This window comes from Pseudomonas rhodesiae (assembly GCF_007858255.1).
GTDB lineage: Bacteria > Pseudomonadota > Gammaproteobacteria > Pseudomonadales > Pseudomonadaceae > Aquipseudomonas > Aquipseudomonas rhodesiae.
This window is the reverse complement of sequence record NZ_VFEU01000032.1, coordinates 1-56082: the sequence shown is the minus strand read 5'-3', so window position 1 is coordinate 56082 and position 56082 is coordinate 1. Positions and strand designations below refer to the sequence as shown.

48 protein-coding genes and 1 tRNA gene are annotated in these 56082 nt (G+C 58.5%); 23 read left to right on the top strand and 26 right to left on the bottom strand.

Translation table 11 applies throughout. The features are described from left to right. Positions 1-576: hypothetical protein (locus tag FIV35_RS29725; protein WP_170245421.1), on the top strand; the 576-nt coding region annotated here is incomplete at its 5' end. Positions 577-849: 273 nt separating this feature from the next. On the opposite strand, the gene FIV35_RS26415 is transcribed toward FIV35_RS29725, so the two are convergent. The 12 genes from FIV35_RS26415 to FIV35_RS26360 all read right to left on the bottom strand — a co-directional run bounded on the left by FIV35_RS26415 (position 850) and on the right by FIV35_RS26360 (position 15536). After that, positions 850-3036, bottom strand: coding sequence for a glycoside hydrolase (locus FIV35_RS26415; protein WP_034136458.1), 2187 nt, complete (start codon positions 3034-3036; stop codon positions 850-852). A 259-nt stretch (positions 3037-3295) separates the two neighbouring features. Continuing rightward, complete coding sequence (locus FIV35_RS26410; protein ID WP_034136457.1) at positions 3296-6355, bottom strand: efflux RND transporter permease subunit; 3060 nt, start codon at positions 6353-6355, stop codon at positions 3296-3298. Continuing rightward, positions 6352-7422 (bottom strand): efflux RND transporter periplasmic adaptor subunit, encoded by a 1071-nt coding sequence (locus FIV35_RS26405; protein ID WP_034136456.1) that lies wholly within the window; start codon positions 7420-7422, stop codon positions 6352-6354. Before FIV35_RS26405 ends, FIV35_RS26410 begins: the two co-directional genes overlap by 4 nt. Further along, positions 7419-8501, bottom strand: coding sequence for an efflux RND transporter periplasmic adaptor subunit (locus FIV35_RS26400; protein ID WP_034136455.1), 1083 nt, complete (start codon positions 8499-8501; stop codon positions 7419-7421). The genes FIV35_RS26405 and FIV35_RS26400 overlap by 4 nt, the downstream gene beginning before the upstream one ends. A 208-nt stretch (positions 8502-8709) precedes the next feature. After that, positions 8710-9561, bottom strand: coding sequence for a transporter substrate-binding domain-containing protein (locus FIV35_RS26395; protein WP_034136454.1), 852 nt, complete (start codon positions 9559-9561; stop codon positions 8710-8712). After that, complete coding sequence (locus FIV35_RS26390; RefSeq protein ID WP_034095328.1) at positions 9558-10334, bottom strand: amino acid ABC transporter ATP-binding protein; 777 nt, start codon at positions 10332-10334, stop codon at positions 9558-9560. Before FIV35_RS26390 ends, FIV35_RS26395 begins: the two co-directional genes overlap by 4 nt. Continuing rightward, entirely contained in the window at positions 10331-10990 is a 660-nt protein-coding gene (locus tag FIV35_RS26385; RefSeq protein ID WP_034111290.1) for an amino acid ABC transporter permease, read from the bottom strand. Before FIV35_RS26385 ends, FIV35_RS26390 begins: the two co-directional genes overlap by 4 nt. After that, positions 10971-11636 (bottom strand): amino acid ABC transporter permease, encoded by a 666-nt coding sequence (locus FIV35_RS26380; protein WP_034095326.1) that lies wholly within the window; start codon positions 11634-11636, stop codon positions 10971-10973. The genes FIV35_RS26385 and FIV35_RS26380 overlap by 20 nt, the downstream gene beginning before the upstream one ends. 463 nt (positions 11637-12099) lie before the next feature. Continuing rightward, positions 12100-12882 (bottom strand): MetQ/NlpA family ABC transporter substrate-binding protein, encoded by a 783-nt coding sequence (locus FIV35_RS26375; protein ID WP_034095325.1) that lies wholly within the window; start codon positions 12880-12882, stop codon positions 12100-12102. 127 nt (positions 12883-13009) lie between these two features. Beyond that, entirely contained in the window at positions 13010-13936 is a 927-nt protein-coding gene (locus FIV35_RS26370) for a sigma 54-interacting transcriptional regulator (RefSeq protein ID WP_034136453.1), read from the bottom strand. 49 nt (positions 13937-13985) lie between these two features. Further along, the gene (locus tag FIV35_RS26365; RefSeq protein ID WP_034136452.1) at positions 13986-14567 is read right to left on the bottom strand and encodes an alpha/beta hydrolase; all 582 of its coding nucleotides are present in this window, start codon (positions 14565-14567) and stop codon (positions 13986-13988) included. 126 nt (positions 14568-14693) lie between these two features. Next, positions 14694-15536, bottom strand: coding sequence for a LysR family transcriptional regulator (locus tag FIV35_RS26360; protein ID WP_034136460.1), 843 nt, complete (start codon positions 15534-15536; stop codon positions 14694-14696). Positions 15537-15642: 106 nt separating this feature from the next. Between FIV35_RS26360 and FIV35_RS26355 the strand changes: the two genes are divergently transcribed. Both FIV35_RS26355 and FIV35_RS26350 read left to right on the top strand, forming a co-directional pair. Beyond that, positions 15643-16839 (top strand): CynX/NimT family MFS transporter, encoded by a 1197-nt coding sequence (locus tag FIV35_RS26355; RefSeq protein ID WP_034136451.1) that lies wholly within the window; start codon positions 15643-15645, stop codon positions 16837-16839. A gap of 73 nt (positions 16840-16912) precedes the next feature. Beyond that, positions 16913-17374, top strand: a complete 462-nt coding sequence (locus FIV35_RS26350) for an HIT family protein (RefSeq protein ID WP_034136450.1) — start codon at positions 16913-16915, stop codon at positions 17372-17374. 43 nt (positions 17375-17417) lie between these two features. Here FIV35_RS26350 and FIV35_RS26345 read toward each other — a convergent pair whose 3' ends face one another. Then, positions 17418-18497, bottom strand: a complete 1080-nt coding sequence (locus tag FIV35_RS26345; RefSeq protein ID WP_034136449.1) for a fatty acid desaturase — start codon at positions 18495-18497, stop codon at positions 17418-17420. A 101-nt stretch (positions 18498-18598) separates the two neighbouring features. On the opposite strand from FIV35_RS26345, the gene FIV35_RS26340 reads away from it, so the two are divergent. Further along, entirely contained in the window at positions 18599-19603 is a 1005-nt protein-coding gene (locus FIV35_RS26340) for an AraC family transcriptional regulator (RefSeq protein ID WP_034095319.1), read from the top strand. Here the strand turns inward: FIV35_RS26340 and FIV35_RS26335 are convergent. Beyond that, positions 19600-19965, bottom strand: a complete 366-nt coding sequence (locus tag FIV35_RS26335) for a response regulator transcription factor (RefSeq protein ID WP_034095318.1) — start codon at positions 19963-19965, stop codon at positions 19600-19602. The genes FIV35_RS26340 and FIV35_RS26335 overlap by 4 nt on opposite strands. Before the next feature lie 100 nt (positions 19966-20065). On the opposite strand from FIV35_RS26335, the gene FIV35_RS26330 reads away from it, so the two are divergent. Further along, positions 20066-20539, top strand: a complete 474-nt coding sequence (locus FIV35_RS26330) for a GlcG/HbpS family heme-binding protein (RefSeq protein ID WP_034095317.1) — start codon at positions 20066-20068, stop codon at positions 20537-20539. Positions 20540-20562: 23 nt separating this feature from the next. Further along, positions 20563-20973: a hydroxyisourate hydrolase gene (uraH, locus tag FIV35_RS26325; protein WP_034095316.1), complete on the top strand. Its 411-nt coding sequence runs from the start codon at positions 20563-20565 to the stop codon at positions 20971-20973. A gap of 1 nt (position 20974) precedes the next feature. On the opposite strand, the gene FIV35_RS26320 is transcribed toward uraH, so the two are convergent. Then, entirely contained in the window at positions 20975-21661 is a 687-nt protein-coding gene (locus tag FIV35_RS26320; protein ID WP_034136448.1) for a Crp/Fnr family transcriptional regulator, read from the bottom strand. A gap of 83 nt (positions 21662-21744) precedes the next feature. Here FIV35_RS26320 and FIV35_RS26315 point away from each other — a divergent pair, with 83 nt between their 5' ends. Next, positions 21745-22272: an Mpo1 family 2-hydroxy fatty acid dioxygenase gene (locus FIV35_RS26315; protein WP_034136447.1), complete on the top strand. Its 528-nt coding sequence runs from the start codon at positions 21745-21747 to the stop codon at positions 22270-22272. Positions 22273-22351: 79 nt separating this feature from the next. Here FIV35_RS26315 and FIV35_RS26310 read toward each other — a convergent pair whose 3' ends face one another. The 6 genes from FIV35_RS26310 to dibA all read right to left on the bottom strand — a co-directional run bounded on the left by FIV35_RS26310 (position 22352) and on the right by dibA (position 28469). Next, positions 22352-23332 carry a sulfate/molybdate ABC transporter ATP-binding protein gene (locus FIV35_RS26310; protein ID WP_034095313.1) on the bottom strand — a complete coding sequence of 327 codons (981 nt, stop codon included), beginning with the start codon at positions 23330-23332 and terminating at the stop codon, positions 22352-22354. A gap of 3 nt (positions 23333-23335) precedes the next feature. Beyond that, a complete protein-coding gene (gene cysW / locus FIV35_RS26305) occupies positions 23336-24205 on the bottom strand; it encodes a sulfate ABC transporter permease subunit CysW (protein ID WP_034136446.1) in 870 nt (289 codons plus the stop codon). Between the two features lie 13 nt (positions 24206-24218). Continuing rightward, entirely contained in the window at positions 24219-25037 is an 819-nt protein-coding gene (gene cysT, locus FIV35_RS26300) for a sulfate ABC transporter permease subunit CysT (RefSeq protein ID WP_034095311.1), read from the bottom strand. A gap of 76 nt (positions 25038-25113) precedes the next feature. After that, positions 25114-26124: a sulfate ABC transporter substrate-binding protein gene (locus FIV35_RS26295; protein ID WP_034136445.1), complete on the bottom strand. Its 1011-nt coding sequence runs from the start codon at positions 26122-26124 to the stop codon at positions 25114-25116. Between the two features lie 64 nt (positions 26125-26188). Beyond that, positions 26189-26371 (bottom strand): sulfur starvation response protein OscA, encoded by a 183-nt coding sequence (oscA, locus tag FIV35_RS26290; RefSeq protein WP_007941032.1) that lies wholly within the window; start codon positions 26369-26371, stop codon positions 26189-26191. A gap of 184 nt (positions 26372-26555) precedes the next feature. Continuing rightward, positions 26556-28469: a phosphodiesterase DibA gene (gene dibA / locus FIV35_RS26285; RefSeq protein WP_034136444.1), complete on the bottom strand. Its 1914-nt coding sequence runs from the start codon at positions 28467-28469 to the stop codon at positions 26556-26558. A gap of 166 nt (positions 28470-28635) precedes the next feature. Between dibA and desA the strand changes: the two genes are divergently transcribed. Further along, the gene (gene desA, locus FIV35_RS26280) at positions 28636-29820 is read left to right on the top strand and encodes a delta-9 fatty acid desaturase DesA (RefSeq protein ID WP_034136443.1); all 1185 of its coding nucleotides are present in this window, start codon (positions 28636-28638) and stop codon (positions 29818-29820) included. Between the two features lie 187 nt (positions 29821-30007). Next, positions 30008-31021 carry a GGDEF domain-containing protein gene (locus tag FIV35_RS26275; protein WP_034136442.1) on the top strand — a complete coding sequence of 338 codons (1014 nt, stop codon included), beginning with the start codon at positions 30008-30010 and terminating at the stop codon, positions 31019-31021. Here the strand turns inward: FIV35_RS26275 and FIV35_RS26270 are convergent. From FIV35_RS26270 to FIV35_RS26255, 4 genes are all read right to left on the bottom strand, one after another. Then, complete coding sequence (locus tag FIV35_RS26270; RefSeq protein WP_034136441.1) at positions 31018-32235, bottom strand: HDOD domain-containing protein; 1218 nt, start codon at positions 32233-32235, stop codon at positions 31018-31020. The genes FIV35_RS26275 and FIV35_RS26270 overlap by 4 nt on opposite strands. Before the next feature lie 108 nt (positions 32236-32343). Beyond that, complete coding sequence (gene gabT / locus FIV35_RS26265) at positions 32344-33621, bottom strand: 4-aminobutyrate--2-oxoglutarate transaminase (RefSeq protein WP_034095305.1); 1278 nt, start codon at positions 33619-33621, stop codon at positions 32344-32346. A 182-nt stretch (positions 33622-33803) separates the two neighbouring features. Next, positions 33804-35246 (bottom strand): NADP-dependent succinate-semialdehyde dehydrogenase, encoded by a 1443-nt coding sequence (gabD, locus tag FIV35_RS26260; protein ID WP_034095304.1) that lies wholly within the window; start codon positions 35244-35246, stop codon positions 33804-33806. Between the two features lie 223 nt (positions 35247-35469). Next, on the bottom strand, positions 35470-36294 hold the full coding sequence (locus FIV35_RS26255) for an AraC family transcriptional regulator (RefSeq protein WP_034111272.1): 825 nt from the start codon (positions 36292-36294) through the stop codon (positions 35470-35472). A gap of 133 nt (positions 36295-36427) precedes the next feature. Here FIV35_RS26255 and FIV35_RS26250 point away from each other — a divergent pair, with 133 nt between their 5' ends. The 14 genes from FIV35_RS26250 to FIV35_RS26190 all read left to right on the top strand — a co-directional run bounded on the left by FIV35_RS26250 (position 36428) and on the right by FIV35_RS26190 (position 48117). After that, complete coding sequence (locus FIV35_RS26250; RefSeq protein ID WP_034136459.1) at positions 36428-36616, top strand: DUF1656 domain-containing protein; 189 nt, start codon at positions 36428-36430, stop codon at positions 36614-36616. A gap of 12 nt (positions 36617-36628) precedes the next feature. Next, positions 36629-37537 carry an efflux RND transporter periplasmic adaptor subunit gene (locus FIV35_RS26245; protein ID WP_034136440.1) on the top strand — a complete coding sequence of 303 codons (909 nt, stop codon included), beginning with the start codon at positions 36629-36631 and terminating at the stop codon, positions 37535-37537. Further along, the gene (locus FIV35_RS26240) at positions 37537-39513 is read left to right on the top strand and encodes an FUSC family protein (RefSeq protein WP_034136439.1); all 1977 of its coding nucleotides are present in this window, start codon (positions 37537-37539) and stop codon (positions 39511-39513) included. Before FIV35_RS26245 ends, FIV35_RS26240 begins: the two co-directional genes overlap by 1 nt. Before the next feature lie 61 nt (positions 39514-39574). Then, positions 39575-39760: a hypothetical protein gene (locus FIV35_RS26235; RefSeq protein WP_034136438.1), complete on the top strand. Its 186-nt coding sequence runs from the start codon at positions 39575-39577 to the stop codon at positions 39758-39760. A gap of 144 nt (positions 39761-39904) precedes the next feature. After that, positions 39905-39981: transfer RNA gene (locus FIV35_RS26230), tRNA-Arg, on the top strand. Between the two features lie 167 nt (positions 39982-40148). Further along, a complete protein-coding gene (locus FIV35_RS26225) occupies positions 40149-41384 on the top strand; it encodes a tyrosine-type recombinase/integrase (RefSeq protein WP_034136437.1) in 1236 nt (411 codons plus the stop codon). Positions 41385-41663: 279 nt separating this feature from the next. Continuing rightward, positions 41664-42521, top strand: a complete 858-nt coding sequence (locus FIV35_RS30015) for a hypothetical protein (protein WP_231980876.1) — start codon at positions 41664-41666, stop codon at positions 42519-42521. A gap of 98 nt (positions 42522-42619) precedes the next feature. Further along, complete coding sequence (locus FIV35_RS26215; protein WP_080761374.1) at positions 42620-42901, top strand: helix-turn-helix transcriptional regulator; 282 nt, start codon at positions 42620-42622, stop codon at positions 42899-42901. Continuing rightward, positions 42898-43203 carry a hypothetical protein gene (locus tag FIV35_RS26210; RefSeq protein ID WP_034136435.1) on the top strand — a complete coding sequence of 102 codons (306 nt, stop codon included), beginning with the start codon at positions 42898-42900 and terminating at the stop codon, positions 43201-43203. The genes FIV35_RS26215 and FIV35_RS26210 overlap by 4 nt, the downstream gene beginning before the upstream one ends. A gap of 372 nt (positions 43204-43575) precedes the next feature. Continuing rightward, positions 43576-43734 (top strand): hypothetical protein, encoded by a 159-nt coding sequence (locus FIV35_RS29720; protein ID WP_170245420.1) that lies wholly within the window; start codon positions 43576-43578, stop codon positions 43732-43734. Next, positions 43731-44015 carry a hypothetical protein gene (locus tag FIV35_RS26205; RefSeq protein WP_034136434.1) on the top strand — a complete coding sequence of 95 codons (285 nt, stop codon included), beginning with the start codon at positions 43731-43733 and terminating at the stop codon, positions 44013-44015. Before FIV35_RS29720 ends, FIV35_RS26205 begins: the two co-directional genes overlap by 4 nt. Continuing rightward, positions 44012-44284: a DUF3077 domain-containing protein gene (locus tag FIV35_RS26200; protein ID WP_034136433.1), complete on the top strand. Its 273-nt coding sequence runs from the start codon at positions 44012-44014 to the stop codon at positions 44282-44284. Before FIV35_RS26205 ends, FIV35_RS26200 begins: the two co-directional genes overlap by 4 nt. Further along, positions 44281-47169: a DUF927 domain-containing protein gene (locus FIV35_RS26195; protein ID WP_034136432.1), complete on the top strand. Its 2889-nt coding sequence runs from the start codon at positions 44281-44283 to the stop codon at positions 47167-47169. The genes FIV35_RS26200 and FIV35_RS26195 overlap by 4 nt, the downstream gene beginning before the upstream one ends. Positions 47170-47259: 90 nt before the next feature. After that, the gene (locus FIV35_RS26190) at positions 47260-48117 is read left to right on the top strand and encodes a hypothetical protein (protein WP_034136431.1); all 858 of its coding nucleotides are present in this window, start codon (positions 47260-47262) and stop codon (positions 48115-48117) included. Between the two features lie 65 nt (positions 48118-48182). Here the strand turns inward: FIV35_RS26190 and FIV35_RS26185 are convergent, their stop codons facing one another. Continuing rightward, positions 48183-55712 (bottom strand): CHC2 zinc finger domain-containing protein, encoded by a 7530-nt coding sequence (locus FIV35_RS26185; RefSeq protein ID WP_162276704.1) that lies wholly within the window; start codon positions 55710-55712, stop codon positions 48183-48185. Positions 55713-56082 lie beyond the last annotated feature (370 nt).

Here is a 56082-nt window from a genome sequence, read left to right as displayed (position 1 = left end):
TCACTGGAAGCCAACAATGGCCTGGCGAATAAGACGGTGCTGCGCACCTGGTTGGCGGCGTTGCCGAATAATCAGGAGATCACGGTTAGTTGTGCGGTGACGTTTGATGGAAGTACAGATAGATCAAAAGCCGTACCCTTCCGGCCAACCGCCTACATAATTAGTACGCGCTCAGCGGGTGACTACACGGACTTTGAGAGCGGAATGAATGATTGGATAAGAGGCTCCGGACATTATACCGCGACTATCACTGGTAATACTGGCAGTAAAGAACTAGCCATTGTTACCAATTCCACTGGTTATGAGGTTATATATAAGGACATCAACACCGTCCCAGGAAAGCGCTACAGAATCAGCATCACTGCTTACAAAGGAATTAGCTACCGTCACCTCGCGCTCCGAATTGGGTCGTCCACATCCGCGGCCATGACAGTAACAACTTCAACAACAACAAGCGACACTTACACATATATAGCAAATGCATCAGCATCCTCAACAACAAGATTCGTGATAACCAACGCATACAGCGTCTCAAACAAATATACCATTAAAGACATATTAATAGAGGAAGTATAAAAAACTCCCGAACTGCGCATTCTTATGGCAGCAAATGTGCTTTTCGGGAAACCTTAAGCACACTATTATAGAAACTCAGACCAGCAGATTAATTACGACGCTGGTTAATACCATCAGGACGGGGCGGGAGACAGAATTCCCCACCCCGTTATTTTAAACACAAACACAGACAGGCGCATAACAAAGCTGACCTGTTTTTCCAATAAACCCGTAGCGACAGTTATAAGCCGACACACGACTTGACAATGCTATCGGGCAAGCCCCCTCCCACATCTACTGCACCTGATACACCACCGGCGCCTCCCCCACCCGCAGTGCGGTGACACTGCGCGGGGCATAGCCTTCTCTTCCGGTAGCGGAGAAATTCGCCACCAACCGCGTGCCATCGGCAAAGGTGGTCTGTTGCAGCTGCCGATCCGTCGTCAGCCAACGAAAATCAGTCATGGCCTGGGTCGCCAGGCGCTGGTGCAACGGACGGAAAAACCCGTCCTGGCGCTGGATCGCCGGCAAGCGCTGCGCCAGGGTGGCGGCGCTCAGGTGATACAGCGGCGGCACGTTGTAGAGCAGTTGCGTCAGTTCGTTCTCGGCCCGTACGTTGCTCAGTTTGAGGCTGTCGAACAACCAGTGATGGGTGGTGATCACCGAGCCATGGAACACCGCCTGATATAACGGCAGGCGCAGGGTCGGATCGAAATACACGCTGCGCAGCGACGCTTTCAATGGCACCGGCTTGAAAAACACCGCCGGTTGTTCGGGCGGGTACCAGTTGCCGACGTAGTACGGCGACTGCTTGTCCTGGGTCATCTCACGGTCGCCCCAACCAAGCACCGGCGTCTGCATGCCATGGGCGAACAGGATGCCCTGGGCGGTGACGGCGTTACCGTCTTCGGAACCTGTGGGTAACTTCAGCACGGTATTGAGCCAGCGCACGGCGTCGATCTTACCCGCGGCGTTTTGCGCCTGGGTCATCGGCGCGCCAGCGCGGTAGCTGTCGAACAGCATGCTGGTGGCGTAGGCGTCCAGAAACCAGGCATTGAAACCGGCCTTAGCCTGCACTGCCTTCACTCGCGCCTCCAGCAGCGGCCGCATGCAGCGCGGGTCGGTGTAGTGGCCGGATTTCTGGAAGCCGCTCTTGGGTGTGCCGTCCCGCAACACAATGGCGCAGTCGCGATACGCCTTGCGGCCCAGGTGGGCGGTGGTCCAGTCCGGGTTTTCCGTGGCCGACAGTGCAGTTTCGTAGGAGTCGTAAGGGGCCATCAAGTAGCCGGCCTGCACTGCGGCGCGAATCGCTTCGGGGTGCCAGAGGCCGCCCTCCCAGCCTTCGCCCAGGGTCACCAGCAAACGCGGCAGGCCGCTGTTGCGCAGGGTTTGAAGGGCCTTGCCGCCCCAGGTGGCCGGGTCGGCGCTCAACGCCCCGGCGAACGCCACGGCCAGTTCTGCGCGCAGCTCGCCATAACGTGCGGCCAGCCGGGTCATGTCCGGCTCGTCGACTTGCCAACTCTGCCGCGCCTTTTTATTGATCGCCGCGTTGAGGCTGCGCAGCACCACGCTCTGCTCGTAGGGATTCAACGGGCGGGATTGCGCCAGGATCTGCGTGGCTTCCTTGTCCAACAACGCCTTGAGTGCATGGGCGCGCAGTTGCTTGAGCAACAGCGGCCAGTCACGCACATCGTCCGGCGCCAACAGGTCATTACCCCACAGGTAGACGTGGCTGGCGCCCAGCAGTTTCTGCGCTTCGGGGGTCTGTTGCAGCTTGGCGTCGAGCGTCTCATAACGGCCCTGCTCGACCAGCCATTGACGATAGCGTTTGGCGCCGGCGAGGGGGTCCGCATCGCCCAGGTACAGGCGCAGGGTCATTGGGGTATTGGGGGCCAGCGCGGTGAATTCATGGGCCAGCGCCAACCCCACACCGGCACCTTCAGCTTGCCATTGCAGGCGGTTGTTGTAGGGGTTGGTGAGCAGCCAGTTCAGCGTGAAACCGCCGTGATCCATACCCCACAGCGGCAGACTGAGGTCCTGGGTGGTGTTGAACGCGCCCTGCTCCAGCAGGAACGCTTGCCATACCGCATTGCCGGTGGGCACGTAATGCCCTTCGGCCAACGGCCAGATTAGTCCGTTGCCCATGGCCCCTGCCGGTTGTTGCAGCAATGCCAAATGCCCTGCTTCGCGCGCGGTGATGCTCAGCAGCAACTCGCGTTGCTCAAGGCGTGCGCTGAGGCGATAGGCGCCGTTGTCCCACTGCCAGCTCGCTTGCTCGGCGCTGCTTTGCAAGTCGCTGACGGCATGCGCGGTGACGCCGCTGGAGGCTTGCACACTGGCCTGACCCGACGGTGTCACCCGCAGCGCCAGGGTGGCGGGGTCCAGTTCGACGCGCCACAGCGTGTTTTCCAATAGGGCGCCGGCAAACGCCATGGGCGACAGCAAGCAGAAGACCAGCAGGGTAAGACGCAGACGGTTCATGGTGGGCAACCGTTGAAGAGTGAGACCAAGAGGGTAAAACACTCAACGGCAGACGGGGGTAACAAATGCCCTGATGACGATCAAACGTGGAGGGGGTGGTGCGACGATTCAGCTTGCACTCGATAGCGATGCGTCAGTGATAGCTGGGCTGGCTGAACCACTGCTATCGGGGGCAAGCCCCCTCCCACATTTTGAGCCGGTTCTTTCAGTCAATACTGAGGAGGGCGACTGGCATTAGTGCAAGCCCCCTCCCCCATTTCTAAACGGTTTTTTCTTCAGGCTTGGGCTCGCGAATCTTGTACCACGCCACATACAGCGCCGGCAGGAACAGCAGCGTCAGCAAGGTGGCGATGATGATGCCGCCGATCATCGCGTACGCCATCGGCCCCCAGAACACTTCGCGGGCAATCGGGATCATGCCCAGGCTCGCCGCAGCGGCCGTGAGCAGAATCGGCCGACGGCGGTGCTCGGTGGCCTCCACCACCGCGTCCCACGGCGTGTAGCCGTCGCGCTCATAGGCGTCGATCTGCGTCACCAGGATCACCGAGTTACGGATGATGATGCCGATCAACGCCAGGATGCCGAGGATCGCCACAAAGCCCATGGGCGTGCCGGTGGGAATCAGGGCCAACACTACGCCGATCAGCCCCAGCGGTGCGACACTGGCCACCAGGAACATCTTCTGCACGCTGTGCAACTGGATCATCAGGAACGTCGCCATCAAAAACAGCATCAGCGGCACCACGCTGGCGATCGGGCCCTGGGCCTTGCCGCTTTCTTCCACGGTACCGCCGGTGGCGACTTTGTAACCCACCGGCAGGCCGGCGCTGAATTTGTCGATCTCCGGCTTGAGCTGCTTGACCAGGTCGGTCGGCTGCATCTCATCGCGCACCGAGGCCTTGATGGTGATGGTCGGCAAGCGGTCGCGACGCCACACCAGCGGCTGCTCCAGCTCATAGCGCACGGTGGCAAACGCCAGCAGCGGGATCGACGTGCCGTTGGGCGTGACGATCTGCAAATTCTGCAGGGTTTCCGGCGTGCCGCGCTCGGCGTCTTCGGCGCGGCCGACCACGTTGATCAGGTAGATATCGTCGTGCACTTGGGTCACCGAGGCGCCGCTGACTACGCTGTTCATCAACTGCGCGACATCTTCGGAGGACAGCCCCAGTTGCCGCGCCTTGTCCTGGGCGATATCGATGCGCAGCACTTTGCCCGGCTCGTTCCAGTCGTAAATGATCTCGCCCAAGTGGGTGTTTTTATCCAGCAGGGTCGCCAGTTCGATGGCGTGTTTGCGTACCTGGTCGGTGTCTTTGCCGGACACCCGATATTGAATCGGACGCCCCACCGGCGGGCCCATTTCCAGCGGCTGCACATAACTGCCGATACCGACGAAGTCATCGCGCAGACGCTTCTGCAGGCGTGCGATCAACGCGCCGCGCTCTTCCAGGCCTTTGCTGACGATCACCAACTGTGCGTAGTAAGGGTTTTCCAGTTGCTGGTCGAGGGGCAGGTAGAAACGAATCGCGCCCTGGCCGATGTAAGTGCTCCAGCGGGCGATGTCCGGGTCGTCCTTGATGATCGCTTCCAGGCGGTCGACGGCCTTGCGCGTCTCGTTGATCGAAGCGTTCTGCGGCAGGTTGAGGTCCACCAGGATTTCAGGGCGATCCGACGACGGGAAGAACTGGTTCTGCACGAACTGCATGGAGAACACCGACGCCACGAACAGCCCCACGGTGATGCCGATGGCCCACCAGCGGTTGCGCATCGCCCACAGCATGCCGCGATTGAAACCCCGGCCAATGCGCCCAGGCTCGGCGTTGTGCGGCTTCACATTGGCGCTGAGGATATGCACGCCGATCACCGGCGCAAACAACACCGCCACCACCCACGACACCAGCATCGCCACGGCGATCACCGCGAACAGGGTGAAGGTGTATTCCCCCGCCGAGCTGGCATTGAGGCCGATGGGCACAAAGCCGGCCACGGTGACCAGCGTACCGGTGAGCATCGGGAACGCGGTCGAGGTGTAAGCGTACGTGGCCGCCTGGGCCTTGGTTTCGCCTTTTTCCAGGCGCGTGATCATCATCTCCACGGTGATCATCGCGTCATCCACCAACAGGCCGAGGGCGATGATCAACGCCCCCAGCGACACGCGCTGCATGGTGATGCCGCTGTATTCCATGAACACGAACACCAGCGCCAGCACCAGCGGAATCGAACACGCCACCACCAGCCCGGCACGCAGACCGAGACTGATAAAGCTCACCACCAGCACGATGATCACCGCCTCGAACAACGCACTGGTAAAGCCGCCCACGGCTTCTTCCACCACTTCGGCCTGGTCGGAAACCTTATGCACGCCGACGCCCACCGGCAGGTCGGCGGTCAGCTCGTCCATGCGCTCATGCAGGGCTTTGCCGAACGACTGGATATTGCCGCCCTTCTGCATGGCGATGGCCAACCCGATGGCGGGCTGGCCGTTGAAACGGAACATCGGCCGCGCCGGGTCGACGTAGCCACGGCTGATCTCGGCGATATCCGCCAGGCGATAGAAACGGTCGTTGAGGCGCAGGTTGACGTCGGCCAGGTCCTTCTCCGAGGCGAACTGCCCCGAGGTGCGCACCGAGATACGCTCCGGTCCGGCTTCGATCACCCCGGCCGGGGTCACGGCGTTCTGGGATTGCAGGCTCTGCACCACTTGGCGCTGGTCGATACCCAGGGCCGCCAGTTTGCGCGTGGAGAAATTCAGGTAAATCACTTCGTCCTGCTGGCCGATCATCTCGACCTTGCCCAGCCCCGGCACTGCCCGGATTTCGGCACGCACCTGTTCCACGTAGTCGCGCAGTTGACGCATCGACAGGCCGTCGCCGGTAAAGGCGTACACCGACCCGAACACGTCACCGAACTCATCGTTGAACGATGGCCCCTGCAAGCCTTGGGGGAAGGTGCCGCGAATATCGTCGATCTTCTTGCGCACCTGGTACCAGATTTCGGGGATGGCCTTGGCGCTGGTGGTGTCCTTGAGGAATACGAACACCGTGGACTCGCCTGGCCGCGTGTAGCTTTTCACGTAATCCAGAGAGTCGAGTTCTTCGAGTTTTTTCTCGATGCGGTCGGTGACCTGCTTGAGGGTTTCTTCTTGGGTTGCGCCCGGCCAGCGAGTCTGGATCACCATGGTCTTGATGGTGAACGACGGGTCTTCTTCGCGCCCCAGGTTCATGTAGGAGAACACGCCCATCAGCAGCGCGACGAACATCAGGTACCAGACGAAGGACTGATGCTTGAGGGCCCAGTCGGATAAGTTGAAGCTGCCTTTCATCGCGGGCTGTCCTCGTCGATTTTGACTTTCTGCCCGGGCTTCAGGCTGTTCACGCCGGCGGTGACGATGCGCTCGCCGGGTTTGACGCCGCCGCTGATCAAGGCGCTGCCGGCCTCGCGGCTGATCACCGTGACGTCGCGCGGCTGCACGCTCTGGTTTTGCGTGTCGAGCAGCCAGATGCGAGTGGCGCCGTCCACCTCCTGCAAGGCGCTCACCGGCAGCTCGATGCGCGGCTCAATGGCGGTGCTCAGGGTGACGCTGATGGCGGTGCCGAGGCGGAACGCTGGTGGTGTTTCGGCCAGCGTCAGGCGCGCGCGACGGGTGCGCGTGGCGCTCTGGGCCTGGGGCTCGATTTCACGCACGGTGGCGGTGGTATTGACGCTCGGGTCCAGTTGCCCGGCAACCAGAAACACCCCATCCGGCGGCAGGCGCTCGGCCAGGCCGGCGGGCAGGTCGATCACCGCTTCCTTGATATCCGGGCGCGCCAGGGTTACCACTTGTTGGCCGGCGCTGACCACCTGGCCGGCCTCGGCATTCCAGGCGGTGACGATGCCGGCGTGGTCGGTGCGCAGTTCGGCGTAATTGAGCTGATCCTTGGCCTGGTTGACCGAGGCCTGAGCCTGGTCGAGGGAGGCTTGGGTGGTTTTCAGGTCGGTCAGGGCCACATCCAACTGGGCCTGGGCGCCGACGCCACGGTTGAACAGTTCCTGCTGGCGGCGGGCATTGGCCTGGGCATTGATAAATTGCGCCTGCACCCGCGCCAGGTCGCCCTGGGCGGCGCGCAACTGGTTCTGCTGGTCGGTGGGGTCAAGCACGGCCAGCAAGGCACCCTTCTCCACTTCGGCGCCCACATCCACCAGGCGGCGGGCGATGCGGCCGGGCACACGAAAGCCCAGGTTACTTTCGTAACGGGCCTGGATGGTGCCGGCGAAGCGGCCGAGGTTTTCTTGGTCTTCAGCCTTCACTTGCATCGACAGCACCGGGCGCACCGGCTCGGGCGCGGGCTCTTCTTTGGAGCAGGCCGCCAGCAACAGGCCGGCGGCGAGCATCAATACCAGACGCTTCATGGCTGGGCTCCTGGCTGGGCAATCTCGACCTGCATACCGGGGTGCAACAATTGCCCGCCGGCCACCACGACTTTATCGCCACCCTTGAGGCCCTCGCTGAGGATGACTTTGCCAGTGAGATAGCGGGCCACGGTGACTTTATGCAGCTGCACCTTGCCGTCGCCGTCCACCAGCCACACCGCCGGTTCGTTGAGGTCCTTGGTGAGGGCCGACCACGGCAGTTCCACACTGGCCTTGGCCGGGCCATTGGCGGTGGCGCTGACTACCGAGCCTAATCGCATGCCCTCGGGCAGCGATTGCAGGGCGATTTTCACCTGCACGGTGCCGGTGTTGGCGGCCACGGCGGGGGTGACTTCGCGCACCTTGCCCTGCACCTGAATGCTTGGGTTGTCCAGCAGGCTGACGGTGATCGGCGTATCGGTCGACGGTTCGACCAGCAGCGATTCATATACGTTGAACACCGCATCGCGCTCGCCGTCGCGGGCCAGGCTGAAAATCGGCACGGTGGCCTGCACCACTTGGCCTACCTCGGCCTGGCGCGCGGTGATCACACCTGGCGCATCGGCCACCAGCGCGGTGTAGCCCAGTTGTTCACGGGCATTGGCCAGTTGCGCCTGGGCGGCGGCCAAAGCGCTTTGGCTGCTGCGCAACGCCGCCTGGGCCGAGTCGTATTCGCTGCGGCTGGTGTAGCCCTTGGGCAGGAGCTTTTCCTGGCGCACAAAGGCCGCCGCTGTCTGCTTGACCCGCGCCTGTTCAGCCACGACCTGGGCCTGGGCCGAATCGACGTTGGTCTGCAAGTCTTTGGGATCGAGCCTGGCCAGCACTTGCTTGGCGCTGACGCGGTCGCCCACATCCACCATGCGCTGGATGATCTTGCCGCCCACGCGAAAGGACAGATCGGTTTGCACCCGCGCCTGGATATCCCCGGTCAGCGTGACCGCCGCAGCAAAATCCGTTGGCTCCACGGTTTGCACAAACACCCGGGAATGCGCCTTGGGCTCGGTGTTTTCCTGACCGCAACCGCTCAAGAACGCGACTAAGCCAAGACCGAATATACAAGTGGAAATACGACCGCCCATGCAGTCTCCTTTTGCGTGATGCCGACGTGCCAGTGTGTATGCGACTGTCAGCTTAGATCAGGGTTCCTTATCTGCATGGGGAAGAGAGTATTGAGGTGATTTCACCGGCCACATCGGGGGCAAGCCCCCTCCCACACTTTGATTTATGAATACATTCAAATGTGGGAGGGGGCTTGCCCCCGATAGCGGTACAACAGTCAGCGCAGAACTAGCCCTGCCATTTGCCGCCTTCGACAATCACACTGTCAGGCGGGGTGTCATCGCTGAGTTCTTTACGTACGTATTGGTCATACAGTTTGAGCAGAAATTTCTCCTCGCCCAACTTCGCCAACTCGGCGTTCACCCAATCACGCAGTTCGATATTGCCCTTCTTCACTGCCGGCGCGATTGGCGCCTCGTCGCCGAGCTTCTCTTCCAGCACGCGGTAGCCTGGGTTCTGCTTGGCCCAGCTGAACAGCACCAGGTTGTCCTGGGCGTAGGCATCGCCGCGACCGGCCGCCAGCGCTTGCAGGGATTCTGAGTTCTTCTCGAACTTGAGCAGTTTCCAGTCCGGGTGGTTTTTGGTCAGCCAAATATCGGCGGTGGTGCCGGTGGTGACGATGAGGGTGCGGGTCGCCAGGTCATCCAGGTGCTTGACCGGGCTATCGTTGGGCACCAAAGCCTGCACCGCGACTTTCAGGTTGGGGTGGGTGAAGTCCACCGCTTCCTTGCGCTCCGGGGTGACGGTCATGTTGGCCAGGATCAGGTCGACCTTGTCGCTTTGCAGGAACGGAATACGGCTGGCCGGCTCCACCGCGACGAATTCGACTTTGTTCTCATCGCCCAGCAGGTCCTTGGCGAAACGACGGCCAATATCGGTATCGAAGCCGACGTAGCGCCCGGCCTCGTCCACAAAGCCGAACGGCGGTTTGTCAGTGAATACGCCGACGATCAGCTTGTCGCGCGCCTTGATTTTGTCGATGTAACTCGCAGCAGCCACAGGTTTTGCAGGCTCTTCGGCCTTTTTATCGCAGCCGACCAGCAGGGCGACGGCCAATAGGGGCAGTAGTAGTTTTTTCATAGCAGTTCCAGTTCCTTGATCTTCTTGGGCAGTGTTGAAACAAAGGAGAACTTCTCCAGAAACTGCTGCGCGCGTGCGGTCTGCGGGTTCGTAAAGAATGCCTCGGGGGTGTTGTGTTCGAGAATGCGACCGGCCTCCATGAACACCACGCGGTCGGCGACGGCGCGGGCGAAGGCCATTTCGTGGGTGACGATCAGCAGCGTCATACCTTCGCGGGCCAGGCCCTGGATCACCTCCAGTACTTCCTTGACCATCTCCGGGTCGAGGGCCGCGGTGACTTCGTCAAACAGCATGACCTGGGGGTTCATGCACAACGAGCGGACGATGGCGATACGTTGCTGCTGACCGCCGGAGAGCTGACGCGGGAAGGCGTCGCGCTTGTCCGCCAGGCCGACACGCGCCAACAGTTGTTCAGCCTGCTCGCGGGCTTCGTGCAGGTTGCGTTTTTGCACTTTCAGCGGGCCGAGCAGCAGGTTGTCGAGCACACTCATGTGCGGGAACAAGTGGTAGCTCTGGAACACCATGCCGATGTCCTGCCGCACCTGGCGCCAGTCGGTGTTTTTATCCAACAGCTCCTGGCCGGCAAACCGCAAGCTGCCGCCGTCGGCCACTTCCAGGCCGTTGAGGCAGCGCAGCAAGGTGCTTTTGCCGCAGCCGCTGGGGCCGAGGATCACCACCACTTCGCCGCTGTGCACGCTCAGGTCGATGCCCTTGAGTACCTGCTGCTCGCCGAAGAATTTGTTGAAACCCTGAAACTCGATCAATGCGCTCATGCTTGGGCCCAGCGCCGTTCCAGCACCTTGGAGGCGGCCGACAACGGGTAGCAAATAAGGAAGAAAAACAGAAACAGCGCGCCGTAGATCAACACCGACTCATAGGTGCGCTCGATGATTTGCTGGCCGACCTTGATCACGTCCACCACGCCGATCAGCACTGCCAGGGAGCTGGTCTTGATGATGCGGGTGTAGACGTTGATGGTCGGCGGGGTCATGCGTTTAAGTGCCTGTGGCAGCAGCACGTAGCCGTACAACTGCGGCGCCGACAAACCAATCGACAAGCCCGCCTCGCGCTGGCCGCGGGGCAACGAGTGCAGGGCGCCACGCACTACCTCACCGACTTCGCTGGCGCCCCACAGCGATAGCACCAGCACCGCGCACCAGAAACTGGGGAGGCTGAGGCCGAAGAAAATCGGCAACCCGAAAAACAACAGGTACAACCACACCAACACCGGAATCGCGCGGAACAGTTCCAGATAGACGCGCAGCACCGCGTTGATCGCCTTGTTATTCAAGGTACGCAGCACGCCATACAGCACGCCGCCCAGGGTGCTGAAAACGATGCTCAGCACCGAGATCGACAAGGTCTGCGCGGCGCCCTTACCCAGTTGCGGCAACGACACCCACAACAATTCAAGACCCGAACTGGCCATGCTGGAGCCTCCTTTCCAAGCGGCTGAGCAGCAGTGACAGCGGTAAAAACAACAGCACGCAAATCAGCGTCAGCACGGCGAGCATTTCGTAGGTTTTGTAATAGAGGGCGATGTAGCTCTTGGTGGTGTAAAGAATTTCCGGCACCGCCACCGCAGAAACTACGGTGGTCTCCTTGAGCAAAAAGATGAAATTGGCGAACAGTGCCGGCAGGCTGAGAATGCCGGCCTGGGGCAGGATCACATGGCGCAGCAGTTGCCAGTCGGACAGGCCGATGGACTTGCCCGACTCGATCTGCGCCAGCGGCACCGCTTCCACGCCGGCGCGCAGCACTTCCGTGAGGTAGGCGCCGCCAAGAAACGTCATGGTGATGATCGCGGCCCAAAACCCGGAGATATTCACGCCCAGGGCAGGCAAGGCGAAGTACACGAAAAACAGCTGGATCAGCAGCGGGGTGTTGCGCGCCAGCTCGACGTACAACGCCACCAGGCGCGACAGGTACGGCGTGCGGAACACCAGCAGCGCCGCGTTGATCAGCGCCACCAGCAAGGAGGTGGCTATGGCGATCAGGCCCACTTGCAGCGTGACACCCACAGCGTTCAAAAACGCCGGCAGAGTGCTGAGGATAAAAGCGAAATCGAAGGTCATTTGTAGTCCATGACGCCGCAGGGTAGAGCGGCGCGTGCTATCCAAGCCAACGTGGGTAACGCTGGGTAGCACGAACTTTAAAGGTATAAAAAGTAAAATTTAAATACCTAAATAGCATATTGATATCACCCAAAAAGATAACCTCGGGATTCGCGGAGTGAACGGGTGGCGACTATGGTTGAGGGGTCTGTGTTTCGAGGGAATAAACAATGAACAAAGCGAAACCGATTGATCCGCAGGAGCTGGTGAAATGGTTGGTGGCGTTGCGCAGGGCGATCAATAGCCGCGCGCTCTGACACGCTGAAGTTCCACTGTGAGATAAAGATCTAATGTGGGAGGGGCAAGTCGAATCGTCGCACCGCCCCTCCCACATTTTGATTGCACTCCAGATTCCACACATAAAAAAACGCCGACGCTATGTAAGCCGTCGGCGTTGAAACCTTGAAGGGGGTTTTGGCTTAAATCAGAACGCCGGTACGACCGCACCGTTGTACTTCTTCTCGATGAAGGCTTTGACTTCCGGGCTGGTCAGGGCCTTGGACAGTTTCTGGATTGCATCGCTGTCCTTGTTGTCCGGGCGGGCTACCAGGAAGTTCACGTAAGGCGACTTGGCGTCTTCGATGATCAGCGCGTCTTTGGCCGGGTTCAGGCCGGCTTCCAGGGCGTAGTTGGTGTTGATCAGGTCCAGGTCGACCTGGTCCAGCACGCGGGGCAGCAAGGCCGATTCCAGCTCTTTGAATTTGAGGTTTTTCGGGTTGCTGGCGATGTCTTTCGGTGTAGCCAGGGCGTTGGTCGGGTCTTTGAGGGTGATCACACCGGCTTTCTGCAGCAGCAACAGGGCACGGCCGCTGTTGGAGCCTTCGTTCGGGATGGCCACGGTGGCGCCGTCTTTCAGCTCTTCAATTTTCTTGATTTTTTTCGAGTAACCGCCGAACGGTTCAACGTGCACGCCCACCACGGTCACCAGGTTGGTGCCCTTGCCCTTGTTGAAGTTTTCCAGGTACGGCAGGGTCTGGAAGTAGTTGGCATCCAGGCGCTTTTCAGCGACTTGCACGTTGGGCTGCACGTAGTCAGTGAATACTTTGATTTCCAGGTCCACGCCTTCCTTGGCCAGGGTTGGCTTGACCAGCTCAAGGATCTCGGCATGCGGGATTGGGGTGGCGGCCACCACCAGTTTCTCGTTGGCCTGGGCGAAGCTGGCAGTCAGGGCAGCGGCGAGTGCGGTAAACAACAGAACCTTTTTCATGCAGTGTCCTTATCGACATTCGGGGGCGTCTCTGACGACCGTTTGTTAAGTGAGGTGCCAGCGAAGTGCTATCGCGGCATGGAACGGACAATACCTAGATTTTTTATTCCCGAACAATATCTTTTATTCACGTTGATATTCCATTTTGCTCATGTAGGAATTTGCGCAACGTTGCCTGCTCCGATGGGCTGGCTTGAGCATAGATCCGCCGCACTTGCTCCAGAGGCGAATCCACCACCGGCAGGTTCAGGTGCTCGGGCAAAATTTCGTCGCCGCTGCTGACCAACAACGCGAAGTGAATAACGTTTTCCAGCTCACGGGTATTGCCCGGCCAACTGTGATGTTCCAGTACGCGCTGCGCAGCCTCGCTGATCAGCGGCACCGGCAAGTCCAGGCGCTGACTGTAGATGCCCAGGAAGTATTCGGCCAGGGACAGAATATCCCCCACCCGCTCGCGCAACGCCGGCAGGTCCAGCCGGCCTTCGCTCAAGTAGTGGAACAGGCGCTCATGGAACTTGCCGGCCGCCACGGCCTGGGCCAGGTCGATGCTGGTGGCGGCCACCAGGCGCACATCCACCGGGCTCGGCTGATGAGCCCCGACGCGGGTGACTTCGTGATTTTCCAGCGCGGCGAGCAATTTGACCTGGATTGGCAGCGGCAGGTCGCCGATCTCGTCCAGGTACAAGGTGCCGCCATTGGCCGAGCCGAACCAGCCGGCGCGGCTGCTGGCGGCGCCACTGTGACTGCCGGCGGCGTAGCCGAACAGCTCGGCATCGGCGTAGGTGGGGCTGATCGCGCCGCAATTGACCGAAACGAACAAGCCACTGCGGTCACTGCCACGGTGAATATGCCGCGCCAGCAGCTCTTTACCGCTGCCGGTTTCGCCGCGAATCAGTACGGGCAAAGCACGCGGCGCGAGCGCTTCCAGGTCTTCGCGCAGCTTGCGCGAGCGCGGGTCGACAAACACCAGGGCCTTGGCGCGGATGCTCAGGGGGCTTTTTTCCGCGTCGGGGAAGGTCAGCAGTGGCTGGCCAAAGGTTTCATGCAGACTCATGACAGGCTCCCGCCCCAATCCACTGCGGGACGGGGCGTTAAGAAAATGATCAGGCACTGCGCCGGGCGTGATGCTCAAGGCGACTTTGCAGGCGATAGAGGTAAGCGAAACCCTGCTCCCAGCGCTGGTGGCCGGACTTCACATTGATATGCCCGGCACCGGCCAGGATCCCGGCTTCAGCTCCCCAGTTGCGCGCCAACTCCAAGGCCCGAGGGGCACTGACGGCACTGTCGTTGTCGGAGCTGACCACCTGGCTGGGGAACGGCAACAGGTCGGTAGGGATCGGCGCAAAGTTGCGCAAGGCCGGCGAGCAAGCCGGGCGTTCCACATCCGCCGGCGCCACCAGCAAGGCACCGCGCACCTGCCGCAGAAAATGCAACGGCGCGGTAGCGGCCCAATGGGCCACGGTGATGCAGCCCAGGCTATGGGCGATCAGAATCACTGGCGTGCTGTCGGCGGCGATCGCCTCGGCCAGCGCGGCTACCCAGTCTTCGCGGCGCGGTGTCAACCAATCGGCCTGCTCCACGCGGGTGCTGTTGGGCAGGCTGTTCTGCCAGTGACTCTGCCAATGATTATCCGGCGATCCTTGCCAGCCCGGCACGATCAGGTAACGAACCAACTCGCTGTGCATGGGTGTGCCCTCCTGCAGCGTTTAACGTTGCTGAGCAGTATAGGGACGGGGGTTATATTCGTTAAGGAATAAGAAGCTATTTATTAATAACCAAAAATTCAAAATTCTACCCGATCTGCCTTCACGTCACTTCGCGCACAATTCGAACAACTGAGCCTGTAAGCATTGCCCCGCCGCACTCAGGCCATGGCGGGCATACAACGCCAGACGCACGCCTTGCACCTCGGGCAAACCGCTGTCAGGCCCCAGCTCCATATGCCCTGGCTGCACTACCCGGCGCGGCAACAGACTCACCCCCAACCCCGCCGCCACTGCCGAACATACGCTGGCCAAACTCGCGCTGGAGTAACTGATACGCCAGCGCCAACCGCCCACTTCCAGGTGCTGCAGCATTTCATTGCGGTACAGGCCGCCCACCGGAAAGGCCACCAACGGCAACGGGTCGCGCCCCACGGAGGGTGTGGTGCGACTGTCCACCCAGCACAGCGGCTCGGGCCACGAGGCCAGGCAGTCGGCGCTGTCGCCCATTTGTTTGACCAGCAACACATCGAACTCGCCGGCCCGGTATTGGCGTTGCAACTCGGGGCCCAAACCACTGGTGACCTCCAGACGCACCCGTGGATAAGCCTGCACAAATGATGACAACAGCGGCATCAGGCGCTCGGCGGCAAAATCTTCCGGCACCCCCAGGCGCAGCACGCCGTCGCTTTGTTGGCTGATCAGCACCTCAGCGGCCTCCTCATGCAGGGCGAGGATGCGCCGCGCGTACGCCAACAAGCGCTCGCCCTCGGCAGTGGCGACCACGCGGCGCTGGTCGCGGTCGAGCAATTGGCACGCCACCGCGTCCTCCAGGCGGCGAATCTGCTGGCTTACGGTGGATTGGGTCAGGTGCAGGCGCTCGGCGGCGCGGGTGAAGTTGCCGCAGTCCACCACGGCGACAAAGCTGCGCAATAACACGGGGTCGAACATCCACATCACCATTGTGTTTGCCACTGATTGGCATGGTTATATTTAATTTCAGAATACCCTTAGGGCTGCCCATACTTCACCTCCCATCGTGCCCGGAGCGGCCTGCATGACCCTGAACAAATCCCTCGCCGGCTGGGCACTATTGCTGGTGCTGGGCCTGAACCTGCGACCAATCCTCAGCTCCATCAGCCCGCTGCTGGGCGAAATCCGCCAGGCCACGGGCTTGAGTTTCCAGAGCAGCGCCCTGCTGACCAGCCTGCCGGTGGTGTGCATGGGCCTGGTGGCGCTGATCGGCGTGCGGGTGGAAGCGCGCCTGGGTGAGCGGCGTGGCATCGCCCTGGGGCTGATGATGATCCTGTTGGCCTGCCTGGCGCGCTGGTTGATGGGGCAGGCGTCGGCGCTGCTGGTCACGGCATTGCTCGGCGGGGCCGGTGTGGCGCTGATCCAGGCGTTGGTGCCGGCGATGATCAAGCGCGAGTTTCGTCATCGCGTGCCGGTGGCGATGGGGGTGTACTCGGCGTCGCTGATGGCCGGCGGCGGGCTGGCGGCGTTGCTCAGCCCGGTGGTGGCGACGCACTTTGCGCAGTGGCAGGCCGGGCTCGGGGTCTGGCTGTTGCCGGCACTCGGCGCGTTGCTGTTGTGGGCCTGGCTGCCGTTGGGCGCGGCGCGTAACCCGCAAGTGCCGCCGGCGCTGGAAGGCCTGCGCAATCGGCGCGCGTGGTTGCTGGCGTTGTATTTCGGCCTGGTGAACTGCGGCTACATGAGCCTGGTGGCCTGGCTACCGGCTTATTACCAGCAACTGGGCTGGGGCGTGCTGCCCAGCGGCTCGCTGCTGGCGTACATGACCATTTTTCAAGTGATCGCCGCGCTGCTGATGCCGGTGCTGGCGCAACGCGGTGTCGATCGTCGTCCGTTGCTGGTCATTAGCCTGCTGGCGCAAACCGTGGGTTACCTCGGCCTGATCTTCGCGCCGCTGGACTATCCCCACCTGTGGGTGGCCCTGTGCGGCTTCGGCCTGGGCGCCTGCTTTGCCCTGAGCCTGCTGCTGACCCTCGACCACCACCGCGACCCACGCCATGCCGGGCAACTGGCGGCCTTCGTGCAAGGCGTGGGTTTTTTGATCAACGCCATTTCACCGTGGATGACCGGTTGGCTGCGCCAGCTTACTGGCGACTTCGTCAGTGCCTGGTGGGTGCTGACCGTGACAGTGTTGGCGATGCTGGTCGTGACGCGGGTATTCAGCCCGGCGAGCTATCGCATCGAACTGGCCGTCGTGGCGCCCGGCCAGCGCTTTACACACTAGCGACACACACCCATGTCAGATTTGCACCACTGAATTCCACCCGCCCCTTTGACGAAAACGAGGACGTCGTCTGATGGACTGTATCTTCTGCAACATCGCCCGCGGCACCGCCCCTGCCCACCTGTTATGGGAAGACCAGAGCCACATGGCTTTCCTCTCCATCTTTCCCAACACCCCAGGGTTCAGTGTGGTGATTCCCAAAGCGCATTACGGCAGCTATGGGTTTGCCCAGTCGGACGAGGTGCTGTGCGAATTAGTGGTTGCGGCCAAGAAGACCGCACTGCTGATTGACCGGGCGCTCGCGGGTGTGGCGAGGACCGGCATGATTCTGGAGGGTTATGGCGTCGATCATTTGCACGCCAAGCTGTTCCCGATGCACGGAACGGGCGAGGACAGCGCTTTCAAAAAAATCAGCTCTCGCATGGATAAGTTTTTTGATCGCTATGAGGGCTATGTCTCATCCCATGACTGCGCCCGGGCCGACGATTCGGCGTTGGCCGAGCTGGCCGCCCACATCCGTGCCGTCAACGACTGAGTACGGGGCGGCCTGACGCGCAACCTCAACCCGCTGCCGCACCTCAGCGCAGCGCCGTTTCCGCCGGGTTGAGGCAAGCATTGGGCGCTGCCATGGGCTCCAGCCGATTGGCCCGCGCAAATGTGCCGAAATCATTGAAGCGCACGCCCATCTCCGCCATGACCTTATGCGCCACCTTGGCCGTCATCTGGCGGATATAGAACGGTTCCTTCACCACAAAATGATGAATCCCGTGGGTGCTGCCAAAGTTGAAGCAGAACGCCTGCAACGGCCACATCCACCACGGGTTTAGCACTTGGGTTTGCTGGATCACATTGCCCGGTTCCACATCGCCGTAGTAGTGCATGTTGGAGCTGACAAAGTGCAGGCAGAACGTGCGCAGCACATTGGGCCCGATGATCACCACGGCGGCGATGTCGATCACGTGCATCATCTGCAAGGTGCCCGCCGACCATTCGATGGGCGCGCCGAGCAGGCTGGCGACGCCGTTGGCGGCGTGGAACCCGAGAAACACGTACCACGCGCCCCAATGCAGCAGCGCCAGCGGCGCGTAGACCAGCAGCGCGCGCTTGAGGATCTTGAATTTATGGCTCCAGGTCTTGGCCCGCAGCATGCGGATAAACGCCGACATCACGTTATCGCCCACCATCAACAGGCGCGCCAGGCCCCACGGTTCGCCGTTGGTGATTGCGCGTTCCTCCATGTCGGCCTCGGTGCCGGAAACCTTGTGATGATTGAGGTGCAAATGGCGGCGAATCCATGGGTTGATGGTGCTCGGCCGCGCCAGCCACACCAGGGCCATCATCAGGTTATGCGGCACACGTTGCTTGCGAAAATACATGCTGTGAATCAGGTCATGTTCCAGCTCATGGGTCAGTGACGCGAAAAATGCGTTAAGCAGCAGGCACGCCCACCAGGCCATATGCCCGGTAATGTAGAGCGCCGCCGAGCCGAGCATGCCCAGCAACGCAAAGGCCAGGATGCCCGCGCCCAGCGCGTCCTGATGCAGCAGCCAGGGGTGTTGCTGGCGCAAGCGCACACCTTCGGCGAGTACGACTTCGCGAATGTGCGCCGAACGTTGTTGTGCATTCAGCGATTGGGGACTTGCAGAAGTACCGTCCATGCTCCCATCCTCTTGTTTATCGAGGTTTACATCCTGCACCAGGCGCTTGCGCAGGACGCTAGCCCCACACGCCAACCTGTTGACCGCACACGCCAATCGCCATGACCGAACCCACCTCCCTCGCCAGCTGGACCCGCGCCTTGCGCAAGCAGCTCGATGCCTTGGGCCTGGACAGCGCCGCGCTATGCCGCGAGGCCGGGCTCGATCCGCAGTTGATGGAAGACCCAAACGCGCGCTACCCGCTGTCGGCCACCACGCGCCTGTGGGAATTGGCGGTGCAGGCCAGCGGCGATCCGGCGATCGGTCTGCGGGTGTCGCGGTTTGTCAGCCCCACCACGTTTCATGCGTTGGGCTATGCGCTGGTGGCCAGCGGCAGTTTGCGCGAGGTGTTCGAACGTATCGTGCGTTACCACCCGGTGGTCAGTGACGCCTTGACCCTGGAGTTGAGCGGCGATGGTGAGCGCTATCGGTTTCGCCTGCTGCAACCACCGGGCAGCCCGGCGCCAGCGTTGGAGGCCATCGATGCGTTCGCGGCGATTTACGTGCGCACCTGCCGCAATCGCCTGGGTCGGGATTACGCGCCGTTGGCCGTGTACCTGCGCCGCCCGCCGCCGGCCGACCCTACGCCGTGGCAAACGGTGTTCCGCGCGCCGGTATTTTTCGCCGCCGACGAAGACCGCCTGGAATTCGCCGCGCGCGACTTCGACAGCCACCTGGACGACGCCAACCCGGAGCTGGCCGAACACAACGAAACCGTGCTCAAACGCACCCTCGCCCAACTGCAACCGCTGACCTGGGAGCGCAAGGTGCGGGCGGTTATCGAAGCGCAATTACCGGACGGCGAGCCCAGCGCCGAACGCGTTGCCCAGGCCCTGCACCTGAGCCTGCGCAGCCTGCAACGGCACCTGGCGGATGAAGGCTGTCGGTTCGATGCGCTGCTCAACCAATGCCGGCAGAACCTGGCGTTGCAGCACCTGCGCGATCCGCAGTGTTCGTTGGCCGAGATCAGCCATTTGTTGGGGTTTGCCGATACCAGCAGCTTCAACCGCGCCTTCAAGCGCTGGACGGGGATGACGCCGGGGCAGTTCAGAGAAGGCCTGGGTTAGCGCCCACGCTCGCGCCGCAACAGCTTCTTGACCCGCGCGACCAGAGCCTTGTCATCAAAGGGCTTGAGCAGGTAGTCGTCCTCATGCAGTTCCAACCCGCGCAGGCGATCTTCGATCCCGCCCGGTGTGGTCAAGAACAACAGCGGCGTGTCGCCCTGCTGTCGGATCGCCTGCTGCAGCGTCCAGGCGTTCAGGCCCGGCAACATCACGTCCAGGATCACCAGGTCGTATACGCTGCTTTCCACAAAGCGCTGCGCGGCCATGCCGTTGGCCGCGACTTCTACGGCGAAACCCGCCTCGCTCAAGCCTTGGGCCATGCGTTGCGCCAGCTGCGGCTGGTCTTCCACTAACAACACCTGCATGCCTTACCTCTGGGTTTAATGACAAACCTGTCATCCAATTGTGCGGCTTCTGACCCCGTTCACTGGCTACCGTGGTGGCCTGTTCAACGGAGCTTTCACCATGTATCGCACTGCTTTGTTTCTGAGCCTGGCCCTGACCGGCGCCGCCCAAGCGGCGCCGCAATTGCCACGCCATGCCGATTTGGATCTGCGTACCGCCCGCCAATTGGCCGATGCCAGCCTGGCTCACTGCAACGCCGCGCTGACCGTGCTCGATCGCGGCGGCAATTTGCTGGTGGCCCTGCGCGCCGACGCTGTGGGGCCGCACAACAGCCTCGCCAGCCAACGCAAGGCCTACACCGCGCTGTCGAGCAAAACCGCCACCCGGCTATTTGCCGAGCGCGCCCGCAACAACCCGGAAGCGGCCAACCTTAACACCTTGCCCGAATTGCTGTTGCTCGGTGGCGGCGTGCCGTTGTTTGCCGACGCCGAACTGGTCGGCGCGCTGGGTATCGCCGGTGCTGGTGGCGCGGCGCAGGACGAAGCCTGTGCCGTCCAGGCCGCCGAGCAACTGGGCCTGAAAACTTCTCTGTGATTAACCCTCGAAAGGACCTCCCCATGAAAACCCTGAGCATGACCCTCGCCGCCCTCAGCCTGAGCGGCCTGTGCAACCTGGCCCTGGCCGCCGGCAACCCGCTGAGCGTGCACGTTCTCAACCTGGAAAACGGCCTGCCGTCGGCGGGCGTCAGCGTCACCCTGGAACAGCAGGTGGGCGATCACTGGCAAGCGCTGTCCGAGGGCGTGACCAACCAGCAAGGGCGCATTGCCGAACTGTTCCCCGCCGACCGCAGCCTGACGCCCGGCGAGTACCGCGTGGTCTTCAAGACCGGCGACTATTACAAAAAAGCCAACCGCGAGACGTTCTTCCCGGAAGTGCCGGTGATTTTCCAGGTCAAGCAGGCCGACCAGCACTACCACATTCCGCTGCTGCTCAGCCCGTACGGGTTCTCCACCTATCGCGGTTCCTAGTTCACGCGCCTGCGGCACGCCGCAGGCCAGGCAGGTCGAGCACTTCGATTGCGCCGTAACTCAAGCCAATAATGCCCTGCTGCTCCAGGCTCTTGAGCAAGCTGTTGATGGTCTGGCGCGACAGGCCCAACATCGCCGCCAGGTCTTCCTGGGGCAGTTGCAGCACGCGACGTGCCTGTTCGATTTCGCCGTAGCCTTCGGCAATCATCAGCAACCGATGGGCCAGACGCGCCGACGCGGGCATCAGGCTCATCTGTTCGATATTGATCAACGACAGCCGCAGTTTATGGCTCATCAACAGGGCCACTTCCCGCCAGTACGCCGGCTGGCGCTCAAGCAGCGCGAGCATCGCTGCCTGCGGCACCTGCAGTAACGTGCACGGCCCCATGGCCAGCGCATCATGGGTGCGCGGCAGGCCGTCGAACAGGCAGATTTCGCCGAACCAGTAAGGGGTTTCCACCAGGCTCAAAACCGCTTCCTTGCCTTGGGCATTGACCGCGCTGATGCGCACCGCGCCGTCGAGCACGGCATACAGGCCACAGGGCGGATCGCCGCGCTTGAACAGCAACTGTCCCGCCGCCAACGTGCGCAACCGAGCGGCCGCCAGCAGGCTACGCTGAAAATCGTCCGGTAAATGGCTGAACCAGTGGCCGGTGACCAATTGGCGGTGCCAGTTCTCTGGGTTCATGAGCGCTCCGAAGATTGTCGCCCAGCTGACAGTCAGGCGTGGTCCGACAGGGCATGATCAAACATCCTACAGGAGGAACAACAATGAAAAGCCTCGTCGACCACCTCAGTCAATACGCCGCCTACCACCGCGACCCGCGCAATATCGCCAGCCATTTTGTCGGCATCCCGTTGATCGTCATCGCCGTCGCCGTGCTGCTGTCGCGCCCCACCTGGGCTATCGGCAGCCTGTGGATATCTCCGGCGCTTATCGTGGCGCTGCTATCGGCGTGGTTTTACCTGCGTCTGGAACTGGCGCTCGGCGTGTTGATGAGCGCGCTGATGGGCTTATCGGTGTGGGCCGGGCACACACTCGCCGCGCACAGCACGCTGGTGTGGCTGAGCAGCGGCATCGGGCTGTTTGTGGTGGGTTGGGTGATTCAGTTTGTCGGCCACTATTACGAAGGCAAGAAACCAGCGTTTGTGGATGACATTTCGGGGTTGATCGTGGGGCCGCTGTTTGTGGTGGCGGAGGTGGCGTTTTTGCTGGGGTTGCGGCAGGGGCTCAAGCGGCAGATCGAAGAACGCTCGGGCCCCGTGGCGCGCCGCAATCTAAAGCCGAGACAGGTCTGAATGTGGGAGGGGCGGTGCGACGATTCGACTTGCCCCCTCCCACATTGGCCCCATTCTCACATTGGGTAGCGCAGGGTTCTCAGGTTTTTTGCCAGACCTTGGGCTTGAAGAACAGGGTTTCGCCACGGGCCAGGCCGATCAGGCTGTCGTGGTCTTTCACCACTTCGGCTTCGATCAGTTCGGGCTGGCCCTCCACCTTCAGGGTCACTCGCGTCGTCGCTCCCAGCGGGCGGATATCGCGGACTTCGGCGGCGTGGTGGTCTTCCAGTTCATGGCGCGACAGCGACACTTCATGGGGGCGGAACAGCACGTGCTGGTCTTCGCCAAGGTGCAGGCGATTGGAGTCGCCGAGGAAGTGGTACACGAAGTCACTCGCCGGGTTTTCGTACACCTCGCCCGGTGAGCCGATTTGCTCAATCACGCCCTTGTTCATCACCACGATACGGTCGGCGACTTCCATGGCCTCTTCCTGGTCGTGGGTCACGAAAACCGACGTGAGGTTGATGTCTTCATGCAAGCGCGCCAGCCAGCGGCGCAGTTCTTTACGCACCTTGGCGTCGAGGGCGCCGAAGGGTTCGTCCAGCAGCAGCACTTTGGGTTCCACCGCCAGGGCGCGGGCCAGGGCGATGCGCTGGCGTTGGCCGCCGGAGAGTTGCTCCGGGTAGCGGTCGGACAGCCAATCGAGCTGCACCATGTTCAGCAGCTCATGGACTTTCGCCGCGATCTGACTTTCGCTGGGCCGTTGGTTTTTCGGCTTCATACGCAGGCCGAAGGCGACGTTGTCGAACACGGTCATATGGCGGAACAGCGCGTAGTGCTGGAACACAAAACCGACGTTGCGATCACGCACGTCATGGCCGGACACGTCCTCGCCGTGAAACACGATGCTGCCGTCATCCGGAGTTTCCAGGCCTGCGATAATGCGCAGCAAGGTGGTCTTGCCGCAGCCGGAAGGGCCGAGCAACGCCACCAGCTCGCCACTCTGGATATCCAGATTGATGCTGTCCAGGGCCTTGAAGGCGTTGAAGTTCTTGCTGACGTTACGGACTTCGATCGACATGACTTATTCCTCTGCCGCACTGGCGCGCAGGCGATTGATACGGTTCTCGCTCCACTGCTTGAGCAGCAGGATGAAGAGCGCCAGGACCAGCAACAGACTCGCCACCGCGAACGCGGCGACGTGGTTGTATTCGTTGTAGAGAATCTCGACATGCAGCGGCAAGGTGTTGGTCACGCCGCGAATGTGGCCGGACACCACCGACACCGCGCCGAACTCCCCCATTGCCCGCGCCGTGCAGAGCACCACGCCGTAGATCAGGCCCCATTTGATGTTCGGCACGGTGACATGCCAGAACATCTGCCAGCCGTTGGCACCGAGCAGGCGCGCGGCTTCTTCTTCCTGAGTGCCCTGCTCCTGCATCAGCGGGATCAGCTCACGGGCCACGAAGGGCACGGTGACGAAGATGGTCGCCAGCACGATGCCCGGCAGTGCAAACACGATCTGGATGTCGTGCTCTTGCAGCCACGGGCCAAAGAAGCCCTGGGCGCCGAACATCAGCACATACACCAGACCGGCAATCACCGGCGATACCGAGAACGGTAGGTCGATCAGCGTTACCAGAATGCTTTTGCCACGGAACGAGTACTTGCTCACGCACCACGCCGCGCTGACGCCGAACACCACGTTGAGCGGCACCGAAATGGCCACGGCGATCACCGTGAGTTTCAACGCCGAGAGCGCATCGGGCTCCAGAATCGCGGTAAAGAACGCGCCGAGGCCGTTCTTCAGGCCCTGGGACACCACGATAAACAGCGGCAGCAGCAAAAACAGCACGAACACCAGCCAGCCGAAGCCGATCAGGATGCGCCGCGACGCTGCGCTGCCACGTCGGGCGGCGTTGGAGGACGCGGCGCAAATAGACGATTGGGACATGTTCCGCGCCTCCTTAAGGACGTTCGATACGCCGCTGCAGCAAGTTGATCAGCAGCAGCAGCACAAAGGAAACCACCAGCATCAACACCCCGATGGAAGTGGCGCCGCGGTAGTCGTATTGGTCGAGCTTGACCATGATCAGCAGCGGCAGGATCTCGGTTTTCATCGGCATATTGCCGGCGATGAAGATCACCGAGCCGTACTCCCCCACGCCACGGGCGAACGCCAAAGCGAAACCGGTCAGCCAGGCCGGCAACAGCGCCGGCACGAGGATGTAGCGGAACACCTGCAACGGCTTGGCGCCCAGGCAGGCGGCGGCTTCTTCGACTTCGCGCGGGATATCGGCCAGTACCGGCTGCACCGTGCGCACCACGAACGGCAGAGTCACGAAGGTCAGCGCCAGGGTGATGCCCAACGGCGTGTAGGCGATCTTGAAGCCCAGGTCGGCGGCGAACTGGCCCACCAGTCCGGTCGGCGTATACAGCGCGGTCAGCGCAATACCGGCCACGGCGGTGGGCAAGGCGAATGGAAGGTCGATCATCGCGTCGATGATCTTGCGACCGGGGAAGGTGTAGCGCACCAGCACCCAGGCCAGCAGCGTGCCGATCACGCCGTTGATCAACGCGGCGTACAGCGCGGTGCTGAAGCTCAGCTTCAATGCCGCCAGCACGCGGGGTGCGGAAATAATGGCCCAGAACTGATCCCAGGTGAGTTGAGCGGCGTGAACGAACATCGCCGCAAGGGGGATGAGTACGATCAGGCTGAGGTACACCACGGTGTAACCCAGCGTCAGCCCGAAGCCGGGTATGACGGGGGAGATACGACGCGACATAAGAGTCCTTGGTTAGCGTAACGGACACACAAAACCCGCAGCTGAATGCGGGCTCTGTGGGCGGGTTGTTGCTGGCTTACTGCGCCGTGTAGATCTGGTCGAACACGCCACCGTCATTAAAGAATTTCGGTTGGGCAGTTTTCCAGCCGCCGAAGTCTTTGTCGATAGTCACCAAGTCCAGCTTCGGGAACTGCTGGGCGTATTTGGCGGCGACTTTCTCATCCCGTGGACGGTAGAAGTTTTTCGCCGCAATCTCCTGGCCAGCGGGGCTGTACAGGTGCTTGAGGTATTCGGTGGCGATTTCGGTGTTGCCCTTCTTCTCGGCGTTCTTATCCACCACCGCTACCGGCGGTTCGGCGAGGATCGACAGGGACGGTACGACGATATCGAATTTGTCTTTGCCGCCGTCTTCCTTGAGCGCCAGGAACGCTTCGTTTTCCCAGGCCAGCAACACGTCGCCCTGACCGTTGTTGACGAAAGTGATGGTCGAGCCGCGCGCGCCGGTGTCCAGCACCGGTACGTGCTTGAACAGTTCCTTCACGTATTCCTGGGCCTTGGCTTCGCTGCCGCCGGCCTTGAGGCCATAGGCCCAGGCGGCGAGGAAGTTCCAGCGGGCGCCGCCGGAAGTTTTCGGGTTTGGCGTGATCACCGAAACGTCCTTCTTGATCAGATCGCCCCAGTCCTTGATGCCTTTGGGGTTGCCCTTGCGCACCAGGAACACGATGGTCGAGGTGTACGGAGTACTGGCGTCCGGCAGGCGGGTCTGCCAGTTTTCCGGCAGGGTTTTGCCCAGTTTGGCGATTTCGTCGATGTCGCCGGCCAGGGCCAGGGTCACCACGTCGGCGCGCAGGCCGTCGATCACCGCACGGCCTTGCTTGCCAGAACCGCCGTGGGATTGCTGGATCTTGACGGTGTCGCCGGGATGGGACTGTTTCCAGAAGCTGGTGAATTCCGCGTTGTAATCCTGGTACAGCTCGCGGGTCGGATCGTACGAGACATTGAGCAGCTCGTAATCCTTGGCAACCGCGGAACCGGCAAATACGGCGCTGGCCAGGACGGCCAGGGCATAACGGCGAATCGACGACATAGAAGCTCCTGAAATTCTGGGTGTTGGCTTTTTCTTATGGTTGCGGGTCTATCGCCGTCAGCGCTTAGCTCGGTTTGTTACCGGGGTTCTGCAGACGGAATTTTTCCTTGCGCTCGATCTGCACCACCTGGGCGTTGTGCACGGTAATTTCCACCGCGCCAAAACGCAGATCGCGCAGGGCGCTCTGGATCTCACGCAAAATGGTTGCTTCGTCCTGGCCGTCGACGCTACGTAGAGATGCGCTCATGGTCTCGCTCCTGAAATGAATAGTGCCTGGCAGTGGCGGCACTGCTTGCGGCGTGAGAGCGATAGTAGATAAGCGTGAATATTCTTAAAAAGACTATTTAAGAATTTTTATATAACCAAAAAGAATTTTTGGTAGGCGTGAGGTTGTGGGAGGAAGCCAGCCCCCTCCCACATTTGACGGTATTTCAAGTTTGGATGAGGGGTGCGCGATCCCAATCGAGTTCATGTGCGGGTATCGGCCGGCCAAACCAATACCCTTGGCCCAGATCACAGCCCTGCTCCAACAGGAACCGCGCCTGCTCCACCTGTTCGATACCCTCGGCCTGCACCTGCATGCCCATGCTTTTGGCCAGGGCGATGACCACGCGCACGATCGCCATGTCATCTTCATCCCATGGCAACCCGGCGACAAACCCCTGATCGATCTTGAGCTTCTGCACGGGCAGGCGCTTGAGGCGCAGCAGGGAGGAATAGCCGGTGCCAAAGTCGTCGATCGCCAGGCGCAAACCCAATTCGCGCAGGCGATGCAGCTGTTCCAGGGCCGCCTCGGGGTCGTCCATCACCGCGCTTTCGGTGACTTCCAGTTCCAGGAATGCCGGGTCCAAACCGGTGTCATGCAGCACCTGGGCGACTTGCTCGTACAGCTCGCGCCGGGCGAACAGGCGGCTGGACACGTTGACGGCGACAAAGCTCAGCCTTACGCCGTCGGCCAGCCATTGGCACATCTGGCGGCAGGCTTGGTCCATGACCCAGGCGTCGATCTCTGCGATCAGGCCAGTGCGTTCGGCAATCGGGATAAATTCGATGGGCGGTACCAGGCCGCGCTCCGGGTGCTGCCAACGTACCAACGCTTCCAAGCCCACCAGGCGGCTGCCCGTCAGGGCGTGCACCGGTTGGTAATACACCCGCAGTTCCTGCTGTTCGAGGGCGCGACGCAGCTCGCTGGCCACCTCCACGCGGTTCTGTGCATGGGCCGTGAGTTCCTCGGTGTACAGCGCGTAGCTTTCGCGACCGACGCCCTTGGCTTTGAACAGCGCGGAATCGGCGTTGCGCAACAATTGTTCGGCGCTGAGGGCGTCGTTGGGGAACAAACTGATACCGATGCTGGCACTGACAAACAACTGATGGCCGTCAAAGATGAACGGTTGCTTCATCACATCGAGCATGCGCTGAGCCAATGCCGCGGCCTGCACCACCTGTGGACAACTTTCCGCCAGCACCGCGAATTCATCCCCGCCCAGCCGCGCCAGGGTCACGCCGGGGCCGAACAGGCTCTGGAGCCGCTCGGCGACCAGTTTGAGCAATTGGTCGCCGACGTTATGGCCGAGGCTGTCATTGATGATTTTGAAGTGATCCAGGTCGAGCAACAGCAAAGCGCAACCACGTTTGTGGATTTGCGCCGAGGCCAGCGCCTGTTCGGTGCGGTCGGTGAATAGCAGACGATTGGGCAGGTCGGTCAGGGGGTCGTGGTGCGCCAAGTGAGCCAGCTCGTGCTCGGAGTTCTTGATGGCGCTGATATCGGAAAACACCGCGACGTAATGGCTGATGTGGCCATGATCATCGTGAATCACCCGGATGGTTTGCCATTGCGGGTAGATTTCGCCGCTTTTGCGCCGATTCCAGATTTCACCGCTCCATTCGCCCGTGCGCTCCAAGGCCTGGAACATCTGTTGGTAAAAAAGCGACGAATGGCGCCCGGACTTGAACAAACTCGGCTGTTGCCCCATCACGTCGTCGCGCCGGTATCCGGTGATCTCCATAAACGCGCGGTTGACGTGCACGATCAGGCCCTGGGCATCCGTGACCAGCACGCCCTCGCGGGTGCAATCGAACACGGCGGCAGCCTGGCGCAGGCGCTCGCGGTGCTCCTTGGTCGGCTGCAACAGCAGGTGAGCCCGGGCGAAGTGCGCGCATATCAGGGAGATCACCAGCGCCGTAATGGCCACCCACACGTAGCCGCGCACCTGCATCCATTGACTCATGTCGCTGGGGTTATCGAAGAACTCGATCAATACACGCTGCGTGAGCCCGATCCATAAGACGGAAACCAGCAGATATACCAGCCCCGCGCGCAGGGCACCTCGGTATGAAAGCAGCATAGGTTCAGTAATCCTTACCCAAAAAACAGAATCGCCCCACGAAGGCTGCGGATTATAGAATAAGAAACATCCAGTAAGTCTTATCTGAAAGGGCGGCTGGTTTTCTCTGTAGGCTTAGTGATAATGCGTGAGCTGTTCTTTTCTTTATCTGAGGGCCATACAGCCTATGTGGTACAACGGTTTTCTTGACTTGTCGGCCTGGCAACTGGTGGCAGTCACTCTGTTGATGACCCACGTGACCATCATTGCGGTCACCGTCTATCTGCACCGCTATTCCGCCCATCGCTCCCTGGAGCTCAATGCCGGGCTTAAACACTTCTTCCGCTTCTGGCTGTGGCTGACCACGGCGCAGAACACCCGCGAGTGGACCGCCATCCACCGCAAACACCACGCCAAATGCGAAACCGTCGACGACCCCCACAGCCCGGTGATCAAGGGCCTGTCTACCGTCCTGCGCAAAGGTGCCGAACTCTACCGCGCCGAGGCGGAGAACCCCGAAACCCTGCGTATCTACGGCAAGAACTGCCCGGACGACTGGCTCGAACGCAACCTCTACACCCCCTACCCACTGCTGGGCGTGGCGATCCTGGGCGTGATCGATCTGCTGCTGTTCGGCACCATCGGCATCACCATCTGGGCAATCCAGATGATGTGGATCCCGTTCTGGGCCGCCGGCGTGATCAACGGCCTGGGCCATGCCGTGGGCTATCGCAACTTCGAATGCCGCGACGCGGCCACCAACCTGGTGCCGTGGGGCATCATCGTCGGCGGTGAAGAACTGCACAACAATCACCACACCTACCCGAACTCCGCCAAGTTGTCGGTGAAGAAATGGGAGTTCGACCTGGGTTGGGCGTGGATCAAGGTGTTCAGCTTCCTGCGCCTGGCCAAGGTGCAGCGCGTGGCGCCGATTGCCCATCGCGTGGAGGGCAAAGGCCATTTGGACATGGATACCGCCATGGCGATCCTCAACAACCGCTTCCAGATCATGGCCCAGTACCGCAAGTTGGTGATTGGCCCGCTGGTCAAACAGGAGCTGGAAAAAGTCGATCACTCGGTGCGGCACCAATTCCATCGGGCCAAGCGCCTGCTGTCGCGGGAAACCAGCCTGCTGGATGATCGTCATCACTTGCGCATCCAAAGCATGCTGGAACACAGCCAGGCGCTGAAGGTGATCTACGAGAAGCGTCTGGCGCTGCAACAGATCTGGGTCAAGACCAGCGCCAATGGTCACGACATGCTGGCAGCCATCAAGGAATGGGTCCACGAAGCCGAAGCCAGCGGCATCCAATCCCTGCGGGATTTTGCCCACCAGTTGAAAACCTACTCGCTGCGCCCTGCCGCCGTGTGACCCTGCGTGGGAGGGCTCGCCCTCCCACGCGACCTGTTTTTGGCGTCATTTACCGGGCACCGCCAATCGACACCGTTGACGGAACTTCACCGCAATTCGCCTCTCTCAAAGAACACTTCGCCATCATGGTGGCCCCTTGTTGTGACCGCTGCTTCGCCTTGCGGCGCGCCCAGAGAGAGTTGTGCCGATGGTTCAAGAAAAGCCTCATTTACCTGACCCGCCCACTGCCGAACAACCGCTTCCGGCTGCGGCTTCGACCCTGCTGGCGTTGGTGCATGCTCAGGGTGAAGTCGAGCGGTTGAGCGAACGCGAACAACTGCTCAGCTCGCTGCTGGTGAGTGTGAATGCCGTGCTCTGGGCCATGGAGTGGGAGACGCGCCGCGTGTTGTACGTCAGCCCGGCCTACGAACGCGTCTTCGGCCGCCCTGCCAGCCTGCTGTTGGCCGATCATCGCGAATGGCGCAACAGCATTCACCCCGAAGACCTCGATTACGCCGAACAAAGCCTGGCCAGCGTGCTGGAACAGGGCGCGGTGGAAAACCGCGAATACCGCATCATCACCGCCGAAGGCAAGATTCGCTGGCTGAGCGACAAGTGCTACATCAACCAGCAGGTCGAGCCTGGCGAGCCGGTGATCGTGGTGGGCATAGCCGAGGACATCACCGAAAAGAAGCAACTGGAGCTGGAGTTGCACCGCCTGGCCACCACCGACGTGCTGACCCAGAGCAGCAATCGCCGGCACTTCTTCGAGTGCGCCAACCAAGCCTTCGACACCGCCAGCGTACAGGGTGCGCCGCTGGCCTTTCTGTTGCTGGACATCGACGACTTCAAGGACATCAACGACACCTATGGCCACCTGGAAGGTGACCAAGTACTACGGCGTATCGCCGAAAGTGGCCGAGGGGTGCTGCGCCGTGGCGACCTGTTCGGGCGTATTGGCGGCGAGGAGTTTGCCGCCGTGCTACCTGGCTGCGCGCCGGAGATGGCGCTGCAGGTGGCCGAACGTCTGGGTAAAGAGATTCAAGCGCTGAACTTCAGCTACGAAGGCCAGGCATTTGGCGTGACCGTCAGCCAGGGCCTGGCCAACCTCAGCGAAGAAGACTCAACCCTGGACAACCTGTTCGCCCGTGCCGATGCCGCCATGTACGAAGCCAAACGCCAGGGCAAGAACCGCATCATCGTCGCCACCGTCGACTTTTAGCCCACCGGCCTTTTGCGAATCCGCGTCAACTCCGACAAGCCGATCTTGAGCAAACGTGCCGTCTTGCCGTCGGCCAACGCTTCCAAGCCTTCGTGCTCAGTCAACCGCGCCATTTGCGCGGCCAGGTTCACCGCCAGCGCATCTCGGGCATACACCCCGCCCTCCAGGGAATAGCTCGCCGCAATCAGCTGACGCAGTTCCAGCGGCAAGCGCCAGCGCGCGCGCAGCGAGGAGCCGAAGGCGGCGCCAAAAGTGTCGAGGGACTCGCCAATCGCTTTGTCGTCCAGCTCCCCACCGCCCCGGCGCCAGTCTTCCAGGCTGCGCAACAGCGCCAGGTCCCCCAACTGATGCAGGATGCCGGCGCTGTAGCAGCGCTCGCGATCCAGCTCAAGCAAGTGCGCAAGCAGCAGCGCGTAATCCGCCGTGTCTTGGGACAACTGCCAATAGCGCTCGGCGTACGCCGCCAGCACCGGATCGCCGAGTACCACGTTGTGCTTGAGCGCCAGGCCCAGGATCAGGTTCATGCTTTGCCCCGGCGCCAGTGTGTGCAACGCCGCGTGGAGGGTCTGCACCGGAGCGCCGTGATGGCCGGCGCTGTTGGCGGCGGCGATAAGCACGGCGGTGATTTGCGGGTCCGTGCGCACCTGTTCTTCCAGGCGTTTGAGGTCCAGGCCGTCGGGGCCGAGGCTGTGCTGCACGGCCGCTTGCACATCGACCCGCAGCGGTGCGCCATCGGACGCTTCGCGACGCTGCTCCAGAAACCCCGGCAACGTCATGCCCGGCGCCAGCGCCGGTACTTCGCAATACACACTTTCGCCTTCGTTAAGCAGCAAGTCCTGCAGACGCTGGGTCAGCGCCTGCATGTTCAGCGGTTTGGTCAGGTATGCCGTGGGTGCCAGGGGCAAGGCTTCGCGCACGCTGGCACTGTCATTGCGACTGCTCAGCAAAATAAATGGCAGAGGCGGCGTACGACGCTGCTGACGCACCGCGCGCAGCAGATCCAAGCCGTCGATGACCGGCAACTCCCAGTCGGCCAGGATCAGATCGTAGGGCTTGTCGCGCAGCAGGGTAGCCGCCTGCTGCCCGTCGGCGCACACATCAAGCCGGGCGTCACAACGCACCGCCAGCAGCACCTGCTTGAGCAGGTCTTGCGACCAAGGGTCCGCCTCGGCAATCAACACACGGGGTACAGCCGGTAAATCAACCGCAGTCATCCGTCACGCTCCATCGGCAATGCCTGAACCATAGTCAACGCGGCCTGCGCCGTACAATCTACGGGCACAAAAAAACCGCCGAAGCGGTTTTTTTGTCAGCGGTCGGTATCAGAGTTCAGAGAAGCACTCTTCCATGATCGCCAAGCCTTTGTCCAACTGCTCGTCCGGCGAGGTCAGCGGTACCAGTACGCGCAAGACGTTACCGTAAGTGCCGCAAGACAGCAGGATCAGACCCTTTTCACGGGCCTTGGCCACTACCGCTGCCACGGCGGCAGCGTTCGGCTTGTGGCTGTCGCCGTCTTCGAACAACTCCACCGCGATCATCGCGCCCAAGGCACGTACTTCGCCGATCACCGGGTACTTGGCCTGGATAGCTTTAAGGCCAGTCACCAGGCGCTCGCCGACGGCTTTGCAGCGGTCCAGCAGGTGCTCTTCTTCAAACACTTCCATTACCGCCAGTGCCGCGGCGCAGGCGATCGGGCTACCGGCGTAGGTGCCGCCCAGGCCGCCTGGGGCGATGGCGTCCATGTACTCGGCCTTGCCGCACACACCGGCCAGCGGGAAGCCGCCAGCGATGGACTTGGCGAAGGTGGTCAGGTCGGCGGCGACGCCCATCTGTTCCATGGCGAAGAAGGTACCGGTACGGCCAGCACCGGTTTGCACTTCGTCGGCGATCAACAGGATGCCGTGCTTGTCGCACAGTTCGCGCAGACGCTTCATAAAGGCCTTCGGCGCGACGTAGAAACCGCCCTCGCCCTGCACCGGCTCGATGATGATCGCGGCGATGTCGCGCGGTTCGGCATCGTTCTTGAAGATGCGTTCGATGCTGGCGATCGAATCGTCGATGCTCACGCCATGCAGTTCGTTCGGGTACAGCGCGCGGAAGATACCGCCGGGCATCAGGCCCATGCCGGCCGAGTAAGGCACGACTTTACCGGTCAGGCCCAGGGTCATCATGGTGCGGCCGTGGTAAGCGCCGGTGAAGGCGATCACACCGGCACGGCCAGTGGCGGCGCGGGCGATTTTCACGGCGTTTTCAACGGCTTCGGAACCGGTGGTGACCAGCAGGGTTTTCTTGGCGAAATCACCAGGGACCTTGGCGTTGATTTTTTCGCACAGCTCCACGTAAGGCTCGTAGGCCAGGACCTGGAAGCAGGTGTGGGTCAGCTTGTTCAGCTGTTCGGTCACGGCGGCGATGATTTTTGGGTGCACGTGGCCGGTGTTCAGCACGGCGATGCCGCCGGCGAAGTCGATGAACTCGCGACCTTCAACGTCGGTCACGGTGGCGTTCTTCGCCGATTCGGCGAAGATCGGGTGGATCTGGCCAACACCGCGCGGTACAGCGGCTTCGCGGCGTTTCATCAGGGATGCGTTGGTCTTGCTCATAAAGTCCTCATTCGCCACTCATCGGGTGGCGTGGTCCAAGGAATACGTGGCGGGGAGGCAACTACGGCAGCATGCGATGATCGACTGCCACAGCTTTCCCGGCCACTACGAATAACGATGTGAAACACGCAAAGGGTCAGCGCTCTCGTGCCCTCTGCGTTTACTGCAATCTCTTACGGGGCTTAGATGCCCAGGCAGAGGTATTTGATTTCCAGGTAATCCTCGATCCCGTACTTGGACCCTTCACGGCCCAGGCCCGAAGCCTTGATGCCGCCGAACGGCGCCACTTCGTTGGAGATCAACCCGGTGTTGACGCCGACCATGCCGTATTCCAAAGCTTCGGCCACGCGGAACACACGGCCCAGGTCGCGAGCATAGAAGTAGGAAGCCAGGCCGAATTCGGTGTCGTTGGACATGGCGATCACTTCGGCTTCGTCTTTGAAGCGGAACAGCGGCGCCAGCGGGCCGAAGGTTTCTTCCTTGGCCACGGCAGCGTCTTTAGGCACATCGACCAGGATCGTCGGCTCGAAGAAGTTGCCTTCAATCACCTTACCGCCGCTGAGCAGCTTGGCGCCCTTCTTCACCGCATCGGCGATGTGCTCCTGCACTTTGGCCACGGCTTTTTCGTCGATCAGCGGGCCAGTGGTGGTGCCTTCTTCCAGACCGTTGCCGATCTTGAGCTTGGCCACCGCCACCTTGAGTTTTTCCGCGAACGCGTCGTACACCGAATCCTGGATGTACAGGCGGTTGGCGCAGACGCAGGTCTGGCCGTTGTTGCGGTACTTGGAGATGATCGCGCCTTCGACGGCCTTATCCAGGTCGGCGTCGTCGAACACGATAAACGGCGCGTTGCCGCCCAGTTCCAGGGACACTTTCTTGATGTCCTTGGCGCATTCGGCCATCAACTGGCGACCGATTTCGGTCGAGCCGGTGAAGGACAATTTGCGCACGATCGGGTTGCTGGTCAGTTCGCCGCCGATGTCGCCGGCGCTGCCGGTGACCACGCTCAACACGCCTTTCGGGATACCGGCACGGTGCGCCAGTTCCACCAGGGCCAGGGCCGAGAATGGGGTTTGCGAAGCCGGTTTGATGACCATGGTGCAACCGGCGGCCAAGGCCGGGCCGGCTTTGCGGGTGATCATCGCGGCCGGGAAGTTCCACGGGGTGATCGCAGCGGTCACGCCGATCGGCTGCTTGATCACGATCAGGCGCTTGTCGGGCTGATGGCCGGGGATCACGTCACCGTAGATGCGTTTGGCTTCTTCGGCGAACCACTCGATAAAGGACGCGGCGTAGACGATTTCGCCCTTGGCTTCGGCCAGCGGCTTGCCTTGTTCGAGGGTCATCAGGCGACCGAGGTCTTCCTGGTTTTCGATCAGCAGTTCGAACCAACGACGCAGCTTGTTGGCGCGCTCCTTGGCGGTCAGTGCGCGCCAGGCTGGCAGCGCCTTGTCGGCGGCTTCGATGGCGCGGCGGGTTTCTGCGGCGCCCATCTTTGGCACGGTGCCGAGAATCTCACCGGTGGCCGGGTTGTTGACCTTGATGGTCTGGCCGTTGTCCGCATCGACCCAAGCGCCATCGATAAAGGCTTGCTGGCGGAACAACTGGGCATCTTTAAGCTGCATGTCGGGTTTCCTTAACAGCACCGCGCGCACGCGGAGCGAATTAGAGTTGTTGAAAGGCGCCTTGTGGGCTGCCGTCAGGGAAATCAGCCCCTGCGCGCGAGTGAAGCGAAAAAAGCGCACGGGAGACAGAGCGTTTGAAATCTCAAACGAATCCTAGGATCAATGGGGGTGCAGGGCAATAGGATGTTCGAAAAAAAGAACGAAAACGGCGAATTCGCTGACGTTATCTGACCAGCGTAGGCGCTGCCGAAGTCTTGGCCATGCCAGTACTGCGCACGTACCGCGCCGGCGACGCGCCCAGGGTCTTTCGGAACATGCTGATAAAAGAGCTCACCGACTCATAACCCAGCACTTCGGCAGTGCGTTGGACGGTCTCTCCTTCCGCCAGGCTCTGCAATGCCACGATCAACTGCCATTGCCGGCGCCACTGGCCAAAGGTCAGGCCGGTTTCGCTTTTGACCAGCCGAGCCAGGGAGCGCTCGCTCATGGCCACCTGCCGCGCCCAATCGGCGATGGTCGAGCGGTTGGAAGGGTCCTGCGCCAGGGCCTTGGCGATGGTGCGCAAGGGGGAAGCGGCAGGAAGGGGCAGGTACAACTGCTCGCAGCGTGCCATTTCCAGCTGTTCGAGCAATACGCTGGTCAACCGAGCCGTGGGAGAGTCCGCCGGGTAAGCCTGGTCCTGAGCGCTGAGATGAAAGATCAGTTCGAGAATCACCGGTGACAACGCCAATGTGCAGCATTGATCGGGCAGCGCCGCCGCCTCAGGTTCAACCAGCAGAAAGCACACTTGCCCATTCGCCGTGACCCGGTTGCTGTGGGACACACCGGCCGGAATCCACACACCGAACCCCGGTGGCACCATCCACACCCCATTCTCCACCGTACAAACGATACCGCCGCGACAGGCCACGACCAGCTGGCCTTTGCGGTGCTCATGCACGGGAAACTCCCTGGCGTGCTGCTGCGTGGTCAGCATCAGCGCCACGGCGGGCTGACCGAGGTCGTCCAGTTCGAATTGCTCCAGCGGCGGGTGCTGAACGTCCTGCATTGGCATCTCTCACATTGACCGGATTTGATTATTAATTGGCAGTGTAGTCGATATCGGCACCTCCGGTTGTTGCGTAGCATTCTCATCTAGTAGCGCTCGTTCCCTGCGAGCCCATCGATTTACGGTGATGAAGATGCTGAGTGAACTGTCGATTGCGAACCTCTACATCCCTCCGTTGTTGGCCTATCTGATCGCCTCGGCCCTCGCTTACCAAGCGTTGAAACATTTAGTCGACGGCCCCTTGGAGTGGGCATGGCATCCCAGCCTGTCGCGCTTTTTTGTGCTGCTGATCATTTTGGCCACGCTGTTCCTGACGGTTTGAGTGAGGCCGCCTATGTCTGTCGTCAAATGCCTTAAAGCCTCCGCGACCCTGGCCTTGGGCCTTGTCGCCGTCGCCCTGTGCATGCAGCTGTGGCGTGCCTATGTGTTGGCGCCCTGGACCCGCGATGGGCGGGTCAGCGCTCAAGTTATTCGCATAGCCCCAGAGGTGTCCGGCCAGGTCGAACACCTGGCGGTGGCTGATAATCAATGGGTGTCCAAAGGCGATCTGCTCTACCGCATCGACCAGCGCGACTATTTGCTGGCCCAGCGCCAACGGGCGGCGGAGCTGGCCGAAGCGCAAAGTGTGTTTGAGCAACGCAACGAACAATTCAAACGTCGCACTCGCCTTGGGGACGCCATTGCCCGCGAGGAAATCGACAATGCCGCTCGCGCCCTGAACGTCGCCAAGGCTCGCCTCGATGCCGCGCAGGGCCAATTGGCCAGAGCGCGGCTGGACCTGGAGCGCACGACCCTGCGTTCCCCCGTAGACGGCTATGTCACTCAACTGCGCTTACAGCCAGGCGATTACGCCGCCCACGGCGATACCAATCTGTTCGTGGTCGATGGCCATAGCTTTTGGGTCACTGGCTATTTCGAAGAGACCAAGCTCTCCAACATCCGCGAAGGCGCGCCCGCAGCCATCAAGTTGATGGGCTTCTCGCCACTGCTCAAGGGACACGTCGCCAGCATCGGCCGCGGGATCGCCGATGGCAATGAACTGCGCAACGACAGCGGGTTACCTCAAGTCAACCCGACGTTCAGCTGGATACGACTGGCCCAGCGCGTGCCTGTACGCATCGAACTGGATAACGTTCCGGCCGGGGTCGAACTGGCGGCGGGGATGACGGCGAGCGTTGAGATTGTCGATGCGCAGTCGCCGTCGCACTGGAGGTTCACCCACTGGCTGCAGGGGTTTATGTGATGGCCGAGTATGTCCGCCGCGCGCTCGCCTCATTACCTCTACCGTGTACGGCCGATACCTTCGCGTATGTGTTGCGCAGCATCATCGCCGCGACCCTTGCGCTCTGGCTGGGTTTTGAGTTGCAACTGGACTCGCCTTTTTCTGCGGCCTCCACCGTGCTCCTGCTGGTGCATCCGGTGCAAGGGGCAGTGGTCGGCAAGGGTTTCAACCGTATGGTTGGAACGCTTGTCGGGGTGACTGCGGCCTTTATCCTGCTGGGCATGTTCGCTCAGCAAATGCTGCTGTTCATCTTCGGCGTCGGCCTGTGGCTCGGCTTATGTGTGGCGGCAATGACGCTGCTGCGGCATTACCAGGCAACTGCGGCGGTAGTCGCCGGCTACACCGTGTGCCTGGCGTTGGGCCCCGCCATTGTCGCCCCCGAGCAAGGCTTCGATCACATCGTGACCCGAGGCACCGCCGTGGTGGTCGGCGTGTTCAGCCTCAGCCTTATTGCCACGCTGGGCAGTCGTAAAACCATTGATCACAAGCTGCTGAACGCGCTGGTCGACGTGTCTGCCCGCGCTGCACACCAGTTGGCTGATCGGTTCACCAACGAAGAAACACCCGAGCTGGCCGCGCGGCGCGCGCAGCTGTCGATGGACATCGGCAAAGTGGATGAGCTTCTCGGCATCGGCTGGGGTGAGTCCGTGCTTATCCGTACGCGCCTGCCCGTGATTCAAACCGGTCTCGCTCAGTTGCAGTCGGCCGTTATGGATATACGCCTGGACGATCACGATGCCCCGGGTTGGTTGTTGAACCGGATCAGTAAACCGCTTCGGCACCTGGGCGAGGCTTTAGCCGATCGTACCGTCGACTTCACTACGGCGGCGGATCGGGTGAAACAAGCAATGAACGCGCTTGAGAACGAGGAAACGGTTGGCGGCCTTCGCGCAGCCTCTGCCCTCACGGCGTTAGGGGTGGAGCGCTTGCGCGAGCAGCTTGCGGATCTGCATGCCGCCCTGCACAGCTTCTCCAGCCTTGAGCGCGACACCCAAGCGCGCCAAACGGTGAAGGGGTTTCATCGCAACTATCAGGACGCCGCTCGCAACGGTCTGCGTGCCTTGGGTGCCACCCTGGTCGCCGGTGCCGTGTGGTACCTGAGCGGCTGGAATCAAGGCCCCACCCTGCTGGCGGTGCTGGGGCCCTGCTGCACGCTATCGGCTGCGGCGCCCGACCCGGTGCAAGGCATCATCGGTTTTATCAAAGGGACCTTTTACGCCACGCTGGCCGCACTGGTGTGCAAATTTTTACTGATGCCGGCGATCAATGGCTTTCCACTGCTTGTAGTGATGCTGGCGGTGTTCTGGTCATTCGGCATTCACGCCACCACCCGACCTCGTCAAGCCCTCATCGGGATCGCCTACCTGATTGCGTTCAACACGCTGGTCAGCACCGGCGCGACCGCTCATTACGACTTCGCCGACTTCGTCAACCAAGCGCTCGCCTGGTTTGTCGCGATGGGCATCTGTCTTCTGGCGTTCAACATTGTTCCGAAAAAGCCCCAGCACACCGTGCAGGCACTCAAGCGCTCGCTGCTACATGCAACGCGCCGGCTTCTGCATCGAGCAGACACGCTCAATCATCGCCGGTGGCAAGCGCAACAGCAGCACCGCATCGTCGCCTTGAAAAGCCTGTTGGGCGCCCACCGTCAGGGGGATTACGAGGCTGGCTATCTATCGCTCCAACTCAGCCGCGAACTGGCACGACTCCAACACCACACACGTCGCCTGCCCCCCGGCTCGCCGATTGCCCGCTGCGCAGCCACGGCCAATAGAAGGCTGACCCGTTCGACGCACCACACCGCCATCGGCGCCGCACAAGCACGCAGAGCAGCCAAGTCCATGCAGCGGCTGGGCGCCGAGCAGTGGGCGGCGCGTTACCGAAACCTGGCCTGGCTGCTGGAGCGATACGAAAACGCAACGACGGCCATCACCTGAAGGTCGGCCGCTTTCGCGGTATTGCCGACTGCTTATTCCCACTCACGAAGGTACTTGCAGAATGAACACGTTAATCAAGTGGATCGCGCTCGCTTCAATCATCACCCTGCCAGTGTTCGCCCACGCCGAGGGCGGCGCGGACGCCTTGACGCGCTGGCATGAGCAGAACAGAACGACCCAGCAAAAAGCCCCCAAACCACCCCACGGCCACCCGCCGCATCAGTCCACGGCTGTGCCACAGCCCTGAACCCAGCCCCCATGGACCGGGCGGCGACATCAAGCGGGCAAGCCCTCAGCGACACCGCAGACGTAAGACCCTGCCCTGATTTGCCCCTTCACCGCCCTGCAACTGGACGCCCCCCGGCCAGATGAGTATCATGGCGCCCGCATTGCATCCGTAGCTCAGCTGGATAGAGTACTGCCCTCCGAAGGCAGGGGTCGTGGGTTCGAATCCCGCCGGGTGCACCAGATACTAGTTTCTGGTTGTCTCAGACAGTCCACGAAACACCCCAAGAAGCCCGCCCTGTGCGGGCTTTCTTGTTTCTAGCTATCCATCCCTGTCTACCCCTATAACTTCCCGCCGTGTATGCCCACGTGTATGCTTTCAGATTCCTATAACTGGAGGCATACAGGAAGTGAAGCGCTCTGAAATCAAACGTCGCCCCTTAGCAGACACCACGCTCGCAGGCCTGGAGCCTGAGCACGCTACTTATCGCGAGCAGGACGGGAATGGTCTGTACTTCCGGGTAAAACCTAACGGGCAAAAATCGTGGGAGCTGCGATACAAAAAGCCAGACGGCAAATGGTCTTGGCTGGGCCTCGGCGGCTACCCGGAAATCAGCGGCTCATTGGCGAGGCAGAAAGCAGCTCAACTGCGGGAAGACGCATCGACCGGCAAAAATCCATTGGTGAGCAAGCAAGCTCGGAAGGTTGCAGACCAGGTTGCTGCCAACAACACCTTTGAAGCGTTAGGCCGCGAGTGGTTTGAGGCCAGACGCACAAGCTGGGAATCAGGTACATCTCGACGAGTGCTTGGCGCACTTGAGCTTCACGTGTTCCCCGTCTTCGGCAAACGCGTGTACACAGAAATATTGCCCCTGGAATGGATGGAGTTTCTACGCGGCATGGAGCAGAAGGGGATCATTGAACAAATGGGCCGAGTTCGTGCCTTTTGCAAAGAGATCTATGACCTGGCACGCGTAACAGGACGAGCCGTCCACAACCCTCTTGAAGGTCTCAGCAAATTCCTGCAATCACGTAGCGCTGAAAACTATGCACACGTTTCGATTGAAGAACTGCCTGCGCTACTTCGAGCGATCAACTCCTACCCTCACGCGAAGGACGTTCGTATTGGGCTTCGCTTGCTTTCCTTATTAGCATCGCGCCCGAGCGAGATCCGCGAAGCACGCTGGTCAGAAATCGACCTCTCCAAAAAGCTATGGACGATCCCAGCCGAGCGAATGAAACGTCGTCGCGAACATGTGGTGCCTCTCTCTCGACAGGCAATTGAAGCGCTCACTGAGTTACGAACACTGACAGGTGCGTACCCTCTCCTATTTCCAGGCAGGAAAGACAGGACAATCCCCCGTAGCAATACAGTCTTTCTAATGGCGCTCCGCAGACTGGGATATGCCGGTCGGCAAACAGGTCACGGCTTTCGTCACATCGCGAGCACCATACTCAATGAGCAGGGTTTCGATGAGAATCACATTGAGGCCCAGCTCTCTCATGCAAAGGAGGGTATTGCCGGGGTATATAACAAAGCGGTGTACCTGCCTCAGCGTAGAGTGATGATGCAGTGGTACGCCGATCACCTTGATGCCCTAGTGAGTGGAAACGTGGTGCAGGGCCAATTTGGAAAGGCAGTATGAGAGCACATACCCAGCCCCCCTCCAAAACCGGTGTAACTGGTGTTACTCGTGTAACGCCCATGGTCAAACGCCCGGTTTCATTGGCCTCCACGCCTGTTACACAGTTGAGCGACATAGTGTACATCCGATGTAACGCTACCCCTGCGTGTAACGCGCAAGTCAGCGCCCAGGTGCTGCGGGCAGACGTTTTCGCCCGAGCCTGCCAAGAGACTCTCGCTGGTTCCGCCCTTCAAGCGCAGGGCGTGGGACTTTCGGTTACACGGCGGATGAGACCTGGTAATGACTGATCACCAAGTCATATTGCATTCGGCGCTAGGCAGCGGCCTGCTCAAATCTCTCTCAGAACAACCGCTCTATGATCTCTGCCGTGTACAGGTCGCTGACGCCTGCTACCTGATCGACCAGTGCTGGCTGCGCATTCATCGCGACGATATCAATAAAGATCTCGCCGGCATGAAAGATCTCGGCAGTATGTGCATTCAGACGATGATTCATGAGGAGAGCATTTTTCAATATGCCTCCACCGACACCACGGCACGCCTGGCGCATTGGGTACGAATGTACAGCGGTTATTACTCAGTGTCGGAGCGCGATGCTCATGCGGGCTACATCATGGCATGTGCCGTAAAAGCGTTAGGGGCACTAGCCAGTTGGATGCAAATAGCCGATCAAGAGGCTTGGTATCATGTCTCTGAACCTCCTACTGACTGGCCCAAAGATCTGTATTGCCAATTCGTAGCGATGCAGGTCGACCCGGACAAGTACATCGAAGTGCTCGATCAGTACACCCTCTCCCTGGAACCGATCACGTCCCTACTCTGCCTAAACAACGATGAACTGAGATCCATCGCCGTGCGAGCGATTGATACCGTCGCCCGCAAAAAGGGCGGCATCATCAGCGGGATGGAACGCAACGATGAGATTAGCCTTCGAGATGCCGCGATAGTTAAACAGGGACGTCACTACCGCGCAGCGGGGATGTCCAAACGCAACGTTGCAACGAAGGTACATGCCTGGCTACAGCGTGAGGTCGCCAAACCTCCAAAACAACGGCCTGATTGGATTGCACTTGAAACCGAAAAACCCCTAACTCGCAAAAGCGTTGAGACCATTCTCAAACGCAACTTGGTGCTGTAGCTAAAATTTCAATCGGATTTCAATTGGAAGTGAACTGCTCACCACCGACCTGCACCTAGATCATTGCTCTCAGTCCTAACCAGTCGAGAGCAAGACCTATGAAAGCCCCTACCACTGAAATTCCCCGCTTTAACCCAACCACTCCAAGCCCAATGTTTGACGCATCGTCGACATTGATCCGTATGCCCGAGGTCGAGCGGATCGTGGGCATGAAGCGCTCCACCATCTACAAACTCATGCAGCGCACAGATAGCGGCTTTCCCCTGCCCGTCAAATTGAGCGACAGCAACGCTCGCGGCGCGCCCGTAGCTTGGGTTTTATCTGAAATCCAAACATGGGCACGAAGCCGCATAGAGGCTCGCAACCAGGTGGCAGCATGAAAAATCGTGTCGCCAACAAGGCCATTTTGCAGCCCTTTTCTGTACTCAGAACAGTCGGATTCTCAACACGCGGTATTCAGCGTTTTGAACGTTACCGCACAGAGCAAAAACGCCTGAATCGGGACGTGATAGTGATGCGATGGAGAGATGGCATCTGGTGCGCATTGTCAGTTCCCTGCCAATCCCCGCAAGCAATCATCGTCGACGAAGGCCAACAAATTGATGCCTACGAGGATGCGCGCGCGTGCCTCGAAAGCGACCTGTTGCCTTTTGTCTCCCTGCGCTGGGACATCCATGCCTGAAACGAAAACGCCCCCGGCGGCAACCGGAGGCGTTGAGGTAAATCTACATGCCTGATCAATTTATGCCGCCTCGAAAAAATCCGCAAGTGATCTGCACAGTTGCACTTTCAAAAAACGGACGCTACTCTCTGGCCGTCGCTGCAAATTCAGCGACCGGGTTTGGCGACCCGAGTTACTTGGCGCACAGGCGCCCCATCCGACAGCAGGCGCTTTTTTTGTGCCTGCCGTTTCGTGTTATGGCAGCTGTGCGTGGGAGACCTTCGGGTCTGCCGGGTTCCAAGTTCCCGGTTCGCCAACCTGCGCACAGCTGCCACCCTAATTCGTTTGGCGACGATCAGTGGCAGCTCCATCTTCAAACTTGGAGTGTCACCTATGCCTGCCCTCAATCCGTCCAAAATTCGCGCCGCTGCTCATCGAGCTATGGCTCTCGCCGCTATACACGCCAACTCCAGCCTCGCCACACGTCTGACCCGTTACAACGCCCATATGTCCATGGCTCGCGCCCTGGAAGCCGCAGGGGGTGCCCAATGAGCATGCTCCCAGGCTTCGCACTGCCCGAGGATCTGCTCTGTGTCAGTGAGGACGCTGAAGCCGGTCTGCCTATTGATGCCATCACCTGTGCGCTCGACCGTGCCAATTCAGTTCTCATGCTGTTGGAAGATCACTTAGACGGCGATAAACCCCTGCTGTCCAACCGCGTGCTGTCGTCTGTTATTTGGGACGTGCGCGGCACCTTGGGTTTGATCAAAACACTCACCATGTACGGTGATGCCTCTTCTGTGCCGATGGGCCAGAAAGGCGGTCCGCTATGACCCACTCAAGCACGCTTGGACGGTCCGAGTTTTCCCCTGCCAACGGTAACGGCCAAAACCTGTTTCGGGTGAATGCCGGTATCCCGCTAGAGGACGCACTTGAAGCCGTCTCCCAGATTCTGCACCACGCTAATCAACTGATCCTCGACGCCGCCATCAGCGATGCGGGCGAGCGTTTTAGTTGGCCTGCATTCTACCTCGGCGAGATGGCCAAAGCGCTGATCGACGACGTGAACGAGGCGTTGCTTGAGTCGAGGATCGCACCATGACTCAGCGCACCGGCAACACCTCAAAACGCCCGAGCTTTGCCGACGTAAAAAGTGCCGCACTGAAGAACATCGACCGTGTACTTGCTCACTGGCTGCCGAACGGCAAACGCGTTGATGGCGGCAAGGAATACACCGCACCTAATCCGACGCGTACAGACAAGCGCGCTGGCTCGCTCAAGGTCAATTTGAGCAAAGGCACCTGGGCGGATTTTGCCACTGGCGATAAGGGCGGCGACCTGATCGACCTGGTGCGTTACATCGACGGCGGCACGGACGTTGAGGCCTGCAAAAAGCTGGCGGATCTGCTCAGTGTTTCCGCTGGCTCTGCGACAACCAAAAGCGCACCGGCCAAGAGCGCAACGCCGGAGTGGATCGCGATTCAACCGATCCCGGCCGAGGCCATGAACAAGTGCCCAGCCAAACACCGGCAACACGGAGTTCCGTCCAAGGTGTGGATCTATCGCGATGCACAGAGTCAACCGGTCATGGCGCTGTATCGCTTCGACTTGGGCCCAGATGTAGACGGCAAACCGCGAAAGGTTTTTGCGCCGTTGACCTGGTGCAAACGTTCCGATGGGCAAACCACACAATGGCGCTGGCAAGGGTTGCCGGAACCTAGGCCTTTGCTGCGCCTGGATGAGCTGGCACAGCGGGCCGATGCGCCTGTGGTGCTATGTGAAGGCGAGAAGGCTGCTGATGCCGCCGCTGAACTGATGCCCGACCATGTAGCCACGTGCTGGCCGAACGGCTCCAACTCTTGGCACAAGGCCGACCTGACGCCACTCGAAGGGCGCACGGTGGTGCTATGGCCGGATAACGATGCCAGCGGCAAGACCTGCATGGACGCCATCGAGCTCAAGTTGATTGAGCTGGGCTCCGCTTCAGTGCAACGAATCTCGCTCGACATGTTCAAGCTCAAGCCCAGCAGCAAAGGCGGCAAGCCGACACTCGTCAAAGGTGGAAAATGGGCAGACGGCGACGATGCAGCGGACGCATTAGCCAAAGGCTGGACCGCTGCCCACGTCGCCGAGCTGGTGCGCAGCGGTGAGTTTTTCGGCACTGTTGCTGAGCCCACGGAGCCTCAAAAACCGAAGGCTAAGGCACCCGCCAAACGACCTGCGAAATCGAAAAATGATCTGTTGCCGGGCGGCTTTCGGCTGACTCCTGACGGGGTGTTTTATTCCGGCGATGATGGCGAGGCGCGCCCCGTCTGTTCGCCTCTGGAAATCATCGCTCGCACTCGAGACGACAAGGGCCACAACTGGGGCTTGTTGGTTGAGTTCGATGACCCGGACGGCGCTAAAAAACGTTGGAACATTCCGGCCCGAACCATGACCGGCGACTTCGGCAAAGATGTACTCGGCCCGCTGGTAGACATGGGTCTGCGCCTTGCCGGAAGCCGATCAGGGCGCAACGCACGCAATGACCTACAAAGCTATCTCGGCGGCTTCGACAGTGCCCAGCGCGCCCGCTTGGTGACGCGTTTGGGCTGGCACGACAACGCCTTCCTTTTGCCCGAACAACAGATCGGCTCGCACGCCGAGCACCTGCATTTTTATGAGGCCGGTGCGCAGCTGCCTCCGATCAGCGAGGCGGGCTCTCTGGAGCAATGGCAACAGCAAATCGGTGCACTGTGCGTTGGTAATCACCGCTTGGCGTTTGTCGTCTCTGTGGCCTTTGCGGGGCCTCTGCTGAACATGCTTGGGCATGAGTCGGGCGGCTTCCACCTCTACGGCGACAGTTCCGGAGGTAAGACCACCCACCTGCAAGTTGCTGCATCGGTTTATGGCGGGCCGCGTTTGGTGCGTTCGTGGCGCTCGACAGATAATGCCCTGGAGTCCATCGCCGCTGCACACTCAGACGGTCTCCTGGTGCTGGATGAAATCGGCATGTGCGACCCGCGCATTATTGGCGAGACGGTCTACATGCTCGGCAACGGCACCGGTAAGGCCCGAGCGAATGATCGAGGACAAGCGGGCCGACAGGTGCAGGAGTGGCGCTTGCTGTTTCTCTCGACAGGAGAGAAGACGTTGGCGCAGCACATGGCGGATACAAACAAGGAGCTGAAAGCCGGTATGGAGGTGCGCATGCTCGCCGTGCCTGCGGATGCCAGTAAAGGCCTCGGCATGTTCGATGTGCTGAACGGTTTTGAGGACGCTGCCGCCCTCTCCGATGCGCTCAAGGCCCGTGTCGCCAAATACTACGGCACACCGCTTACCGCCTTCCTGCATGCACTGTGTGCTCCTGGGGAAATGCTCAGATGGACGGTGATCGTTCGCCGCACGGTGGAACAGTTCATCACCCAAAATCTGCCCGCCTCGGCCAGTGGTCAAGCCCAGCGTGCTGCCCTTCGCTTCGGCCTCGCCGCAGCGGCCGGAGAGTTAGCCACCGCCTTCGGAGTCACCGGCTGGCCGGACGGCACAGCCACGACCGCTGCACGTGTGTGTCTGCATGCGTGGCTAGCCGAGCGTGGCGGCGCCGGAAATTTCGAGGCCGATGCAATATTGGCGCGACTGAGACAAGTCATCGAGCGCTTTGGAGAAAGCCGCTTTACCCGCTGGGAATCTGCCGCCGCCAAGATCGATGAACACGGCCCACGCACGATTGATCGGCTGGGCTTTCGCAAGACGATGGAACACGGCATGGGCGATGCCCTGCACACCACCAACACCTACTACGTGCTGCCGGAAGCATGGCGCTCCGAAATCTTCCGAGGCATGAACCTGAGTGCGGTTAACAAAGAGCTCCTGCGACGAGGCGTTTTAGAGCCTGGAAAGGATGGCAAAGCCTCGACTGCGGTGCGACTACCGGGACTGGGCTTGCAGCGCTGCTATGTGGTTGTGGCAGTGCCTGAACAAGGTGATCACAGCGCCCAGGCGGCCTAACAACGGTCCCGCCACGAGGAATGCAGGCTCACCTTGGCCTGGCCCGCCAGCGGAAAAAATCAATCAACCCCTCGCATTTAGGAACTCAACATGAACCAGCTAAAACAGCAACAAGCGGCCTTGATTCAAGAACTGGAAACATTGGAAGAAGGCTTGCCACAACTGGAGGCCGAGTGGCGCAATGCACCCAGCGGATTCAGTGCGAATGGCAACGTAATTGGAAGCCCTGAAAGCCGCGAGGCTATGGAAAAATTATCAAGCGTCAAAGCCCGCATAGATGCGATTCCTGGTGAGCTGGCATCAATTGATCGCAAGCTTCAACACCTGGAGAGGCTGGAAAAAATTGGTCAGATCAAAGCTGACGCTATTCAAGCGATGACCGATGCAATCGCTGAGGTCGAAGCGCTGGAACGGAAAAAATCGCACCTGAGCGAGCGATTTCAGACAATTCAATCAGAAGCCGATCAAGCCCTGGAAAAGGCGCAACAAGCCGAGCGCGACGCTGCAACGTCCTACGCCAAATGCCTCGCAAGCGGTGATGCCGAAGGGGAAAAATCAGCAAGCGGCGAAATGCAAAAGGCGGCTAAACAACTGGCAACAACAGACGAGCAGGTCAGAAGGCAAGACCTGATCCTCGGTGCTCTCCAAGTCGAGCTTGATACCCTTGAAGCTCAAATCACGAATGCCCGCCAACGTGGAGATGAAGCCAAGACAGCCGCATTGAGCGCGGTTGGATTTGCATTGGATGAGGAGTGGAACGCGGTGACCGAACAACTGCTCGCTGTAGGCGCACGGTTACTTGCCGTCAGCTACCAAAAAGGCGGAATGGGGGAAGGACTGTCTGGGCTTGAGGTGCCTCGCTTCGGCCCCTTCCATTCGAGACTTGAACGCTCCGATTTCGCAGCGGCGGCTCGCAATATCTCCTTGGAACAACTACTCGCCGCTTGACCCTGAAACAGCCCGCATTCGCGGGCTGTTTATCTCTTTCAATTGCGAGACCTAATTAAAGACACTCAATCTTCGGGAGTCTTCCATGGGTGAACAGCAATTGATGGGAGTTCTTGGTGCTCAGTCAAAGTTAAACTCACATCAATCCAGTCGTAAAAAGCTGGCGCGGCAAGTAGTCCAAGTGCACCCCTCGGTGCGTTCGGTTGCATATCACTATTATTACGATGGGCACTCGCGCGAGACAGTAGCGGGCCGGCATCGGGAAATTTCCGCCACAACTCACCAAGATTTGTCTCATCAAGCGTCTCTTTGGATTTCGCGACAGTCTGCCAAAATTCATGCTCGTCTTGCGGCCGGTTTTTTATTTTCTCCTTCGAGGTAAATACGTCTTTCGGCAGTGAGATCGAAAGCAGATTAAGCAAATTTGATTGCGTACGCTCCCAATCAATAGATTCGATTAAAGGCAAATAAGACACGAGTTGAAGTGGTGACGGCATTGTTTGAGCGCGAGGTTTACCCTCTAGCATATTATGTGGATCCACGTCAGCGATTACCAACGCCTGATCACTTTTGCTTAAAGCGTCATTTCTATTATTGTAATAAATTCCTTTGGACCAGCCGTGATAAGGGGTTACTTTGGAAAGATAACCCATAGTAGTCTCTTCAGACTTCCAACTTCCCTGCCCTATAAAACAGCTGCCACCAACAAGCGTTTTACCATCTATGCTATTACAAAATACTGTCGTGGTACCTGCCGCCAAGAACCCGGACTGTCCCGCGAACCAATAGTCTGCTGAGCGCGATGTAGCAGCAGGTACGGCAAGAATTGATCTTCGGGCCTCCGCCCCATTACCAGTTATGGAAAGTTTTCCAGATAGGGCTTTAAGATCATTAAAAACCTCATCAATTTCGGCTGGCCGTCCAAACCGACGCCACATTGCCTTAAGATCCTCCGTCATTTGGATATAATTAGCAGGGCTAGATACTAAGAAAGCCTCAGAACATATTAATTCCAATAGATACTTTAGAGGGAGCTTCGCCTCCGTCAAAAGATGAGTAATAACATCAGCTGAAGGCTCGAAACCTACAACACTTTCTAGCTTACCTGCTAGTTCTCCTGGATTAAATAGAGGCTTTAAAGTTAATGCAGACGGACGGAAAAATTCTTCTAGCGCAACCGAACGATATTTTTTATTCCTGGAAAACTCGAGAACATGTCCACGCTCCAAAGCATCGTAATCTTTATTCCCCCCTAACTTCCTCTTCTTTAGCGACGCAAGAAAGACTTTCGAGGTTGACTTGGGTAAAGGCCAAAGTAAAGTGAGGGGTGCCGACAAATGACTCTCATCCTCCCTGCTGCATATATTCATGTACGTCCCAGCCAAGACCGAAACACCCTTATTAATAATATATGTTTTAAGCCAATCCACTGTCTCACGCCTTACCGAGTACTCAGGAAGAACAAGCAAGTCGACCCCAAAGTTTTGACACGTATCAATAACGCGTTTAAGAATCGAGCGGCGACGATGTTCCGACCAACTAGGAAGAGTCTCTAATTTTGTCCACTTGTACGCAGTGTCATGTCTTTCCGCGGCCCTCAGCAATTTTCCATATTTTGAATCAGGACTGGCTTTCAAACTCAGAGAAATGGCCTCATTTACCTTTGAGTTAAAAGGCCAATGAGTAGGGCAAGTCTCGACAAAAGGATGCTGATACGTCAGATCAAAGTCAGCTTGAAGTAAAGCGATACGAACTAAGCCGCTGGGCTTACATGCTTCACCACGCCGAGTCCACTGCTCTGCTTGCTGCTTTCTGAAAGCACTAGCATCACGGCCTAATTCTTGCGGTATCAAATTCTCCAAGGGAGCATTCGCATTGTCCGCAGGATCAGGTTTTAAATCTGAGGCTAAACCTTCAATCAATCCATCTACTACAACTTCCTCACCGCCAAGACCATCAGAATTCGAAGAAGATGTTTGCGGCGATGAAAAATCAGATGACGAGTCACTAATGATGGGCTCAACTACTACATACTCAACAACTCCAACATCACTTTTATTTAAGTTTGATGTGGAACTACTCCCATCTAATTCCTCTATCACCTCGACCTGAAGAGGGGGTTCAACATTCGGTTTAATAATGGCTATTGAAGCAAATGGTTCACCAAGCGCAGAGACCGATAAGAGCCTACCGCTCTCTCGATCAAAAACTTCCGACCAAACTCGTAGAAAGCGGCCATCTTGAGTTATTTCTTCGATGTGTTTAGAGAACTTAGGGAATTGAGAAATCATCCACGGAGTAACATCCCTAACGCCATTTCTTGAGTCGGTAAAGCGCTTAGTCTGAGGATTGTAGCCATAAGACTTTTCAATAACTACTATAGACTCAAAACCGAGCTCTTCGTCTAAATTTTTAATTAGCAAAATGACTGACTCTAATAACTCCAGACTGAGCAATTCCAGGCAATGGTCACTCAGCACTTCAAACGGCCACTCCAGAAGCGACTCCGCCTCGTCATCATGATAGTCAATTGAAGCTAGCGCTTTAGCAGTAGTTTTTAGTTGCTCATATAGTGACTCAGATAACCGCTCCAAATTATCTTGAGCCATTCGATGACCAATGTGCTGAACTAGCCTACGACACTGCTCGGTCAATAAAACTCTGCCGTTTGATTGAAACGTATTGCCAGAAGGTATTTTTTCCTCCAAAACATGTGTCAGGGCAGAAGGTATTTCCCAAGCATCTGGAAAATCAAAACTCTCATATCGTTCGAATGCCCCATGGCTTCGTAATGAAGCGATGATCCCTTCAAAAGCGACAGTAACACCTGCGCTCACAACACCCGCACGCAGCGCCTTCCATGAAGGAATTTCAGTAACCGGAGATTCGGTAGAAACAGAAAATAATCGTTTGGCAAAACAGAGTAGACCAAAAAGGTCACGCCTTATGCCAGAACCTGCCTCATCACTTGTTGCAAGCACTTGACTAACCGATAGAGGCAAACGGCTTAGTACTTTGTTTGCTAACGACGCTAAGAATGATGCGACGTCACTGCATTTCCAGCTTTCGCGAAATGCCAAGTACATGCCTGCAGACTCTGCCTCAGCTGCAAGAACATAGAGAATAGGATCGAGAGAACCCTCTACTTGCTCTGGAAACGTTTCTAACAAACGAAGCGAGCGACTTACAGTAGCTGGCAACACCCCATCATCACCTCGTCGTTTACTTATTTGTGAGTCAGCATACGCGCCTCTAAGCTTCCGAAGTTGCGCACGAAGGACGTATCGAGCTGGGCTCGCTAATGCCACAGTGTCGAGCGTCACGTCGGACTCCGCATCGCCAAACTTGGAGACGTCATCGTAAAGTCCTAAATAATCTGAAATAGCAACGCCAACTCTCCACAGACTGGCTTCGTAGATAGGAACTTCAGCCGTACGCAAAGCTCTTCCACCATCACGCACAAATGCTCTGTTACCAAGTTCATCGCGCGATACGCCCTCTGCGACCAGGTAATACATTTGCTTATTTAGATCAGTTGCAATGTATGGCCATGCGGGAACCAGCTCTTTACCTTCGTTATTCTCAGCATAGGAAACCACTACTTGTGCAACGGACCTAAATAACTTTGCAGCAAGCTTCAAGGTCTCTGTTGTCACACTGATATTGACTGGCAAAACACGTTCGCGCAAACTAATATAATTCTCATCCGCCAAGTCGCTTTTTAATCTAGAAAGCGAACCCACTAGTGGCAGAGGCGTCCATTCAGTGCTCATTAGTTGAACAACACCAGCATTATCGGCGCCGATGAAAGCAGGGTTGGTATCTACGGAGGAAAAGTCGAGAGCCTCAATTGCATTCACTAATACCGTTCCATCTTCGCCCGCTTGACTTCCTAGGCATGACAAAAGACGATCAGTTTTAATACCAGGCAGGGGCGGAAGTATGAGTCGATTCACTAAACTAGCGGACGTATCGCTCCATATGAGATGATTACGTCGACTTAAACATATTGGGAGTCTCTCTTTCGGAACAATACTAACAATAGTTTGCAAAGCAATATTTATTGCCGACGACTGACTTGCATTGTTCAGAAGCCTAGAATGCATAACGCTTCCCGGTAGCATCGCAATAAACACATCGGCAGAGAAACCTGAAATTGTGCCCTTACGCAAATGATCTTCAGTCGAAGCAACAAAAGGAATCAGTGGATCTTCTTCTGATTGTGCCGCATCTGAGAGCAATGCAACAGCTTCGTGCATCCACTCAAATGGCTGCCAGACTTGTACTAACTTAGAACGCTCAACATGCAAATGAGCTTCCGAGCGCTTATGCTTACCCAAAAGCCGGGCAGCTTTCCAACGGACGAGTTCCAATCGCACATCCAGTTGATGCTGAGGGCCTGGGGTTGAATTAAAAACATAAACTTCAAAGTCCTTAGTTAAAACTAAATCAGCAAGCCACGCAATACGGCATCTTCTTAAAGCATTCTCTTCAGCGGAAAGCTCAGCAACATCGCGCGCTTGCTTATCAATTAAATGCTCCAAACCTTCCAAAGAAAATAATACAGGTGATTCCCATTCATTACTCTCAGGTCGAAGGCTCCAAGCTGCATCGTAAACACAACTATCCCAAGTATCTAAATACTGCGATAGAACATCAGGAGCCCTAACGCTCGTATCAAGGTGCTCTACAGCAATTGAGTACCAGATTAATCTTGAAGCTTTAGGAAGTTCAGACGCACGAAGATCCGATGCCTGAAACGCTGTTTTGACAGTTTGAATCAGCGTTGACTTAGAAGCTTTGTACAGTTCTACGTTATGAAGTAAGTGCAGTGCTGACTGACGATCAGTAGCCGGGGCGGCCGACCAAAAATCCCAGCCCGACTCACCGTCACCGACTAAAGGCGGCTCCCATGCTGGTCCGTAGGCAGCTAAAGCCCTACCTTCATTAATATAAGATGCGAAGTCCTCAGCGCTCATCGCAGGAATCTCTTCAGCCTTTGCAAGGAGCGTGAGTTCAAGTTTACGAGCACATCGATCTACAGCCTCCCTTAAGTTAGCCAGCGTCTCCGGATCACCTGCGAGAAGTACGATATCATCTACATATCTAGCATAACCTACACGAGTAGAGTCAGTATTAACAGATGACATGAAGCGAAATGCTTCCTCATCGACAGGAAATAAAGCTACTGAACCAATCCAGGCCGATAGTACAGGCCCCTGCGGAATACCCATTAAAGGATCGGTTTCTTCCAAAACACCTGTATCGGGCCTTGTGTAATTTACACCAAATAGATGTTCATCAAGCCTATCAAGAACAAATGCTGCTTTGGAAGCAGCAGTTGGTTCTGGCATATCAAAATTAATTAGCTTTGCGAAATCTGGAGTATTATCAGAGACTGAGGCTATTGCTGATTGAAGCGGTGCTAACAATCGGTCGCGAACGACATATCGCCGAAGACGATCGTAGTATCGTTTTACATCTAATCTTATAGAGTAAACATATCCAATTTCTGTAGCTTGCTTGGTCAAGGATGCCATAAAATCGCGCCAGCACTCGGCATATGGTCGATACATACCTTGGTCGGTGGCGGGCTGACGTCCCTCAAGAACATCCATGTCGATCTGATAAGCAAAACTTAGGGTTTGTGACGTTAATGCCTCGCCGTCTCCACCGCCTTTAACATCGAAGCCAGTGGTAATTGTCCTGCGGCCTTCTCGATAGTAGCGAACAGCAGGTATTCTCATGCTAAACGGAGTATCCGTGAAACCTTCATGATCCCAACGCTCAGTGAGAATTTCATTCAACACATATTGTTGAATTATCAAGTCCTCAGGGAGAGGCATAATTTTTAATCTATATTCTGCCCCACCAAAAGACCTAGGCACCCAAACCGCATTGTAAGGACCGATAGGACCGCTAGTTGTAGCGCTTTTCAAACGATCGATTAACAACGTGTTAAACGCGGTTGCGGCAATATCTAATCGTTCCCATCGAGGCTCATCACACGGAAGTTCACCCCGTCTAGACCCCATATATGCAAGTATGCGAGAGTGATTAAGACGTGCACCTGAGTCGTTAAGGAAATCTTCAGAGTAAGACTTATAAATTTCAGAAGCAGACTCACTTATGAAGCTCAGCCACTCTGTAAACGCGGGAATCCGAACTGATGAGTCATTTTCTAAAAGAGATCTCTGCAGAAACTCTCTGGCGTCTGCCCCAATGGACTTTTCGATCAGATTAAGCGCCTGGCTGAAAGCTCTAAACCTACGAGTTCGTGGGGCGGAAGCCCACACACTTGCAACTAACACGTCCTCAGCAGTGACACTAAAGGAATTTGCAAGAATGGAAAGTTGGGGAGGATATGTTGCATTCTGTAGAAATGTTACTATCGACTCAACTGCTCTAAGCTCCAGATAGTCGTTTGGGTCTTTTCTATCTCCGATGCTAACGCCAATCTCAGTAAGCTGCAGATCTGTCGGCCATAAGAAGGCACACTCAACAGGGGCATTCAGAAGTTTCAGGCAAGCATCTGCTGCGCCTCGCAATCCAGCCTCATCTCTATCAAAACTAACTACGACTGTTAAACTCGCAGTTTTTGGCAACGAATGGCTTAAGGATTGAAGTAGTCCAACCTGGGCTTCGCTAATTGAGCTCCCCATAATCGCAACTGCGGGAAACCCAAGGCTTTCAAAGCGAAGCGCATCAAGAAATCCCTCACACAAATAGATTACGAGCTTTTTATTACCTTTCTTCGCCTCACTTCTCACAAGTTTGAATGCAAAATCTGCTCTATATAAAACGGTTGACTTAGGAAACTCACGCGTAAATTGGTACTTTGGTACTGTTGATTCAGAAGAAACTCCCGAAACCCGACCTGCCAAACCTAGCAACTGACCTTTTTCATCATGAATCGGAAATATTACTCGATCAGCGATAAAAAAGTCACTATACCTATTTGTTGATTCACTGCCGGAGTTGAACGGCAAATGCATTTCGGCTGTTACTCCCGGAATCAACTTTCGGATAAGAAACGCGTCCTCTAAATCCCCAGCATATTCACGTTTAACAGATCTATTTTTTTCTGCATCAAGCGTTCGAGATAGGAAGTTTCGCGATGCGTAAATAAACCCGGCACGCTTTATAACTGCAGCATCGAGGCGACGTTCTTTTATCCAAGCATCAAGTGCAGCCTGATCCGATCCCTTTTTGTATAAATTATATCCAAATTGGAGCGCTGAAAGATCGACTTTAGGAGCTACACTATTTTTCTCAGTGACTTTACTTCTCCCACCAGTACGTACAACCGACGCACTAGGGTCTAGCCACTCGACCGCTTGTTTGAAGCCAACGTTCAGCTGTTCCTTAACTAGATCAATACAGTCGCCATTTGCACCACACGAAAAACAATAAAAATGCTGCCTTCCTTTATCCCGCCTAGCGTCGATTAGCAGAGAAGGCGTTTTATCATCATGAAAAGGGCAGAGGGCTTTAAATTGATTAACAGCCGTTTTCTTGAGAGTCATACCTAGACGATTGGCTATATCTTCAATAGAAACGTTTTGAAGCAATTTTTCGTAGTCAATCCTAGGCAATTTCTTTCTCCCTCTTAAATTATCCATAAGAAGTGGATACGTAAGCTATCCACTCGCGGCATTGCTACACAGGAAAACTTCCCAACTTTAGTGCACTGCTCTTAACGTCTTATTTCTCGATGTTTACTGCGTAATTTTCGGCGTGTGTGGACGTCAATAGGGCAAAGGCCTCACAAACAATCATCACTCCCCAAACCGTACGCTTCCCAGCTTCACCCTTGTGATCACAGGCACCTTTCAGCGGTATGCGTCCGGCCAAGTCATCTACCCAACCCCGCAACGCTTGGACATGGTGTGCACTTAATTTAAGTGGGCACCAGTTCTAGCCTTTTAAGCGGGTATGTCATGCAGCCAACACGCCGTTCCTATT

Bases quoted from the DNA above. Each gene is read 5' to 3' on its own strand.
- FIV35_RS29720 (WP_170245420.1), top strand. From the start codon at position 43,576: ATGCCTGCCCTCAATCCGTCCAAAATTCGCGCCGCTGCTCATCGAGCT.
- cysT (WP_034095311.1), bottom strand. From the start codon at position 25,037: ATGTCGCGTCGTATCTCCCCCGTCATACCCGGCTTCGGGCTGACGCTG.
- FIV35_RS26210 (WP_034136435.1), top strand. From the start codon at position 42,898: ATGAAAAATCGTGTCGCCAACAAGGCCATTTTGCAGCCCTTTTCTGTA.
- FIV35_RS26350 (WP_034136450.1), top strand. From the start codon at position 16,913: ATGGACTGTATCTTCTGCAACATCGCCCGCGGCACCGCCCCTGCCCAC.
- uraH (WP_034095316.1), top strand. From the start codon at position 20,563: ATGAAAACCCTGAGCATGACCCTCGCCGCCCTCAGCCTGAGCGGCCTG.
- FIV35_RS26375 (WP_034095325.1), bottom strand. From the start codon at position 12,882: ATGAAAAAGGTTCTGTTGTTTACCGCACTCGCCGCTGCCCTGACTGCC.
- FIV35_RS26410 (WP_034136457.1), bottom strand. From the start codon at position 6,355: ATGAAAGGCAGCTTCAACTTATCCGACTGGGCCCTCAAGCATCAGTCC.
- FIV35_RS26315 (WP_034136447.1), top strand. From the start codon at position 21,745: ATGAAAAGCCTCGTCGACCACCTCAGTCAATACGCCGCCTACCACCGC.
- FIV35_RS26235 (WP_034136438.1), top strand. From the start codon at position 39,575: ATGAACACGTTAATCAAGTGGATCGCGCTCGCTTCAATCATCACCCTG.
- FIV35_RS26205 (WP_034136434.1), top strand. From the start codon at position 43,731: ATGAGCATGCTCCCAGGCTTCGCACTGCCCGAGGATCTGCTCTGTGTC.
- FIV35_RS26245 (WP_034136440.1), top strand. From the start codon at position 36,629: ATGTCTGTCGTCAAATGCCTTAAAGCCTCCGCGACCCTGGCCTTGGGC.
- FIV35_RS26295 (WP_034136445.1), bottom strand. From the start codon at position 26,124: ATGTCGTCGATTCGCCGTTATGCCCTGGCCGTCCTGGCCAGCGCCGTA.
- FIV35_RS26200 (WP_034136433.1), top strand. From the start codon at position 44,012: ATGACCCACTCAAGCACGCTTGGACGGTCCGAGTTTTCCCCTGCCAAC.
- FIV35_RS26195 (WP_034136432.1), top strand. From the start codon at position 44,281: ATGACTCAGCGCACCGGCAACACCTCAAAACGCCCGAGCTTTGCCGAC.
- dibA (WP_034136444.1), bottom strand. From the start codon at position 28,469: ATGCTGCTTTCATACCGAGGTGCCCTGCGCGCGGGGCTGGTATATCTG.
- FIV35_RS26395 (WP_034136454.1), bottom strand. From the start codon at position 9,561: ATGAAAAAACTACTACTGCCCCTATTGGCCGTCGCCCTGCTGGTCGGC.
- FIV35_RS26390 (WP_034095328.1), bottom strand. From the start codon at position 10,334: ATGAGCGCATTGATCGAGTTTCAGGGTTTCAACAAATTCTTCGGCGAG.
- FIV35_RS26415 (WP_034136458.1), bottom strand. From the start codon at position 3,036: ATGAACCGTCTGCGTCTTACCCTGCTGGTCTTCTGCTTGCTGTCGCCC.
- FIV35_RS26255 (WP_034111272.1), bottom strand. From the start codon at position 36,294: ATGCAGGACGTTCAGCACCCGCCGCTGGAGCAATTCGAACTGGACGAC.
- gabD (WP_034095304.1), bottom strand. From the start codon at position 35,246: ATGCAGCTTAAAGATGCCCAGTTGTTCCGCCAGCAAGCCTTTATCGAT.
- FIV35_RS26365 (WP_034136452.1), bottom strand. From the start codon at position 14,567: ATGCACAGCGAGTTGGTTCGTTACCTGATCGTGCCGGGCTGGCAAGGA.
- FIV35_RS26275 (WP_034136442.1), top strand. From the start codon at position 30,008: ATGGTTCAAGAAAAGCCTCATTTACCTGACCCGCCCACTGCCGAACAA.
- desA (WP_034136443.1), top strand. From the start codon at position 28,636: ATGTGGTACAACGGTTTTCTTGACTTGTCGGCCTGGCAACTGGTGGCA.
- FIV35_RS26340 (WP_034095319.1), top strand. From the start codon at position 18,599: ATGACCGAACCCACCTCCCTCGCCAGCTGGACCCGCGCCTTGCGCAAG.
- FIV35_RS26385 (WP_034111290.1), bottom strand. From the start codon at position 10,990: ATGGCCAGTTCGGGTCTTGAATTGTTGTGGGTGTCGTTGCCGCAACTG.
- cysW (WP_034136446.1), bottom strand. From the start codon at position 24,205: ATGTCCCAATCGTCTATTTGCGCCGCGTCCTCCAACGCCGCCCGACGT.
- FIV35_RS26355 (WP_034136451.1), top strand. From the start codon at position 15,643: ATGACCCTGAACAAATCCCTCGCCGGCTGGGCACTATTGCTGGTGCTG.
- FIV35_RS26370 (WP_034136453.1), bottom strand. From the start codon at position 13,936: ATGAGTCTGCATGAAACCTTTGGCCAGCCACTGCTGACCTTCCCCGAC.
- gabT (WP_034095305.1), bottom strand. From the start codon at position 33,621: ATGAGCAAGACCAACGCATCCCTGATGAAACGCCGCGAAGCCGCTGTA.
- FIV35_RS26345 (WP_034136449.1), bottom strand. From the start codon at position 18,497: ATGGACGGTACTTCTGCAAGTCCCCAATCGCTGAATGCACAACAACGT.
- FIV35_RS26240 (WP_034136439.1), top strand. From the start codon at position 37,537: ATGGCCGAGTATGTCCGCCGCGCGCTCGCCTCATTACCTCTACCGTGT.
- FIV35_RS26190 (WP_034136431.1), top strand. From the start codon at position 47,260: ATGAACCAGCTAAAACAGCAACAAGCGGCCTTGATTCAAGAACTGGAA.
- FIV35_RS26215 (WP_080761374.1), top strand. From the start codon at position 42,620: ATGAAAGCCCCTACCACTGAAATTCCCCGCTTTAACCCAACCACTCCA.
- FIV35_RS26380 (WP_034095326.1), bottom strand. From the start codon at position 11,636: ATGACCTTCGATTTCGCTTTTATCCTCAGCACTCTGCCGGCGTTTTTG.
- FIV35_RS26250 (WP_034136459.1), top strand. From the start codon at position 36,428: ATGCTGAGTGAACTGTCGATTGCGAACCTCTACATCCCTCCGTTGTTG.
- FIV35_RS30015 (WP_231980876.1), top strand. From the start codon at position 41,664: ATGACTGATCACCAAGTCATATTGCATTCGGCGCTAGGCAGCGGCCTG.
- FIV35_RS26320 (WP_034136448.1), bottom strand. From the start codon at position 21,661: ATGAACCCAGAGAACTGGCACCGCCAATTGGTCACCGGCCACTGGTTC.
- FIV35_RS26360 (WP_034136460.1), bottom strand. From the start codon at position 15,536: ATGTTCGACCCCGTGTTATTGCGCAGCTTTGTCGCCGTGGTGGACTGC.
- FIV35_RS26310 (WP_034095313.1), bottom strand. From the start codon at position 23,332: ATGTCGATCGAAGTCCGTAACGTCAGCAAGAACTTCAACGCCTTCAAG.
- FIV35_RS26270 (WP_034136441.1), bottom strand. From the start codon at position 32,235: ATGACTGCGGTTGATTTACCGGCTGTACCCCGTGTGTTGATTGCCGAG.
- FIV35_RS26405 (WP_034136456.1), bottom strand. From the start codon at position 7,422: ATGAAGCGTCTGGTATTGATGCTCGCCGCCGGCCTGTTGCTGGCGGCC.
- FIV35_RS26335 (WP_034095318.1), bottom strand. From the start codon at position 19,965: ATGCAGGTGTTGTTAGTGGAAGACCAGCCGCAGCTGGCGCAACGCATG.
- FIV35_RS26400 (WP_034136455.1), bottom strand. From the start codon at position 8,501: ATGGGCGGTCGTATTTCCACTTGTATATTCGGTCTTGGCTTAGTCGCG.
- oscA (WP_007941032.1), bottom strand. From the start codon at position 26,371: ATGAGCGCATCTCTACGTAGCGTCGACGGCCAGGACGAAGCAACCATT.
- FIV35_RS26330 (WP_034095317.1), top strand. From the start codon at position 20,066: ATGTATCGCACTGCTTTGTTTCTGAGCCTGGCCCTGACCGGCGCCGCC.